Source organism: Nocardioides sp. AX2bis (genome assembly GCF_902506435.1).
Classification (GTDB): Bacteria; Actinomycetota; Actinomycetes; order Propionibacteriales; family Nocardioidaceae; genus Nocardioides.
Map to the genome: position 1 here is coordinate 3756715 of NZ_LR733215.1, position 56276 is coordinate 3812990.

At 72.4% G+C, this 56276-nt stretch carries 54 protein-coding genes and 1 pseudogene (2 of these 55 only partly in view); 20 read left to right on the forward strand and 35 right to left on the reverse strand.

The window, feature by feature from the left end:
• Positions 1-131, reverse strand: the 5' portion of a protein-coding gene (locus GV155_RS18065; RefSeq protein ID WP_160010218.1) for a PGPGW domain-containing protein. It extends 391 nt beyond the left edge of the window; only the first 131 of its 522 coding nucleotides appear in the window; its start codon is at positions 129-131; the stop codon falls past the left edge of the window.
• Between the two features lie 128 nt (positions 132-259).
• Complete coding sequence (locus tag GV155_RS18070; RefSeq protein WP_160010220.1) at positions 260-2089, reverse strand: flavin-containing monooxygenase; 1830 nt, start codon at positions 2087-2089, stop codon at positions 260-262.
• 140 nt (positions 2090-2229) lie between these two features.
• On the opposite strand from GV155_RS18070, the gene GV155_RS18075 reads away from it, so the two are divergent.
• Together GV155_RS18075 and GV155_RS18080 are read left to right on the forward strand one after the other, a co-directional pair.
• On the forward strand, positions 2230-3420 hold the full coding sequence (locus GV155_RS18075; RefSeq protein WP_160010222.1) for a GAF domain-containing protein: 1191 nt from the start codon (positions 2230-2232) through the stop codon (positions 3418-3420).
• A gap of 130 nt (positions 3421-3550) precedes the next feature.
• On the forward strand, positions 3551-4456 hold the full coding sequence (locus GV155_RS18080; protein WP_160010224.1) for a sulfite exporter TauE/SafE family protein: 906 nt from the start codon (positions 3551-3553) through the stop codon (positions 4454-4456).
• 55 nt (positions 4457-4511) lie between these two features.
• Here GV155_RS18080 and GV155_RS18085 read toward each other — a convergent pair whose 3' ends face one another.
• A complete protein-coding gene (locus tag GV155_RS18085) occupies positions 4512-5006 on the reverse strand; it encodes an inorganic diphosphatase (RefSeq protein ID WP_160010226.1) in 495 nt (164 codons plus the stop codon).
• 66 nt (positions 5007-5072) lie between these two features.
• Between GV155_RS18085 and GV155_RS18090 the strand changes: the two genes are divergently transcribed.
• Positions 5073-5948 carry an oxidoreductase gene (locus tag GV155_RS18090; RefSeq protein WP_160010228.1) on the forward strand — a complete coding sequence of 292 codons (876 nt, stop codon included), beginning with the start codon at positions 5073-5075 and terminating at the stop codon, positions 5946-5948.
• 11 nt (positions 5949-5959) lie between these two features.
• Here the strand turns inward: GV155_RS18090 and GV155_RS18095 are convergent, their stop codons facing one another.
• The 3 genes from GV155_RS18095 to GV155_RS18105 form a co-directional block, all read right to left on the reverse strand.
• A complete protein-coding gene (locus tag GV155_RS18095) occupies positions 5960-7000 on the reverse strand; it encodes a TerC/Alx family metal homeostasis membrane protein (protein WP_160010230.1) in 1041 nt (346 codons plus the stop codon).
• A 144-nt stretch (positions 7001-7144) separates the two neighbouring features.
• Positions 7145-7657 carry a mycothiol transferase gene (locus tag GV155_RS18100; RefSeq protein WP_160010232.1) on the reverse strand — a complete coding sequence of 171 codons (513 nt, stop codon included), beginning with the start codon at positions 7655-7657 and terminating at the stop codon, positions 7145-7147.
• A 107-nt stretch (positions 7658-7764) separates the two neighbouring features.
• Complete coding sequence (locus GV155_RS18105) at positions 7765-9267, reverse strand: S8 family serine peptidase (RefSeq protein ID WP_236554411.1); 1503 nt, start codon at positions 9265-9267, stop codon at positions 7765-7767.
• Positions 9268-9429: 162 nt separating this feature from the next.
• Here GV155_RS18105 and GV155_RS18110 point away from each other — a divergent pair, with 162 nt between their 5' ends.
• Positions 9430-10869, forward strand: coding sequence for a hypothetical protein (locus GV155_RS18110; protein ID WP_160010234.1), 1440 nt, complete (start codon positions 9430-9432; stop codon positions 10867-10869).
• A 58-nt stretch (positions 10870-10927) separates the two neighbouring features.
• Positions 10928-11395, forward strand: coding sequence for a DUF4326 domain-containing protein (locus GV155_RS18115; RefSeq protein ID WP_201300236.1), 468 nt, complete (start codon positions 10928-10930; stop codon positions 11393-11395).
• Between the two features lie 36 nt (positions 11396-11431).
• Here the strand turns inward: GV155_RS18115 and GV155_RS18120 are convergent, their stop codons facing one another.
• From GV155_RS18120 to GV155_RS18150, 7 genes are all read right to left on the reverse strand, one after another.
• The gene (locus tag GV155_RS18120; protein ID WP_160010238.1) at positions 11432-13297 is read right to left on the reverse strand and encodes a bifunctional sugar phosphate isomerase/epimerase/4-hydroxyphenylpyruvate dioxygenase family protein; all 1866 of its coding nucleotides are present in this window, start codon (positions 13295-13297) and stop codon (positions 11432-11434) included.
• Complete coding sequence (aroQ, locus tag GV155_RS18125; protein WP_160010240.1) at positions 13297-13749, reverse strand: type II 3-dehydroquinate dehydratase; 453 nt, start codon at positions 13747-13749, stop codon at positions 13297-13299. The genes GV155_RS18120 and aroQ overlap by 1 nt, the downstream gene beginning before the upstream one ends.
• On the reverse strand, positions 13746-14630 hold the full coding sequence (locus GV155_RS18130) for a shikimate dehydrogenase (protein ID WP_160010242.1): 885 nt from the start codon (positions 14628-14630) through the stop codon (positions 13746-13748). The genes aroQ and GV155_RS18130 overlap by 4 nt, the downstream gene beginning before the upstream one ends.
• The gene (locus tag GV155_RS18135; protein WP_160010244.1) at positions 14627-15631 is read right to left on the reverse strand and encodes a phosphotriesterase family protein; all 1005 of its coding nucleotides are present in this window, start codon (positions 15629-15631) and stop codon (positions 14627-14629) included. Before GV155_RS18135 ends, GV155_RS18130 begins: the two co-directional genes overlap by 4 nt.
• Positions 15628-16644 carry a DctP family TRAP transporter solute-binding subunit gene (locus GV155_RS18140; protein ID WP_160010246.1) on the reverse strand — a complete coding sequence of 339 codons (1017 nt, stop codon included), beginning with the start codon at positions 16642-16644 and terminating at the stop codon, positions 15628-15630. The genes GV155_RS18135 and GV155_RS18140 overlap by 4 nt, the downstream gene beginning before the upstream one ends.
• 71 nt (positions 16645-16715) lie before the next feature.
• A complete protein-coding gene (locus tag GV155_RS18145; RefSeq protein WP_160010248.1) occupies positions 16716-17990 on the reverse strand; it encodes a TRAP transporter large permease in 1275 nt (424 codons plus the stop codon).
• Positions 17987-18586 carry a TRAP transporter small permease gene (locus GV155_RS18150; protein WP_160010250.1) on the reverse strand — a complete coding sequence of 200 codons (600 nt, stop codon included), beginning with the start codon at positions 18584-18586 and terminating at the stop codon, positions 17987-17989. The genes GV155_RS18145 and GV155_RS18150 overlap by 4 nt, the downstream gene beginning before the upstream one ends.
• A gap of 151 nt (positions 18587-18737) precedes the next feature.
• On the opposite strand from GV155_RS18150, the gene GV155_RS18155 reads away from it, so the two are divergent.
• Positions 18738-19757: a LacI family DNA-binding transcriptional regulator gene (locus GV155_RS18155; protein WP_160010252.1), complete on the forward strand. Its 1020-nt coding sequence runs from the start codon at positions 18738-18740 to the stop codon at positions 19755-19757.
• Between the two features lie 87 nt (positions 19758-19844).
• On the opposite strand, the gene GV155_RS18160 is transcribed toward GV155_RS18155, so the two are convergent.
• Positions 19845-20426, reverse strand: coding sequence for a TetR family transcriptional regulator (locus tag GV155_RS18160; RefSeq protein WP_236554412.1), 582 nt, complete (start codon positions 20424-20426; stop codon positions 19845-19847).
• A 43-nt stretch (positions 20427-20469) separates the two neighbouring features.
• Here GV155_RS18160 and GV155_RS18165 point away from each other — a divergent pair, with 43 nt between their 5' ends.
• Positions 20470-21444, forward strand: coding sequence for an SDR family NAD(P)-dependent oxidoreductase (locus GV155_RS18165; protein WP_160010254.1), 975 nt, complete (start codon positions 20470-20472; stop codon positions 21442-21444).
• On the opposite strand, the gene GV155_RS18170 is transcribed toward GV155_RS18165, so the two are convergent.
• Positions 21432-21806 carry a response regulator gene (locus GV155_RS18170; protein ID WP_201300237.1) on the reverse strand — a complete coding sequence of 125 codons (375 nt, stop codon included), beginning with the start codon at positions 21804-21806 and terminating at the stop codon, positions 21432-21434. The two genes, GV155_RS18165 and GV155_RS18170, sit on opposite strands and share 13 nt — an antisense overlap.
• A gap of 221 nt (positions 21807-22027) precedes the next feature.
• On the opposite strand from GV155_RS18170, the gene GV155_RS18175 reads away from it, so the two are divergent.
• From GV155_RS18175 to GV155_RS18185, 3 genes are all read left to right on the forward strand, one after another.
• Entirely contained in the window at positions 22028-22711 is a 684-nt protein-coding gene (locus GV155_RS18175; RefSeq protein WP_160010256.1) for a SanA/YdcF family protein, read from the forward strand.
• A gap of 92 nt (positions 22712-22803) precedes the next feature.
• Entirely contained in the window at positions 22804-23820 is a 1017-nt protein-coding gene (locus GV155_RS18180) for an SDR family oxidoreductase (RefSeq protein WP_160010258.1), read from the forward strand.
• A 73-nt stretch (positions 23821-23893) separates the two neighbouring features.
• On the forward strand, positions 23894-24739 hold the full coding sequence (locus tag GV155_RS18185; RefSeq protein ID WP_160010260.1) for a helix-turn-helix transcriptional regulator: 846 nt from the start codon (positions 23894-23896) through the stop codon (positions 24737-24739).
• 25 nt (positions 24740-24764) lie between these two features.
• Here GV155_RS18185 and GV155_RS18190 read toward each other — a convergent pair whose 3' ends face one another.
• The 3 genes from GV155_RS18190 to GV155_RS18200 form a co-directional block, all read right to left on the reverse strand.
• Complete coding sequence (locus GV155_RS18190) at positions 24765-25211, reverse strand: DUF6326 family protein (protein ID WP_160010262.1); 447 nt, start codon at positions 25209-25211, stop codon at positions 24765-24767.
• Between the two features lie 104 nt (positions 25212-25315).
• Positions 25316-25981, reverse strand: a complete 666-nt coding sequence (locus GV155_RS18195; protein ID WP_160010264.1) for a response regulator — start codon at positions 25979-25981, stop codon at positions 25316-25318.
• Complete coding sequence (locus GV155_RS18200) at positions 25978-27108, reverse strand: sensor histidine kinase (protein ID WP_160010266.1); 1131 nt, start codon at positions 27106-27108, stop codon at positions 25978-25980. Before GV155_RS18200 ends, GV155_RS18195 begins: the two co-directional genes overlap by 4 nt.
• A gap of 229 nt (positions 27109-27337) precedes the next feature.
• Between GV155_RS18200 and GV155_RS18205 the strand changes: the two genes are divergently transcribed.
• From GV155_RS18205 to msrB, 4 genes and pseudogenes are all read left to right on the forward strand, one after another.
• On the forward strand, positions 27338-29017 hold the full coding sequence (locus GV155_RS18205; RefSeq protein WP_160010269.1) for a long-chain-fatty-acid--CoA ligase: 1680 nt from the start codon (positions 27338-27340) through the stop codon (positions 29015-29017).
• A gap of 92 nt (positions 29018-29109) precedes the next feature.
• The gene (locus GV155_RS18210) at positions 29110-29412 is read left to right on the forward strand and encodes an ArsR/SmtB family transcription factor (protein WP_236554413.1); all 303 of its coding nucleotides are present in this window, start codon (positions 29110-29112) and stop codon (positions 29410-29412) included.
• 39 nt (positions 29413-29451) lie between these two features.
• Positions 29452-30429, forward strand: a complete 978-nt coding sequence (locus tag GV155_RS18215) for an SRPBCC family protein (RefSeq protein ID WP_160010273.1) — start codon at positions 29452-29454, stop codon at positions 30427-30429.
• Between the two features lie 596 nt (positions 30430-31025).
• Positions 31026-31491 (forward strand): annotated as a pseudogene (gene msrB, locus GV155_RS21065) (peptide-methionine (R)-S-oxide reductase MsrB).
• A 227-nt stretch (positions 31492-31718) separates the two neighbouring features.
• On the opposite strand, the gene GV155_RS18225 reads toward msrB, so the two are convergent.
• From GV155_RS18225 to GV155_RS18255, 7 genes are read right to left on the reverse strand one after another with little or no spacing between them, the layout of a single operon-like run.
• Entirely contained in the window at positions 31719-32756 is a 1038-nt protein-coding gene (locus GV155_RS18225) for a 2-hydroxyacid dehydrogenase (protein WP_160010275.1), read from the reverse strand.
• A gap of 37 nt (positions 32757-32793) precedes the next feature.
• On the reverse strand, positions 32794-33435 hold the full coding sequence (locus GV155_RS18230) for a histidine phosphatase family protein (RefSeq protein ID WP_160010277.1): 642 nt from the start codon (positions 33433-33435) through the stop codon (positions 32794-32796).
• Complete coding sequence (locus GV155_RS18235) at positions 33432-34955, reverse strand: FGGY-family carbohydrate kinase (RefSeq protein WP_160010279.1); 1524 nt, start codon at positions 34953-34955, stop codon at positions 33432-33434. The genes GV155_RS18230 and GV155_RS18235 overlap by 4 nt, the downstream gene beginning before the upstream one ends.
• Positions 34952-36481: an FGGY family carbohydrate kinase gene (locus GV155_RS18240; RefSeq protein WP_201300238.1), complete on the reverse strand. Its 1530-nt coding sequence runs from the start codon at positions 36479-36481 to the stop codon at positions 34952-34954. Before GV155_RS18240 ends, GV155_RS18235 begins: the two co-directional genes overlap by 4 nt.
• 40 nt (positions 36482-36521) lie before the next feature.
• Positions 36522-37790 (reverse strand): sugar ABC transporter permease, encoded by a 1269-nt coding sequence (locus GV155_RS18245; RefSeq protein ID WP_160010281.1) that lies wholly within the window; start codon positions 37788-37790, stop codon positions 36522-36524.
• On the reverse strand, positions 37787-38641 hold the full coding sequence (locus GV155_RS18250) for an ATP-binding cassette domain-containing protein (RefSeq protein WP_236554414.1): 855 nt from the start codon (positions 38639-38641) through the stop codon (positions 37787-37789). The genes GV155_RS18245 and GV155_RS18250 overlap by 4 nt, the downstream gene beginning before the upstream one ends.
• Complete coding sequence (locus GV155_RS18255) at positions 38638-39738, reverse strand: substrate-binding domain-containing protein (protein ID WP_160010283.1); 1101 nt, start codon at positions 39736-39738, stop codon at positions 38638-38640. Before GV155_RS18255 ends, GV155_RS18250 begins: the two co-directional genes overlap by 4 nt.
• A 299-nt stretch (positions 39739-40037) precedes the next feature.
• On the opposite strand from GV155_RS18255, the gene GV155_RS18260 reads away from it, so the two are divergent.
• A complete protein-coding gene (locus tag GV155_RS18260) occupies positions 40038-40826 on the forward strand; it encodes a DeoR/GlpR family DNA-binding transcription regulator (RefSeq protein WP_201300239.1) in 789 nt (262 codons plus the stop codon).
• Positions 40827-41582: 756 nt separating this feature from the next.
• Here GV155_RS18260 and GV155_RS18265 read toward each other — a convergent pair.
• Together GV155_RS18265 and GV155_RS18270 are read right to left on the reverse strand one after the other, a co-directional pair.
• Positions 41583-42425 (reverse strand): ABC transporter permease, encoded by an 843-nt coding sequence (locus GV155_RS18265; RefSeq protein ID WP_160010285.1) that lies wholly within the window; start codon positions 42423-42425, stop codon positions 41583-41585.
• A complete protein-coding gene (locus GV155_RS18270; RefSeq protein WP_160010287.1) occupies positions 42422-43396 on the reverse strand; it encodes an ATP-binding cassette domain-containing protein in 975 nt (324 codons plus the stop codon). Before GV155_RS18270 ends, GV155_RS18265 begins: the two co-directional genes overlap by 4 nt.
• Before the next feature lie 76 nt (positions 43397-43472).
• Here GV155_RS18270 and GV155_RS18275 point away from each other — a divergent pair, with 76 nt between their 5' ends.
• Positions 43473-44069, forward strand: a complete 597-nt coding sequence (locus tag GV155_RS18275) for a TetR/AcrR family transcriptional regulator (protein WP_160010289.1) — start codon at positions 43473-43475, stop codon at positions 44067-44069.
• A gap of 353 nt (positions 44070-44422) precedes the next feature.
• Here GV155_RS18275 and GV155_RS18280 read toward each other — a convergent pair whose 3' ends face one another.
• From GV155_RS18280 to GV155_RS18315, 8 genes are read right to left on the reverse strand one after another with little or no spacing between them, the layout of a single operon-like run.
• The gene (locus GV155_RS18280; RefSeq protein ID WP_160010291.1) at positions 44423-45703 is read right to left on the reverse strand and encodes an MFS transporter; all 1281 of its coding nucleotides are present in this window, start codon (positions 45701-45703) and stop codon (positions 44423-44425) included.
• A gap of 2 nt (positions 45704-45705) precedes the next feature.
• Positions 45706-46533: an FAS1-like dehydratase domain-containing protein gene (locus GV155_RS18285; RefSeq protein WP_160010293.1), complete on the reverse strand. Its 828-nt coding sequence runs from the start codon at positions 46531-46533 to the stop codon at positions 45706-45708.
• On the reverse strand, positions 46530-47360 hold the full coding sequence (locus GV155_RS18290; RefSeq protein ID WP_160010295.1) for an HpcH/HpaI aldolase/citrate lyase family protein: 831 nt from the start codon (positions 47358-47360) through the stop codon (positions 46530-46532). The genes GV155_RS18285 and GV155_RS18290 overlap by 4 nt, the downstream gene beginning before the upstream one ends.
• On the reverse strand, positions 47348-48526 hold the full coding sequence (locus GV155_RS18295; RefSeq protein ID WP_236554416.1) for an acyl-CoA dehydrogenase family protein: 1179 nt from the start codon (positions 48524-48526) through the stop codon (positions 47348-47350). Before GV155_RS18295 ends, GV155_RS18290 begins: the two co-directional genes overlap by 13 nt.
• Positions 48527-48573: 47 nt before the next feature.
• Positions 48574-49776, reverse strand: a complete 1203-nt coding sequence (locus tag GV155_RS18300) for an MmgE/PrpD family protein (protein ID WP_160010296.1) — start codon at positions 49774-49776, stop codon at positions 48574-48576.
• Complete coding sequence (locus GV155_RS18305; RefSeq protein ID WP_201300240.1) at positions 49773-51044, reverse strand: CaiB/BaiF CoA transferase family protein; 1272 nt, start codon at positions 51042-51044, stop codon at positions 49773-49775. The genes GV155_RS18300 and GV155_RS18305 overlap by 4 nt, the downstream gene beginning before the upstream one ends.
• 3 nt (positions 51045-51047) lie before the next feature.
• Entirely contained in the window at positions 51048-51497 is a 450-nt protein-coding gene (locus GV155_RS18310) for a PaaI family thioesterase (protein WP_160010297.1), read from the reverse strand.
• Positions 51466-52734 carry an MFS transporter gene (locus GV155_RS18315; RefSeq protein ID WP_160010299.1) on the reverse strand — a complete coding sequence of 423 codons (1269 nt, stop codon included), beginning with the start codon at positions 52732-52734 and terminating at the stop codon, positions 51466-51468. Before GV155_RS18315 ends, GV155_RS18310 begins: the two co-directional genes overlap by 32 nt.
• A gap of 66 nt (positions 52735-52800) precedes the next feature.
• Between GV155_RS18315 and GV155_RS18320 the strand changes: the two genes are divergently transcribed.
• The 4 genes from GV155_RS18320 to GV155_RS18335 all read left to right on the forward strand — a co-directional run.
• Positions 52801-53730, forward strand: a complete 930-nt coding sequence (locus GV155_RS18320) for a LysR family transcriptional regulator (RefSeq protein ID WP_201300241.1) — start codon at positions 52801-52803, stop codon at positions 53728-53730.
• Between the two features lie 152 nt (positions 53731-53882).
• Positions 53883-54638: a GntR family transcriptional regulator gene (locus GV155_RS18325; protein WP_160010303.1), complete on the forward strand. Its 756-nt coding sequence runs from the start codon at positions 53883-53885 to the stop codon at positions 54636-54638.
• Positions 54635-55768, forward strand: a complete 1134-nt coding sequence (locus GV155_RS18330; protein WP_160010305.1) for a DctP family TRAP transporter solute-binding subunit — start codon at positions 54635-54637, stop codon at positions 55766-55768. The genes GV155_RS18325 and GV155_RS18330 overlap by 4 nt, the downstream gene beginning before the upstream one ends.
• 71 nt (positions 55769-55839) lie before the next feature.
• Positions 55840-56276, forward strand: the 5' portion of a protein-coding gene (locus GV155_RS18335) for a TRAP transporter small permease (RefSeq protein WP_160010307.1). 160 nt of this gene lie beyond the right edge of the window; 437 of the gene's 597 nt are visible here — the first part of the coding sequence; the start codon lies at positions 55840-55842; its stop codon lies beyond the right edge, outside the window.

Consider the following 56276-nt stretch of genomic DNA (forward strand, 5'->3'; position numbering starts at 1 on the left):
ATCAGGCCGGCCATGATGGCCAGCAGGCCCGGCCCGGGCAGGATCAGGGCGGCGACGCCGACGACCACCAGCAGCCAGCCGACGGTCTCCAGCACCACACGCTTGACGGTGCGACCGACGGGGACGTTCATGCCTGGGATCATCCCAGATCCGCCCAAGCCGCGCGCGGGCGTTTCTCACCCCGGGACCCACCCGGGACCCTCCCGGGACCCACCCGGCGCGCGGCCGGACCGACGTACGTCCGCTGCTCCGCGGAGGCTCATCCGGTGTGGTGGACCTCCTGCAGGTCGAAGACCGGGGTGTCCAGACCGGCGTGCCGGGCCTTGAGCTGGAGAGCGAGGTAGAGCGAGTAGTGCCGCGACTGGTGCAGGTTGCCGCCGTGCATCCACAGGTTCTCGACCTGGGTCGGCTTCCACATGTTGCGCTGCTCGCCCTCCCACGGCCCCGGGTCCTTGGTGGTGTCGGAGCCCAGCCCCCACACCTTGCCGAGGCGGTCCGCGGCGTCCTGGTCGACCAGGTCGGCCACCCACCCGTTCATCGAGCCGTACCCGGTCGCGTAGACGACGAGGTCGGCCGGCAGCTCCGTGCCGTCCTCGAGCACGACCGCGTCCTCGGTCAGGTGGTCGACCTGCCCGTGGGCGAGCTTCACGTCACCGTTCGCGACGAGGTCGGCCGAGCCGACGTCGATGTAGTAGCCCGAGCCGCGGCGCAGGTACTTCATGAAGAGCCCCGACCCGTCGTCGCCCCAGTCGTGGCGGAAGCCGGACCTCTCGAGGCGCTCGTAGAAGTCGGCGTCCTCCTCGGCCATCTTCTGGTAGGCCGGGATCTGGAACTCGTGCATGATCCGGTAGGGCAGCGAGGCGAAGACCAGGTCGGCCTTCTCCGTGGTCATCCCGGCGGCGACGGCCCGCTCGGAGTAGAGGTCGCCCAGCCCGTGCTCCATCAGCGAGTGGCTCTTGACGATGTGCGTCGAGGAGCGCTGCACCATCGTGACGTCGGCGTCGTTCTCCCACAGCGCCCCGCAGATGTCGAAGGCGGAGTTGTTCGACCCGACCACGACGACCTTCTTGCCGCGGTACGCATCGGGGCCGGGGTGACGCGAGGAGTGGTGCTGGTCCCCGCGGAACACGTCCTGGCCGGGCAGCTCGGGCACGTTCGGCTTGCCCGACATCCCGGTCGCCATCACCAGGTGGGTCGGGCGCAGCGTGACCGGCTTGCCCTCCCGCTCGACCTCGACGGTCCACTCGCCGGTCGCCTCGGACCACGTCGCGCTGGTCGCGGTCGTGCTCGACCAGTACGGCACCTCCATCACTGTGGTGTAGGACTCCAGCCAGTCCCCGATCTTGTCCTTCGGCGCGAACACCGGCCAGGTGTCGGGGAACTTCAGGTACGGCAGGTGGTCGTACCAGACGGGGTCGTGCAGGCACAGCGACTTGTAGCGGCTGCGCCACTGGTCCCCGGGGCGTGCGTGCTTGTCGATCACCAGCGAGGGCACGCCGAGCTGGCGCAGCCGCGCCCCGAGGGCGATCCCGCCCTGCCCGCCGCCGACCACGAGCACGTACGGCTGCGTGGTCGAGCCGAGCTCCTCGGCCTCCTGCTGCTGCTGCTCCAACCAGGTGGTGCGGTCCTTGGTCGCCCCGTGCTGCGCGCCCATCGGACGGTGGGTGCCGCGAGGCTCCTCGTGGCCCTTGAGCTCGTAGAGGGTGGTCAGGAAGGTCCAGGCCCGCAGCTCGCCGCCGTCCTCGGTGAACCGGGCGACGCCGCGGCCGCGGCCCGTGGCGGTCTCGAAGGTGAACCAGGCGGTGGTCACGCCGCCGGCCTCGTCGGCCGGCTCCTCCAGCGCGAACCCGCGCGGCGCGGTGTGGTCGAGCGTCGCGCCGAGCAGCCCGGCGACGCCCGCGCGGTCCTCGACGGTGGTGATGTTCCAGGAGAACGCGACGAGGTCGCGCCAGAAGCAGGAAGCCGCGAACATCCCGGCCGCACGGTCGACGTCGTGGTCGGCGAGGGCCTGCTCGAAGGAGGCGAACCAGGCCGTGGCCCGGTCCTGCGGGGCGGTCGGGGTGTCGGGGCGTGCCAGGGTCTCGGTCATCTCATCCCTCCGGTGGGCGTGCGTGTGACCCACAGCACACCGCGTCCGCGCCCGGAGCGCCAGGGTTGCAGCGTGTTGCGACGGTCGCCCCGACGACGGACCGCGTGGCGCAGGTCACAGGCGCGACCTATCCTCGAGCCATGAGCGGGGTCGACCTGGGCCGGCAGGCCCACGAGCTGGCCCGCACCCACGACGCGGTCCTGGCCGGCACCCGTCCGGCCCAGGCGCCGCGGGCCGTGGTCGCCCGGTCCTGGGAGCGGGTCCTGGCGCTCGGGCTGGACCCCGACCGCAGCCACGTGCGGGACCCGCGGGACGCCGCCGAGCTCGCCCGCCGGCGGTCCTCGAGCCCGTTGCGCCTCGTGGTGGAGGACCTGCGCGCGGTGCTCGCCTCGGCCGCGGACGCGTCACAGTTCGTGATGGTCGTCTGCGACGCCGACGGCGTGGTGCTGTGGCGGGAGGGCTCGGCCCGGGTCCTGCGCCAGGCCGACCGCCTGGGGTTCGCCGAGGGCGCGACCTGGACCGAGGGCACGGTGGGCACCAACGCCATCGGGACCGCCCTGGCCGAGGCCGCCGCGGTCCAGCTCTTCTCCGCCGAGCACTTCGAGCACCAGCAGCACCCCTGGTACTGCACCTCCGCGCCGCTCCACGACCCCCGGACCGGCGAGCTGCTCGGCGTCGTCGACGTGAGCGGGCCGGCCCTGACCCTGCACCCGGCGCTCGGGGCGCTGGTGGCCAGCGCGGCGCGGGTGGCCGAGCACCAGCTCTGGCGCCGGCACCAGGAGGACCTGCACCGGCTGCGGTCCTCGGTCGAGGGCTCGCTGGGCCGTGGCGGGCCGCTGCTGGTCGTCGACGACCACGGGTGGGTGGCGCACCGCGCCGGCGTCGACGCCGCCCGGGACCGGATCGCGGCGCCGCGCGAGCACCAGCCCCTGACCGTGCCCGGGCTCGGGCTCTGCCTGCCGGAGCGGCTGCCCGGCGGCTGGCTGGTCCGCCCGCAGGGCACCAGCACGCAGCTGCTGGCCGAGCTGGTGCTCCTCGACGGCGGAGCGCGACCCGGCCTGCGGGTGCGTACCGGCGGGGGGACCGGCCCCGACGAGAGCTGGACCCGCCCGCTGACCCCGCGCCACGCGGAGGTCCTGCGCCTGCTGCTCGCGGCCGGGCCCGCCGGGCTGGGCGCGCGGGAGCTGAGCGTGGCGCTGCACGGCGACGCCGAGCACGAGGTCGCGGTGCGCGCCGAGGTCTCCCGCCTGCGTCGCGCGGTGGGCGCCCTCGTCGCCACCCAGCCGTACCGCCTGGCCGACGGCGTGACCCTGCACGACGGCACCTGCTGAGCCGCGGGGCCCCGCGACACGCCGGGGTCCGCGCGGGAGTGGACGGCCGATGTCGTCTATGTCTACCATTCCAACCGACTTAGCCCTTTCGGTCGAGTCACTCCTGTCGCTCGTCCAGAAGGTCTTCCCCATGCGCAAGCTCATCGTCCTCGGGTTCGTCGGACTCCTCGCCCAGCTGATCGACGGCTCCCTCGGCATGGCCTACGGGGTGACGTCGTCGACCCTGCTGCTGGCCGTCGGCGTCGCGCCGGCCGCCGCCTCGGCCGCCGTCCACTTCTCCGAGATCGGCACCTCGCTGGTCTCCGGCTTCTCCCACCACAAGCTCGGCAACGTCGACTGGCGCACCGTGCTGATCCTGGCCGGGCCCGGCTTCGTCGGCGCCTTCGCCGGCGCCACCTTCCTGGCCAGCCTCGACGGCGACGCCGCCAAGCCGTGGGTCGCGGCGCTGCTGCTCTCGCTCGGCGTCTACGTGATCTACCGCTTCCTGGTCCTCGGCGGCCGTCGCCCCACCTTCAAGGCGCGCCCCTCGGCCGGGATGCTGATGCCGATGGGCCTCTTCGGCGGCGCGATGGACTCGATCGGCGGCGGCGGCTGGGGCCCGGTGGGCACCACGACGCTGCTCTCCTCGGGTCGCCTGGAGCCCCGCAAGGTCGTCGGCTCGATCGACACCTCGGAGTTCGTGGTCGCCGTCGGCGGCTCGCTCGGCTTCCTGCTCGCCCTCGGCTCGCAGGGCATCCTCTGGGGCTACGCCCTGGCGCTGCTGATCGGTGGCGTGATCGCCGCCCCGATCGCTGCCTACCTGGTCAAGATCATGCCGGCGCGGGTCCTCGGCGTGGCCGCCGGCGGCCTGATCATCCTGACCAACTCCAAAACCATCCTGGAGTCGCTCGGTGCCACCGGCGCGACTGTCGCCGTCGCCGCCGCGTTCCTCTTCGTCCTCTGGATCGCCGGCATCACCTGGGCGGTCAAGCAGGAGCGCCGCACCCGGGCCCTCGAGCGCCAGGGCGTCGAGGTCCCCGCGGTCCCGGTCGTCTGAGACCGGGGCCCCGCCCCACGCACGACCCCTCCACCGCGGTGGCGGAGCCCATCGGTCACGGACCGGTGAGCACCGCCACCGCGGTGTCGCGTCCCTGGCGCTCGCGCACCTCGACGCCCTTCGACTCCAGCATCCGGTACGCGGCGAAGAACGCGTCCAGCTCGTCGAGGAAGGCCACCGACAGGTCGCCGAGGTCCTTCAGGTGGTCGGCGTGGTGGTCCTTCTCAGGCACCACGATCAGCTTCGTCTCGGCCTCGCCGCCGACCTCGAGCAGGTACGCCCCGATCACCCGGCAGCGCATGTGCACGCCGGGGAAGGTCGCCTCCTCCAGCAGCACCAGCGCGTCGAGCGCGTCGCCGTCCTCGCCCTCCGCGCCGATGACGTAGCCGTAGTCGCCGGGGAAGCCGGCCGGCCCGCCCAGGCGCCGGTCGAACCAGATCACGCCGTCGTCGGTGGCCTCGTACTTGTTGCGGCTCCCCCGGGGGATCTCCACGACGACGTCGCAGAACCCGTCGCGGTGCAGGGCCGTGCGGTCGGTGTCGTCACTCATCTGACGACGGTAGCGCCGTACCCGGGGGTGAGCGCCAGGCGTGGCGGCGTCCGTAGCGTCGGGCGAATGAGCGAGACCGTGGACCTCGGACCCCTGACCGTGCACCGCGTCGGCTTCGGCGCCATGCAGCTGCCCGGGCCCGGGGTGATGGGCCCGCCCCGCGACCGCGAGGAGGCGCTGGCGGTGCTGCGTCGCGCGGTCGAGCTGGGGGTCGACCACGTCGACACCGCGCAGTTCTACGGACCGGCGGTCGCCAACGAGCTGATCCGCGAGGCGCTGCACCCGTACCCCGAGGACCTGGTGCTGGTCTCGAAGGTGGGGGCCGAGCGGGACGAGGACGGCGGCTGGCCGCCCGCCCAGCGCCCCGAGCAGCTGCGCGCCGCCGTCGAGGACAACCTGCGGACGCTCGGCGTCGAGCGGCTCGGGGCGGTCAACCTGCGACTGCCGGACGCGGCCCACCCGCTGCCGCCGGACCAGCAGGTCCCGCTCGCCGAGCAGCTCGGCGAGATGGTGGCGCTGCGCGACGAGGGCAAGATCGCCGGCGTCGGCATCTCGACCGCCACCGTGGCCCAGGTCGAGCAGGCGATCGCCGAGGCCGGGATCGTGTGCGTGCAGAACGCCTACAGCCTGCTGGACCGGTCCGACGAGGACGTCCTCGCGCTGTGCGGTCGGGCCGGCGTCGCCTACGTGCCGTACTTCCCGCTCGGCTCGGCCTTCCCGGGCATGCCCAAGGTGACCGAGGACCCGACCGTGGTGGCCGTCGCCGAGCGCCTCGGTGCCACCCCGGCCCAGGTCGGCCTGGCCTGGCTGCTGGCCCACGGCGACCACGTCGCCCTGATCCCCGGCACCTCCCGACGCGCCCACCTCGAGCAGAACCTCGCCGTCCGCGACGTGGTGCTGTCCGCGGCCGACGTGGCCGAGCTCGAGGGGGCGGCGCGGTAGGGCGTGCCCGGTCAGGACCCGACGGACTCCTGGTCGCGCTGGTCGCGCTGGTCGCGGTCGTCGCGCCCGGCGAGCTCGCGCTGCTTGCGCCGGTCGGCGAGCAGGCTGGTCGCGGTGACCAGCACCAGGATGCCGACGATGACGCCCAGCGAGGCCAGGGTCGGGATCTCCGGGACGCTCGGGTTCACGATGTGGCCCCAGTGCAGGACCAGCTTGACGCCGATGAAGAGCAGGATCGCCGCTAGCCCGTAGGACAGGTGCACCAGCTTGGACAGCGCGCCCTCGAGCACGAAGTAGAGCGCGCGGAGGCCGAGCAGGGCGAAGGCGTTGGTGGCGAAGACGAGGTACGGGTCGCCGGTGATCCCGAAGACGGCCGGGACCGAGTCGACCGCGAACACCACGTCGGTGGCGAAGACGGCGACGACGACCACCAGCAGCGGCGTGACGAAGCGCTTCCCGTCGCGCTTGACGCTCAGCTTCGTGCCCTCGTAGTCGTCGGTGACCGGGAAGACGCGGTTGACCAGCTTGACGACCTTCATCTCCTGGATGTCGACCGACTGCTCGTGGCCCTTGACCGCGTCCCGGAGCAGCTTCGCCCCGGTGAGAAGCAGGATCAGGCCGAAGACCAGGAAGACCCAGTCGAACGCGTCGAGCGCCGCGGCGCCGACGGCGATGAAGATGCCGCGCAGCACGAGCGCGCCGATGATGCCGAAGAGCAGGACGCGCTGCTGAAGCGCGCGGGGCACGGCGAAGGCGCCGAGAAGGAGCATGAAGACGAACAGGTTGTCGACGCTGAGCGACTTCTCGACGAGGTAGCCGGTGTAGTACTCCAGGCCGATCTGGCCGCCGTGCACGGACCAGACCCAGACGCCGAAGGCGAGCGGGAGGGCGACGTAGAACGCCGACCAGCCCACGGCCTCCTTCATCGAGACCTCGTGCGGCTTGCGGGTGAGAGCGAAGTCGAGCGCGAGCAGCGCGACGACGGCGACCAGGGTCACCGTCCAGAGCGTGGGCGTGCCGATGGTGTCCAAGACGGGGTTCTCCTCAGGCATGACTGCGGACCTGAGGTCTCCCTCGACCGGGGATCCGTCGCGCGCGAGGTGCGCTGGCGGGTCCGGCGCCGCCCGGGACGACCACTGGGGGACGTCGTACTGACCGGGACGGGCTTGGGTGAGGTACTCCCCTCGGGAGTCAGGTTACAGGCCGAGCAAGCCGCGGGCGTACGCCGCCTGGCCCGCGTGCTGCGTGCCGTCGTCCCCCACGCTGACCAGGCGGACGCCGAGGGTCACCGGCGGGTCCCAGCGCTCGTCGACGACGCGGTCCAGGTCCTCGGGCGCGAGCCCGGACAGGTACGCCACCGAGCGCGCGTGCACCGCGCGGAGGTAGCCCCCCAGCAGGTCGGCGTCCGCCCGGACCACCCCCACCTCGTCGGTGGTGTGGCCGTAGCCGATGTCGGCGTCGTCCAGGGGCAGGTCGAACCGGCGCGCCCACCCGTCGGCGGTCCACACCTGCTCGTGGCCGGCGACGCCCGCGACGTGGTCGTCCTGCACCCGGGCGAGGTGCCAGACCAGCCACCCGACCGGGTTGGCGTCGTCGCGGGCGGAGACGGGGCGCTGCGCCAGCTGCTCGGGCGACAACCCGTCGGCGGCGGCGAGCGCGTTCTCCAGCACGCGTCCGTAGGTCTCGACCAGCAGCTCGGCGGGGCTCATGCGGCGACCGTAGCCGGACGCCGAGGAGGGACCCCTCCGGCCCCATGTCCGGAAGGGTCCCTCGGTTCGGGGACGTCGGGCCGCAGGCCCGACGTCGGGTCAGCGGGTCAGCGCAGCGCCTGAACGGCGGCGACCACGTCGACGAGGCCGTAGCCCTTGTCGAACGACGTCGTGCCGAGGGCGCCCTGCTCGTAGGCCGCGCCGTCGGTGTACTTGTGGGCGCTGGTCTTCAGCGCCGCCTCCACCTCGGCCGGCGTCGCGGTCGGGTCGGCCTGGAACAGCTGGGCCACGATGCCGGCGACGTGCGGGGCCGCCATCGAGGTGCCGCTGATGGTGTTGAAGGTGCCCACGTCGAGCGCACCGGGGCCGTTGCGGAAGTCCAGGCCCGTCGAGCAGATCGGCAGGTAGGGACGGCAGGACGAGGTGATGGCCTCGCCCGGGGCGCTCACGTCGGGGTAGGTCGCCTGCTCGCCGGCCAGGCCGCGCGAGGAGTACTCGGAGACGACGCCGTCGCGGGTGCCGGTGTCCTGGTCGAAGTAGGAGGCCACCGACAGGATGCCGCCGGTGGGGTCCTGGCCGGGCGGGTTGGACAGGTTCGCGCTGCCGTCCCCGCCGTCGTTGCCGTTGGCCCACACCGTCACGACGCCCTCGTCGACCAGGGCGCGCTGGAGCTTGGCCGTGGCGCTCTGCGGGTCGAACTCCCCGCCGCCGGTGGGGCCGTAGGAGTTGTTGGTGACCTTGATCGGCGGGCAGGTGCTCGCCGGCACGCCCTCGCCGCACGGCGCGTCGTGGTTCTCCAGCACCCACTCCAGCGCCATGTCGGCGCCGACGATGAACAGCACGGCGCCGGTGGACAGGGACACGACGTTCGCGCCCGGGGCGGCGCCCTGGAGCTTCCCGCCGTCGCTGAGCGTGGTCGGGCGACCCGCGACGATGCCGCTGACGTGGGTGCCGTGACCACCGCCGGACAGCGTGTCGGTGTCGACCAGCGGGCCCGTCTCGACGACCTCGCAGAGCGTCTCGGTCGGGTCGCAGAGCGTCTTCAGGCTGGCCACGACGGCCGAGGAGCCGTCGGCCTCGCGGAAGTACGGGTGGTTCGGGTCGACGCCGGAGTCGATGACGGCGACCGAGACGCCCTTGCCGGTCAGCGCCGTGCCGTCGGCACCGGTCAGGGTGGCGGCGGCCTCGGCCCCGCGGGTGGCCTGGTTCGACGTCTCCTGGGTGAGCTCGATGGGTGCGTTGCCCTCGACGTAGGTCACGCCGGGCTCGGCGCGCACCGCCTCCACCTGCGCCTTCGTGCCCTGCGCAGCGACCACGTCGATGGCCTCGAAGGTGTGTCGCGGGGTCATCCCGGTCGCGCCGATCGCGTCCCTCGCCGCCTCCAGCGACGAGCCGTGGACCAGCACGGTCGTGGACCCGCTCAGACCACCGAGGGTCCTCCCGAGGTAGTCGGAGACCGGTGCCAGGCCGTCGCCCGCGGCGGCCGCCGGGGCCCCGGTCGTGGGTGCCGACGAGGCCGAGGCGCCGGGGGCGGCGAGGCCGGCCGCTCCGGCGGCGAGGGCCAGGACGGCCGTCCCGGTGGTCATCAGGGTGCGCACTGTTCGCTCCATGCGGTCCCCAACGAGGCTCTCCCCCGGAGGTCACGTCGGTCCACGAGGCGGCACGGCAGGACGCGGGAGCGCGCGGGGGTCTCGTAACCCGGACGGTGCACGGTCGTTCACCCGTACGAGCCCCGTCGCCGACGACGCCCGGGCCGGTGACCAGGAGGACGCATGACGCAGACCGCCCGCCCCGTACGACGCCGGGTCCGCAGCGCCGCGGCGCTCCTCGGTGCCGCCACCCTGGTCGGCCTGAGCGGCTCCCCGGCCGCCGCGGCGACCGTCGCCCAGGCGTCCGGCACGGCCGTCCGCGTCAGTGTCGCGGGCAACCCGGCGGACTCCGGCAGCTTCCGCTCCGTCCACGACGGCGACCGCGAGCAGACCTCCGGGTCGAACCGGCCCGCCGTGGCGCTGCTGGGCGGCCAGGACTTCCTCACCGCCGGCACCCTGGCCCAGGACGCGCGCACCCGGGTCCAGGACGGCCGCGGCTACTCCGAGGCCTGCGCCGGGCTCGCCGGCGACGGCGCCACCGTGGTCGGCGTGGGCGAGGGCACCTGCCTGCAGGGCGGCCAGAACCTCCAGCTGTCGGCCGGCACCGTGGACCTCAGCGGGCTCGAGATCGTCGGGGAGGGACTGCCGGTCGGTCCGGACGACCTTCCGTTGCCGGCCGACCAGCTGGGCCCGCTCACCGAGGCCCTGAACGACGCGGTCGACCAGGTCTCGACGCAGCTCGGGAACCCCGGGCTCTTCCTCGACCTCGGCGCCGTGCAGAGCCGGTGCACCAGCGGGCCCGGCACGGCCGAGGGCAGCGCGAGCATCGTCGGCGCCCGCGCCTACGCGCAGTTCCAGGGCCGGCAGGTCGACCTCGTCCGTCTCCCGGTGAGCCCGCCTCCGAACACCAAGGTCGTCACGGACCTGGGGGCGGTGTCGGAGGAGGTGCGCACCGCGCTGCGCACCCAGCTCGAGACCGGTCTCGACGGTGCGCTCGGGCCGCTGGCCGAGGTCATCGACCAGGGCGCGGCGATCGACGCGGCGCTGGCCCAGATCAGCGAGCAGCTCGCGCCCCTGGAGCAGAACCTCCTCGACGTCACGCTCAACAAGCAGGTCCGCCAGGGCGCCGACCAGATCACGGTGACCGCGCTCGACGCGCAGGTGCTGCCGGTCGCCGCCGAGCAGCTCGACGCCTCCGCGGTCTCCCTCCAGATCGGCGAGTCGGCCTGCGGGCCCAGCGGCCAGGTCACCACGACGCAGCCCACCCCCACGCCGGACCCGACACCGGCGGGCACGGCGGTGGGGGTGCGCGGGGCCGGCAGACCGGCAACATCTTCACCTCCGCGCCGTGGTCGCTGCAGAACCACCGGGACCTCCACAACCACGGTGCCGCGTACGGAGGTGACGACGTCTCCCTGTACGTGCCCGGCAAGAACCACGTCCAGCAGTCGGCCGTCGACCGGATCACCGCGCACCACCGCGCGCTGGCCGGAGGGGCCGGCACGGCCACCTCCCCGGCGCCGGGCCGGCGATGACGCCGGGCTCTCGGCTGCGCGCGACCCGTGGCGGCCTGCACCTGCCCTGGCCTTCGGAACCGCTTCGTGGGAGCATCCCGGCTCATGAGGCGGAGCGACGTGACCGCGGCCACAGGTCGTGGACGGACCGGGACGGGGGCGAGCCGGTGAACGCTCCCCGACGCATCGAGCGCAAGCGTCGGCGCGGCTGGCGGATGCCGGCGGGAGCCGTCTACGTGGGCCGCCCTTCCGAGTGGGGCAACCCGTTCCGCATCACCCGCAGCAGCGACTGGCACGGCCTCTCCGGGTCGTGGTTCCTCCTGGACGACCAGGGCACGACGTACCACCCCGACGAGGACACCCAGCGGTCCGCACGGCAGAAGGCCACCGACCTGTACGCCGACTGGGTCGCACACCCGGGCGACCACGGCGGCGACGCGCCGACCAGGGACCGCATCCGGCAGGAGCTGGCGGGTCGCGACCTGGTCTGCTGGTGCCCGCGACGGGAACCCTGCCACGCCGACGTCCTCCTCGACATCGCGAACTCGAACGGCCCGCTCACGCTACGAACTGGTCGTGACGCCGAGCTGCACTTTCCTCGCCTCCCTCACGGTCCCCCCGGGGAACCCGTCTGACGGAGGGCCCGGATCTCTCGCCGAGCCCGTGCGCGGTCAGGTCCGCGGCCGCCCTCGCGCCCCGGCGGAGGGTCCGCCGGCGGACTCCCGTGCCGTCCGCTGGACCCGGTCGACCCGCGCCTGGGAGGCCAGCCGGACCGGGGCGTTGTCCGCGCCGTACCCGTCGTAGCCGTCCAGCCGCTGCACCACCTCGAAGAAGACCCGACCGACCCGGCGCGTGTAGAAGTGCAGGAACTCCCCCGCACCGTCCCGGTCGTAGAGGAGCTGGGCGGACCGGAGGCGGTCGAGCAGCCCGGGGTCGAGCCCGAAGCGGGCGGCGAGGTCGTCGTAGTAGTTGTCGGGCACCGGCAGGAAGACCATCCCGCGCGCGGTCGCCCTCGACGCCACCGCCCAGATGTCGGTGCAGTGCAGCGCGACGTGCTCCGGGTAGTCGCGACTGACCGTCGGGGCGACGTTGAGCGGCAGGCGGACCCGGCCGTCCGGTGTGCGGACCACCTGGCTGCGCACCAGCCCCTGCGGGCTGGCCACCTGCGTGGCCGCCGGCGCGTCGAACCCGGCGGCCGCGGTCCAGAACAGGACGGCCTCGTCGTGCTCGGCCCAGGAGTGGACCAGGTTGACGTGGTCGACACCGGTGAAGGAGTCCGCCGCGTCCCGCGGCCGCCCGTGCTCGAACTCCTCCACCCAGGCCGGCTCCGCGTCCGCTCCCGGGGCGTCGACGAGGTAGACCTCGAGACCGTCGGGGGCCAGGAACCCGGCCAGACGCGCGTCGTCGACCTGCGAGCGCCGGTGGACGGGCTGCACCCCGAGGTCGTGGGCGCGTCGTTCGGTGGCCGCGGCGTCCGGCACCACCAGCCCGAGCCCGGCGACGACCGGCTCGACCTCGCGGGCGTGCTGCTCGTTCAGCACGATCCTGGCCGGGCCGCCCGACCAGAGCCGCACCGGCTTGGTCCGGTGCTGACCACGGAAGGTGAGCCCGAGCTGGTCCAGGGTCGCCTCGACCTCGCCGGTGTCCTCCGCCTTGACCTCGACGAAGTCGACGCCCACCGGCGGCGCGGCCTCGGCGATCCGGGTCAACGGACCGGCGTCGAGACGGCGTCCGGCCTGGTCCTGGAGCCACACCAGGGACCGGAACGCGTGGGCGGCGGTCCGGGCCGTGTCGGTCTGGCGGAAGGTGTCGTTGAAGACCTCCAGCGAGAGCGGACCGGCGTAGCCCGCGCGGAGCAGGTGCGCCACGAACCCGGTGAGGTCGAAGTCGCCCTCCCCGGGGAAGAGCCGGTGGTGGCGGCTCCAGGACAGCACGTCCATGGCCAGCGTCGGCGCGTCCGCGAGCTGCACGAAGAAGATCTTCTCCGCCGGGATCTCCTCGATCCCGGCCGGGTCGTGGCCCCGGGACAGGATGTGGAAGCTGTCCAGGCACGTGCCGACGGCCGGGTGGTCGGCCAGCGCGACGATGCGGGCGGCCCGGCGGTAGTCGTCCACGAAGCGTCCCCAGGCCAGCGCCTCGAAGGCGATCCGCACGTCGTACGCCGCGGCGAGGTCGCCGAGGCGGCGCAGCTGCTGCGCCGAGACGTCATCGGAGTCGATGGTGGCCGTCCCGACGTTGCTGCACACCAGGACGGTGTCGACGCCGAGCCGCTGCATCACCGCGAAGCGGGCCTCGGCGCGGCGCAGGTTGGCCGCGAGCAGGTCGTCGGTGACGCCCTCGAAGTCCCGGAAGGGCTGGTAGAGGTCGAGGGTGAGACCGAGCCTGCCTGCCCGGCTGCGGACCTCCTCCGGGGAGAGGTCGCTGCCGACCAGGTCGGGCTCGAATACCTCGATCCCGTCGAACCCGGCCGCGGCGGCCGCGGTCATCTTGTCCTCCAGGCTGCCGCTGAGGCAGACCGTGGCGATCGAGGTGCGCATCAGCTCTCCTGGGTGGGGGCGAAGGACCGGACGGCCAGCTCGTAGCCCAGTGGCCCGAGCCCGACGACGACACCCCGGGCGACGGGGCTCAGGTACGAGTGGTGGCGGAACGGCTCGCGGGCGTGCACGTTGGTGAGGTGCACCTCCACGGTCGGCACCTCCGCCCCGACCACGGCGTCGCGGAGCGCGACCGAGGTGTGGGTGAGGGCGCCGGCGTTCAGCACGACCCCCAGGACGTCCCCGGCCGCCACACCGGCCCCGGCCTGCTGGATCCAGTCCACGAGGACGCCCTCGTGGTTGGTCTGCCGGAAGTCCACGTCCAGGCCGAGCGGCGTGGCGACCCGCCGGCAGCGGTCCTCGACGTCGCCGAGGGTGTCGTGGCCGTAGACCGCGGGCTCGCGGGTGCCGAGGAGGTTGAGGTTGGGCCCGTTCAGCACCCACACCGCGCTCACGCGGCACCGTCGCTCTCGAGCGACCGGACGAGCGCGCGGAAGTGCTCGGTCATCCGGGCCCGGTCGGGCTCGCGGCCCGTGATCAGCCGCAGGCTGTCGACCGCCTGGCCGACGGCCATGAGCCCCCCGTCGAGCGTGTCGAGACCGCGGGCGCGGGCGCGGCGCAGCAGCTCGGTCGCGAGCGGGCGGTAGACCACCTCGGCCACCCAGGCCCCCTCCCGCAGACCGGCGGGGTCGAAGGCGACGCCCGGGTGCTCGGCCATCCCCATCGGCGTCACGTGGACCACGCCGGTCACCTCCCTCACCCAGGGGGCGAGGTCGTCCCCGGACGCGGTCATCCGTCCCCCTGACGCCGGGGCGAACCGCTCCACGAGCGCGGCCGCGGCGAGCGGGTCCCGGTCGTGCACCACGACCTCGTCGAAGCCCAGGTCGAGCAACGCGTACGCCGTCGCGCGACCCGCCCCCCCGGCCCCGACCTGCAGCACCCGACCGCGCGGGCGGGCGCCGAGGAAGGCGACGAGGCCGGCCTCGAAACCGGTCACGTCGGTGTTGTGCGCGCGGCGGTGGGGGCTGCCCGGGTCACCGGTGCGGTCCAGCAGCACCAGGTTGGCCGACCCGATCCGCTCCACCACGGGACTGGTCGAGGCGACGTGGTCGAGCACGGCCACCTTGAAGGGATGGGTGACGTTGGCGGCCGCGAACCCCTCCCCCTCGAGCCGGGTCAGCACCGCACCCAGGTCGACGTCGGGGTCCCCGATCAGGTCGACGGTCTCGTAGCGGTAGTCGAGGCCCAGCAGCGCGGCCTCCTGCTCGTGCATGGCCGGCGTCAGGGACGGCCCGATGCCGTGCCCGAGCAGCGCGACCCGGTAGGGGGTGCTCACGCGGCGGCCTCCAGCGACGGCGTCAGCAGCCGTCGTGCGTTGTGGGTGGTCATCCGGTCCAGGTCGTCCTCGGTGACACCGGCCGCGCGCAACCGGGGCAGCACGCAGCGGGCGAGGTGGTCGTGACGCCAGTGCGGCGCGTGCTCCCGACGCCACGACGGCGGCGTCACCCGGCTGAAGTACGCCGCGTCGTGCGACAGCACGATCCGGTCGGCGTAGCCCTCGGCCGCCAGGGCCACCACGCTGTCCACCATGACGTCGTCGTCGGCGACGTGGGCCATCCCCAGACGGTCGACGCCGATCGTCGCGCCGTGGTCGAGCAGGGTGCGCAGGTAGCCGCGGTCGGGGGTGTCGCCGCTGTGGCCGACGACCACCCGCCGCAGGTCGACCCCGGCGTCGCCGAGCACCCGCAGCTGGTCGAGCCCGGTGCGCAGGTGGGGGTTGCTGTGGGTGACGACGGGCACGCCCGTCCGCTGCTGGGCGACCGCGGCGGCGGCCAGGACACGGCTGACGTCGGGCGTCAGGCCGGGCTCGTCCGTCACGACCTTGATCACCGCAGCGCGCACGCCGGACCCGGCCACGCCCTCCTCCAGGTCCCGCAGGAACATCTCGACCAGGGGGTCCGGGCCGCCGACCAGCCGACCGGGACCGTGCGTGCGGAAGTACGGCGGCAGGACCGCGTCGGTGTACCACCCGGTGGCGGCGAGGAGGTTGACCCGGACCCGCGCCGCGACCCGCCCGACGAGGGCGACGTCGCGACCCAGGCCGGGCACCGTCAGGTCGACCACCGTGCGGACGCCGAGGTCGTACAGCTCCTCCAGGCCGGCCACCGCCCGCTCGACCGCCGCGTCGGGGTCCCACTCGGGGTGGGGGTGGTCGCGGTCGAGCTCGGGGCTGAGCACGAACACGTGCTCGTGGGTCAGGGTCCACCCGAGGTCCACCGCGGGCACGGGCCCGCGGTAGGTCTGGACCGGGGCGGCGTCGGGTGCCTCCCCCGTCACGGGGCCGAGCTCTTGATGGCCTCGTAGACCGCGAGGGACTCGCCCTCGAGGTTGTCGGTGAACCAGGCGTCGGTCTGCGCGCTGAAGGCCTCGACGTCGACGTCGTCGACGACCTCGATCTCGCCACTCGAGGCCCACTCCTCGAGCTGCGCGGCCTCCTGCTCCTCCACGCAGGCCGGCAGCCCGTCCACCGCGGTGGCCACGGCGTCGTCGAGGACCTGCTGCTGGTCGGCGTCGAGCTCGTCGTAGACCGGTCCGGCGATGATCAGGTTGGAGTTCTGCGCGTGGCTGGAGAGGCTGAGGTAGTCCTGGACCTCGGCGATGTTGGTCGCCGAGATGTTCGTGATCGGGTTCTCCTGGCCGTCCACGACGCCCTGCTGGAGGGCGAGGTACAGCTCCTCGTAGGCCACCTCCGTGGGCTGGGCGCCGAGCGCCTCCGCGTTGAGCAGGAACTGCGGCGACCCGGGGAAGCGCATCCGCAGGCCGTCGAGGTCCGCGGGCTCGCGGATCGGCTCGGAGGCGGTGAACTGGCGCGCCCCGGCCGACCACGCCCCGAGGACGGATACCCCGGAGGCGTCCTTGAAGTCGGCCTTGACGGTGTCGCTGGCCTTCCCGTCGAAGAACGCCGCCAGGTGCTCGGTGCTCTCGAAGGCGTACGCCGCGTCGATCACGCCGATCGGCTCGTAGGCGGCGGCCAGCGCCGAGGCGCCCTGGATGTCGAGGTCGATGTCACCCGACTGCACTGAGGCGATCCGGTCGGCGTCGGCGCCGAGCTGGCTGCTCGGGTAGATCTCGACGGTCATGCCGGCATCGGCGGTCTCCACCTCCTCCTTGATCACCTCGGCACCGCAGGCGTGCTGCGGCTGGTCCTCGGTGTAGCTGTGGGCCAGCGTCAGCTCGACGCCGCCGGAGCCGGACGAGTCGCCCCCGCCGCAGGCGCTCAGCAGGCCGATCGGCAGCAGGACCGCCGCGGCGGCGAGGGTGGAGCGGGTGGCGCGGGAGGTGCGGTTCATCGATGTTCCTTCCGGTGGTCCCGGCGGTGCCGGGTGGTGGACCGAGACGGGGGTGGTGGGGGCCGCGGCTGTCAGAGGCCGAGCCTGGTCGGGAGCCAGGTCACGACCCCCGGGACGAAGATGATCAGGACGCAGACGGCCAGCAGCGGGATGGTGAAGGGGACCGAGGCCTTGAAGACCTCGCCCACCGGCACCTTCATCGTGGAGCTCAGGACGTAGAGCACGGTGCCGACCGGCGGCGTGAGGAGGCCGATCATCAGCGACACGATCATCAGCACGCCGAGCACGACGGGGTCGACGTCGAGGCGCAGGCCGATCGGCATCAGGATCGGCACGATCAGGACCAGCACCGCGGTGGCGTCGATGACGGTGCCGAGCACCAGCATCAGCAGCGCGACGAGGATCAGGAAGACCGTCCCGTCATCGGTGATCCCGAGCACGAGCTCGGAGAGCAGCTGCGGGACACGCTCGCGGGCCAGCACGAAGCCGAGCAGGGCCGCGGAGGAGACGATGAGCATGATCGCCGCGGTCGTCAGCACGGTCTCGACGAAGATCGAGGGCAGCACCCGCAGGTCCAGCGACCGGTAGGCGAAGCCGAGCAGCAGCATGTAGAGCGCACCGACCGCGGCGGCCTCGGTCGGCGTGAACCAGCCGCCGAGGATGCCGCCCAGGATCAGGACCGGGGCACCGACCGGCGCGAGGACCCGCAGGCCGGTGCGCCGGACCTCGGCCCAGCTGAACCCGGTCTGCACGATGTCCGGCTGCCGGCGGACGAGGACGAACACGACCACGCACAACCCGGCAGCCATCAGCAGCGCCGGGACGACCGAGGCCGCGAACAGGGCGCCGGTGCTGACGGCGGCCAGACCGGCGTAGATCACCGCGGGGATGCTGGGAGGCATCACCGGCGCGATCAGGGCCGAGGAGCCGACCACGCCGAGCCCGAACCGGGTGGTGTAGCCGTTGCGCTGCATGGCCGGGATCTCGACCTTGCTGAGCGCGGCGGCGTCCGCCACGGCCGAGCCACTCATCCACGAGAACCCGAGGCTGACGCCGACGCTGACGTAGCCGAGGCCCCCGCGGACGCGTCCCATCACGGCCAGCGCGAAGTCGAAGAGCCGGTCGGCGATCCCGGCCCGGTTGGCGAGGACCCCGAGGAGGACGAACAGCGGCACCGCCAGGAGCGGGAAGCTCGCGGTGGAGTTGGTCACCAGGCGCATGGCCAGGCCGACCGACTGGTCGGTGAGCACGAGGTAGGCCAGGCCGGGACCGAGGAACGAGAAGGCGACCGGGACCCGCAGCAGGAGCAGGACCAGGATGCCGATGAGGAGCAGGGCGACGGTCATGCGCGCGCCCCCTGCTCGGGGCCGTTGACGCTGACCGGCAGGGCGTCGCGCTCCCGGGAGGCCGGGATGCCGTACCGGACGACGAGGACGGCGGCGAGGAGCGAGCGGACCGCCGTGCTCACGAACCCGACCAGCGGGAGCGCGTAGACGAACGACATCGGGATCTGAAGCGACGGCGTCGTCAGGTTGCCCGACTCCTGGATCAGGGTCCAGCAGGCCCAGGCGAAACCGGCGCCGGTGGCCGCCACGACGAGGTGGGCCAGGACGTGGACCGCCCGCACCAGCCACGCGGGGCGCAGGGTGTCGACCACCTGCAGCGCGATGTGCCCGTCCCGCGTGACCAGGACACCGGCCGCCACGAAGGTCAGCCAGACCAGGCCGTAGCGCGACAGCTCCCCGGTCCAGGTCCAGCCGTCGACCGGCAGGTAGCGCTGGAAGGCCTGCACCAGGACCAGGACGAAGATCATCGCGGTCGCCAGGGCGGCGACGCCGAGCTCGATCCCGGTGATGGCACGGACGACGCGCCCGAGAGCACCGCCCGGCTCCGCGCCTGCTCGGGGACGGGCGTCCGGTGCGTCCGGCGGGGGGACACCCACCGGCGAAGCTGACTCAGACGGAGCCACGTGGACCTCCTCGGGGAACCGGCCGCCGGTGTGGCGGCACTCACATCGCTCCGGACCCTAGGAACTCGCGTCACACAGTTGCAACAAGTTGCCAGTTGTTGCCAACCTCTGCTTCGATCACCGCGTGACCGGGCCCTCCATCTACGACGTCGCCGAGCGGGCGGGGGTCGCGGCGTCGACGGTGTCGCGGGCCTTCGCTGATCCCGGCCGGGTCACCGAGGCCACCCGGGCCCGGGTGATGGCCGCCGCGGCCGAGCTGGACTACGCGCCCCGGCAGCGGCCGCGCCGGCGTACCGGACCTGCGTCGGGGCGCTCCGAGGAGCGGCCGCGCACCGTCGCGATGCTGGTCTCGGACATCACCAACCCGCACTACTTCGAGCTGATCCGCGGCGCCGAGCTGCGCGCCCGGGCCTCCGGGACCACCCTGGTGCTGGTCAACTGCGAGGAGTCGACCCAGATCGAGCTGGAGCAGGTCCGTGGCCTGACCAGCACCGTCGACGGCTTCGTGATGGCGGCCAGCCGGCTGCCCGACCAGCAGCTGCGCGACCTCGCCGCCGAGCACCCGACGGTCCTCCTCAACCGGGACCTGCCCGGCACCACCAGCGTCACCCTCGACATGGCCTCGGGCTGCCGCCAGATCCTCGAGCACCTGTCCTCGCTGGGCCACCGGTCCTTCACCTACTGCGCCGGCCCGCCGAGCTCCTGGATGGGGGCGACCCGGTGGCGGATGCTCTCCGAGGGCGCCCGGCAGTACGACCTCGAGGCGCACCGGATGGGGCCCTACACCCCCACCGTGGCCAGCGGCAGCAGCGCGGCCGACGCCGCGCTCCGGGTCGGCGGGACGGCGGTGGTGGCCCACAACGACCTGCTCGCGATCGGCATCATGCGGCGGCTGTCCGACCGCGGCCTCGACGTGCCGGGTGACGTCAGCGTCGTCGGGTTCGACAACATCTTCGCCGCGACCCTGGTCCAGCCGTCGCTGACGACCCTGGGCGGTCCGATCAGCGACGCCGGCCGGCGCGCGGTCGAGCTGCTCATGTCGATCCTCGACGCACGACGGCGAGGCGCGGCGCCCCGCGCCGAGCAGGTCGCGATGCCCGTGGAGCTCGTCGTGCGGGACTCGACGGGCCCGGCGCCGTCGTGACCCTCGCTCCTGGTCGAGGTGGCCCGGGCCGAGCGGGCGGGCCTGCGGGGCGACGCCTCCCCTGGTGAACGCCGCACCGTCGACCGTTCAGCGCGGGGAGGGCACCAGCGCGCGGGCGACCGTGTGGCGCAGGGCCGTGCGACGGCGGTCGTGGTCTGCCTCGTCGTCACCGGGGGCTGCGGTGACGGTGCCGCTGAGCGGCGACCAGGACCCGGCGATGCCGATCACCATCGCGTAGACGTCCCCGGGTGCGATCCCGTCGACGACCAGGCCGTCGTGCTGGGCCTGCTCGAGGGCGGCGCGCTTGGGCTCGGTGAGCGCGCCGTGGCCGGCCAGCAGGTCACCGACCGGCACCCGCTCGAGACGGTTCCAGCCGACGAGCCGGATGATCTCGGGGTCGGTGAGGTAGCTGTCGTAGAGGGCGACGGCGTAGCCGGGGAGGTCGTGGGCGGTGAACGGGACCGCGTCCACGATCCGTTCGAGCTGGGCGGCGAAGACGGCGTCGAAGAGACCGTCCTTGGAGCCGTGCCAGGCGTACATCTGCTGCTTGTTGACCTCGGCCGCGGCAGCGATCCGGTCGACCCGCGCGCCGGCCAGCCCGTGGGCAGCGAACTCCGCCGTGGCCGCGGCGAGCAACCGCCGCCGGCTCGCGTCCCCGTCCCTCACCACGACCCCACCCTAAACCCAACCATCTAGTTGGTATGTTCCTGCCATGACACCTCCCGCGCCGATCACCAGCCCGTACGACGACACGACCACCGCCCTCGAGGTCGTCGAGGGCCTCGACCTCACCGGGCGGCGCGCCCTCGTCACCGGGGCCGCGTCCGGCATCGGCGTCGAGACCGCCCGCGCCCTGGCCCACGCGGGCGCGCAGGTCACCCTGGCCGTGCGCGACACCACCGCCGGCGACCGCGCGGCCTCCGACATCGCCCGGACCAGCGGTCGCGACGACGTCGCCGTCGTCCGGCTCGACCTCGCCGACCTCACCTCGGTCGACGCGGTGACGGCGGCCTGGGCCGGTCCCCTCGACGTGCTCGTCAACAACGCCGGCGTGATGGACACCCCGTACGGCACCACCGCCCAGGGCTGGGAGACCCAGCTCGGGACCAACCACCTCGGCCACCTCGCGCTCGCCACCGGGCTGCACGCCGCCCTCGCCGCGGGCGACCGGGCCCGGGTCGTGTCGGTCTCCTCCAGCGGCCACGCCGCGTCACCGGTCGTCTTCGACGACCTCTTCTTCGAGCGTCGTGCGTACGACCCCGGCCTGGCCTACGGCCAGTCCAAGACCGCCAACTCGCTCTTCGCCGTCGAGGCGACCCGGCGGTGGGCCGCCGACGGCATCACCGCCAACGCCCTGATGCCCGGCGGCATCTGGACCCCGCTGCAGCGCCACTGGAGCGCGGAGAAGCGCGCCGCCGCCGAGGCGCAGTCGCGCCGGGCCGAGGCGGCCGGGCTGTTCCGGATGAAGACGCCCGAGCAGGGCGCGGCCACCTCGGTCTTCCTCGCGACCTCGCCGCTCGTCGAGGGCGTCGGCGGCCGCTACTTCGAGGACTGCCACGAGGCCGCCGTCGTCGACCAGCTCGACGGCATCCACGGCGTCCTGCCCCACGCGCTCGACCCCGACGACGCCCGTCGTCTCTGGGACGTCTCCGGGGACCTGCTGGCAGCGGCCCGTCAGGCCTCCTGAGCCATCGCCTGACCCCGGTCGAGCAGCAGCGCCTCGACCAGCACGGGCAGCTGGATCGGGTCGAATGGCTTGGCGAGCACGCCCGCGACGTCGAGCCCGAACCAGGACTGGACCCCGACGCGTTGCGCGGCGGTGAGCAACACGACCGGCACCCCGGCCGTGAGCGGGTCCTGCTGGAGCAGGTGGAAGGTGGCGATGCCGTCGACCTCGGGCATCGTCACGTCGAGCACGACCAGGTCGGGCCGTCGCCTCCGCGCGATCTCGACGGCCTCGAGGCCGCCCGTGGCCTCGACGACCAGCCAGCCGCCGACGACGGACATCGACATGGCGATGAGCTCGCGGACGTCCGGATCGTCGTCCACGACCAGCACGGTCCGTCCCACTGTTCCCCCATGTGGTGCCGGGCAGTGCCGCCCGGCTCGTCCTCAGTGTCGGCTCGTGGACGAGACACCTGAAGGGGCTCGCGAGCCCGCACGGCGCCAAGGGGGGATCGACAGTCCCTGAACCGAACCGGCCGTCCGGGTCACCGTGGACCCATGCCACGACCCACCCCGCCCGTCTCGACGCCCACCACGGACACGGCATGAGCAGGCTGGTCCACCGCGTCCTGCACGTGGCCCTCGCCGGCGTCGCCGCCCTCGTCGCGGTCGTCGCGGCCGCCAACGCCGTCGTCGTGCTCCGGACCGACGACGACGTCACGACGGACGCCGACGACCTCCGTCCCGCCCAGGTCGTCGTCGTGCCCGGGTCGCACGTGCGCGAGGACGGGTCCCTCGGTCCGGTCGTGGCCGAGCGTGTCGAGGCCGCGGTGGCCCTGCACCGGTCCGGCACCGTCGCCACGGTGCTCGTCTCGGGGGACAACGGGACCGCCGGTTACAACGAGACCGACGCGATGCGCGACGCCGTGCTCGCCGCGGGTGTGCCCCCCGACGCCGTGTTCACCGACTACGCCGGGTTCAGCACCTGGCACACCATGCGCCGCGCACGCGAGGTCTTCGGGGTCGAGACCGCCGTGGTCGTCACGCAGAGCGTCTACGTCGCACGCGCCGTCGACCTCGGCACCGCCGCCGGCATCGAGACCCAGGGCTACGTCGTCCGCGAGGGCGGACGGCGCGGGCGGGAGCTGCTCGCGCGGGTCCGGGGGCTCGGCGAGGCCCTCTGGCGCCCGGACGTCGTCGGCGGCTCCCTGATCCCGATCACCGGCGACGGTCGGGACTCGTGGGCCGACCTCCGCCGTCCTGCTGATGGAGGGAGCGGCAGACCCTGAATAGAGCTCCGGATCTCAGCAACGGTGGGAGCACCCCGGAGGACCGGGCCACCCACCGCCACCAACACCACTACCCAGCAGGAGCCACCACCATGCCTCGTACCGACACCGACCTCACCGTCCCCGACCTCACCGGCACCCGAGCGATCCTGACCGGGGGCAGCGACGGCATCGGCCTCGGGATCGCCACCCGGCTCGCCGCCGCCGGCGCCGAGCTGGTCCTGCCCGTGCGCAACCAGGGCAAGGGACGGGCCGCGGTCACCCGGATCCGAGCCGCCGCCCCCGGCGCCACCGTCGTCCTCCGCGACCTCGACCTGTCCTCGCTGGAGTCCGTCGCCTCCCTCGGGGCGACCCTGCGCGCCGAGGGCGCGCCGATCCACCTGCTGGTCAACAACGCCGGGGTCATGACGCCGCCGACCCGCCAGAGCACCGCCGACGGGTTCGAGCTGCAGCTGGGCACCAACCACCTCGGCCACGTGGCCCTGGTCGCCCACCTCATGCCGCTGCTGCGAGCCGGCCGGGCCCGGGTCACCTCCCAGGTCAGCGTCGCCGCAGCCAGCGGCACCATGAACTGGGACGACCTCAACTGGGACCGGTCCTACGACGGGATGAAGGCCTACCGGCAGTCCAAGATCGCGTTCGGGCTCTTCGGCCTCGAGCTCGACCGGCGCAGCAGGACCCACGGCTGGGGCATCACCAGCAACCTGTCCCACCCCGGCGTCGCCCCCACCAGCCTGCTGGCCGCGCGGCCCGAGCTCGACCGCGACACCGACACCCCGCAGGTACGGCTGATCCGCTGGCTGTCCAGCCGTGGCCTGCTGGTGGGCACGGCCCGCTCGGCCGGGCTCCCGGCCCTCATGGCCGCCACCTCCACCGAGGCCGAGGGCGGCCTGCTCTACGGCCCGGGCGGCTTCCAGCACCTGGGCGGGGCGCCGACCGAGCAGACGCTCTACAAGCCGCTGCGCGACACCGAGGAGGCCCAGCGCGCCTGGCTGGCCTCGGAGAAGCTCACCGGCGTCCCGTTCCCGACCGATCCGGCGTCGGACGCGCAGACCGGACCCGTCGACGAACACGACGCCCGCCTGCCGCACCGGGACCCCGCCGCATGATGGCCTCTCAGCGTGCGGTCCGGGCGGGGTCGGCTGCGCACCACGCCGGTGGCACCGGAGGAGGAGGCAGAGGATGATCGACCGCACCCAGCTGGCGGAGTTCCTGCGCCGCCGCCGCGAGGCCCTGCAGCCCGAGGACGTCGGCATGCCCCGCGGGCAGCGCCGCCGCACCAGCGGCCTGCGCCGCGAGGAGGTCGCGGTGCTGTGCCACATGTCCACCGACTACTACTCCCGCCTGGAGCAGGAGCGCGGCCCGCAACCCTCCGAGCAGATGGTCGCCTCGATCGCGCAGGGCCTGCACCTGACCGTCGCAGAGCGGGACCACCTCTTCCGCCTGGCCGGGCACCGCCCGCCCGCCCGGGGCGCGAGCAGCGAGCACGTGAGCCCCGGCATGCTGCGCATCTTCGACCGGCTCACCGACACCCCCGCCGAGATCGTCACCGAGCTCGGCGAGACGCTGCGCCAGACGCCGCCCAAGGTCGCGCTCACGGGCGACTGGACGGTCTTCACCGGCCCCGAGCGCAGCAACGGCTACCGCTGGTTCACCGACCCGACCTCCCGCGACATCTACGTGCCCGAGGACCACCCGTTCCTCTCCCGGATGTACGCGGCCGGGCTGCGGGGCATCGCAGGGATGCGCGGGCCCGGGTCCCGGGCCGCCGAGCTGGCCGGGCTGCTCCTGGAGCGCAGCACGGAGTTCGCCACCCTGTGGGCCGACCACGAGATCGGTGTCGAGCCCGACGAGGTCAAGCGCTACCAGCACCCCGAGGTAGGACGGCTCGACCTCAACTGCCAGGTGCTGATGGACCCCCACCAGTCCCACCGCCTGCTGGTGTACACCGCCGACCCCGGCACCGAGAGCTACGAGAAGCTGCAGATGCTCACCGTCGTCGGCACGCAGCGCATGTCCAGCTCCTGAACGGCGCGGTGGCCGCGGCGCCCTCCTACGACGTCGTGCGCGGCCAGGCCCAGGCGGAGCGGAGGATGTAGGCGAGGACGACGATCTCGATCACGGCGCCCAGGCCGTAGAAGTACCACCAGGACTCCCCGACCACGTTGAACGCCGAGACGGGCACGTAAAGCGAGGCCACGACCAGGTTGAGCCTGCGGTTGGCACCGGCGGGCAGGACCGCGGAGAGCAGGATCATGAGGGCCGGGATCCCCACGAGCATCAGCGAGACGACGACGAAGGTCTGACTGATGTCGAACTCGAAGACGACGCCGGCCAGGATGTCGTCGACGGCACCGGGCTTGTACAGGTGGAGGTAGTCGACGTAGATGTAGAAGAACATGAAGCTGGCCCAGGCCGCGGTCAGCTTCGCCCTGACCGGCACGGGTGGATCGTGCAGGGTCGTCGTGGCACCGGTCGTGGTCGTGGTCGTGGCGCTCATGGGTGTCTTCTCTCTCGTCGGGTTGTCGATCCCACGATGGCTGAAGAACCCCGTCCTGCCGTCGGCCTCCGGGCTCGATCTCCCTGGCCCTCCGGTAGGAGTCGTCACTCGTCCCTTCGGCTGACTCGCCTGGTCTCGTAGGCCCACATCGCGATCTCGACGCGGTTGCGCGCCCCGAGCTTGTTCATCACCGCGCCGACATGGGTCTTCACCGTGCTCAGGGAGATGTGGAGCTCCTCGGCGATCTCGGCGTTGGTACGGCCGCGGGCGACGGTGAAGAGCACCTCCTCCTCGCGTTCGGTGAGCGGCTCGATCGGCTGGGCCGGCGGAGTGGCGCGCTCGAGGCCGGCGAGCGTGGTGAGCAGTCGGCGGGTGATCTCGGGTGCGATGAGCGCATCGCCGTTCGCCGCGGCGTGGATCGCCTGGACCAGGAGCTCGGGCCCGGCGTCCTTGAGGAGGAAGCCCCGGGCTCCGGCCTTGAGCGCGCCGTGGACGTGCTCGTCGAGATCGAAGGTCGTGATGATCACGACGGCCAGGGGGTTCTCCACGCCAGGACCGGCGAGCCGGCGGGTGGCCTCGATGCCGTCGATACCGGGCATCCGGATGTCGAAGAGGCACACGTCGGGACGCAGCTCGCGCGCCATGGCCACCGCCTCGTGACCGTCCGCCGCCCCGCCGACGACCTCGATCCCGGCCTGCGCGTCGAGGATCATGGTGAGCCCGGTCCGGACCAGGAGCTGGTCGTCGGCGATGACCACCCGGATGGTCATCGCGGCACCTCCCGCGGGAGGGTCGCCTCGACGGTCCACCCGCCGACGGGGTCCGGCCCGGCCTGACAGGCACCGCCGAGCAGCCTGGCTCGTTCGGCCATGCCGAGGAGGCCGTAGCCCCCGGTGGTCGCGGGGCGGGCCGGCCCTCCGTCGTCGTGCACCCGCAGCCGTACGACGCCGACCTCACCGGCGACCTCCACGGTGACCACCGTGGCGTTCGGCGCATGCCGGATCGCGTTGGTGACCGACTCCTGGCAGATCCGGTAGACCGTGACCTCGACCGGCTGCGGCAGGCCGGTGAGGTCGCCGCCGCGGTGCACCTGCACCACGGGGCTCATCCGAGTCAGCTCGTCCAGGTCGCCGATGCCCCGCTGGGGCGCGTAGTCGGCCACCTCCCCGTCCCGGAGCACCCGGACCATCGTGCGCATCTCGGACAACGTCCGCGACGCCTCCGCCTCGATCACCGCCAGGGCCTCGACCGCCGAGGTCGGGTCCGTGGCCGCCACCGCCCGCCCCGCCTGGGCCTGGATCGCGATCGCCGACACGTGGTGCGCGACGGTGTCGTGCAGCTCGCGGGCGAGCTCCCCTCGCTCGAGCGTCCGGACCTGCTGCACCTCGCGCTGGCGCGCGACCGCGCGGTAGCGCATCGCGGCCCCGAGGGCGAACGCCGCGACCAGCACGGTGGTGCCACCCACCACGTCCTCCAGGGCCTCGCTGGTCGCGAGACCCAGGCCGGCCGGTACGGCGACGATCACCGTGCCGACCAGCGCCTCGGGGCCGGAGGCCCAGCGGTACAAGGCGTAGGGCAGCAGCAGGACCCCGATCATGGCGAAGAGCCCCACCTCGCCGGCGACGCCGAGGATCATCGGGACGTGCAGCACCATCGCGCCGCCGAAGCCGACCGCGGTCGCCAGGAGCGGACGCGTACGCCGCCAGAGCAGGGCCGGGATCACCAGGAGCGCGACCACGGTGGCCACGGGCCGCGCCGGCACGTCGGAGCGGAAGATCGCCTCGCCCGCGGCCGCGACCAGCAGGACGCCGACCACGACCCAGTCCCCCCACACCCGTGCCGGGGGGTCCGGGGCACGAGGCTCGGCGAGGACCGAGCGGAGGGAGGCGGCGAGCACCGCTCCAGCCTAGGGAGCGGCCACGCTCGGCGTACGGAGCTCGAGCACGAGCCGCTCCTCGTCCTTTCGGCCGAGGAGTCCTCACGCGGTGGCCCGATGCACGTCTCCTCTGCTCGGCGCGGTTGACCTGGTCGCGCTGCGCGTCCGGGACCTGCCGTGCGACCTGCTCGGACCGATACCTTGGGGACACGTCGCGACGCCCGTCCAGCGACAGAACACGAGGAACGCCGTGCCGGCTCAGCAGCCCCTGTGGGCAGACTCCTACGCCCCCGGGGTGCCCCTGCACCTCGACTACGGCGACACCACCGTCCTCGGTCTGTGGGAGAACGCATCGCAGCGGTATCCCGACCGGCCGGCCCTGGACTTCCTGGGCCGCGTCTCGACCTACGCCGAGGTCGACGACGAGATCCGGCACGTGGCGGGCGGGCTGCACGCGCTCGGCGTGCGTGCCGGCGACAACGTTGCCCTCGTCATGCCGAACTGTCCGCAGAACGTGATCGCCTTCTTCGCGGTGCTGCGGCTGGGTGCCACCGTGGTCGAGCACAACCCGCTCTACACGGCAGCGGAGCTGCGTCACCCGTTCGTCGACCACGGCGCCCGGGTCGCGATCGTGTGGGACAAGGTGGTGCCGACCATCGAGGGGCTCCAGACCGGGTCCTCGCTCGAGCACGTCGTCGCCGTCGACATGACCACCCGGCTGCCGTGGAAGAAGCGGCTCGCGCTGCGTCTGCCGGTCGCGAAGGCCCGCGCGGCCCGGGACCAGCTGACCTCCCCGGCCCCCCAGGTCATGCAGTGGGCCGAGCTGGTCTCCTCGGCGCCGCTCGACGACGCGCACCCCCGTCCGAGCAAGGACGACGTCGCGCTGCTGCTCTACACCTCGGGGACGACCGGCGTCCCGAAGGGGGTGCCGCTCCTGCATCGCAACCTCGTCGCCAACGTCGTCCAGGGTCGTGCCTGGGTGCCGGGCCTGGAGGAGGGCAAGGAGTCCTTCCTGGTGGCGCTGCCGTTGTTCCACGCCTACGGCGTGACGGTGAGCGTGCTGCTCGGCGTGGCCCTGGCCGCCAAGCTGGTCCTGCTCCCCAAACCCGACATCGGCCTGATCATGGAGGCCGTCGCGCGGGAGGTCCCGAGCTTCGTACCCGCAGTGCCGACCCTCTACCAGCGCATCGTCGATGAGGCGGAGCGGCGGAAGGTGTCGATCAAGGGCATCCGGTACGCCTTGTCGGGCGCGATGCCGCTGCCCGGTGACCTCGTCGAGAAATGGGAGGCCGCCACCGGCGGGCTGCTCGTCGAGGGGTACGGCCTGACGGAGACGTCACCGGTGATCGTCGGCAACCCGATGACCAAGGCGCGGCGGCCCGGCGCGATCGGCGTACCTTTCCCGGACGTGGAGGTCCGCATCGCGGACCGCGACGACCTCGACCGCGACGTCCCCCTCGGCGAGGGCGGCGAGCTGCTGGTCCGGGGGCCGCAGATCTTCTCGGGCTATCGAGGCCTGCCGGAGGAGACGGCTTCCGCCTTCCACGACGGCTGGTTCCGTACCGGGGACGTGGTCACCATGTCGCCCGACGGGTTCTTGGTGATCGTGGACCGGGTCAAGGAGATCATCATCACCGGCGGGTTCAACGTCTATCCCTCCGAGGTGGAGGCCGCGCTCCGTACGCATCCCGCGGTCGACGACGTGGCGGTGGTCGGGCTCCCGCACGAAGACGGTGGGGAGCAGGTGGTCGCGGCCGTCGTGCCCGTCGGGGGTGTCGCTGTTCTGCCGGACGAGCTGCGGGCACACACGCGCCAGGCGCTGACGGCCTACAAGGTCCCGCGTCGGATCGTCTTCGTGGACGACCTGCCGATCAACCCCATGGGCAAGGTCCTGCGCCGAGAGGTGGCGACCCGGCTCCAGGAGTCCTGAACGCCGACTGCGGCGCCCGCTCTTGACGGGTGCCACAGCCTGGCTTAATCTACAACCAAATGGTTGTACGACTTGATCTCACGGATGCCGAGGTGGACCGGATCTTCCGGGCCCTCGCCGACACCACGCGCCGCGACATCCTGCGTCGCACGATGGCGGGAGAGGCGTCGGTGTCCCAGCTGGCTGCGGCGTACGACATGTCCTTCGCAGCCGTCCAGAAGCACGTGGCCGTGCTGGAGGGAGCCGGTCTGGTGACCAAGCAACCACAGGGCCGCGAACGCATGATCCGCGGCAACCCCGAGATGGTGCAGAAGGCGCAAGCACTGCTGGGCCGTTACGAGGAGGTCTGGCGCGCGCGGATCGACCGGCTCGACGCGCTGCTCGCCGACGACTGACCCGAACCACCCCGACCAGGAGACCACCAGGAGACCACCATGCCCATCACGTCCGTGACCCGCGACCCCGAGGCCCTGACCATGACCGTGGTCGCCGACTTCGCCGCCGACCTGCAGCGCCTGTGGCAGGTCTACGTGGACCCGCGGCAGCTGGAGCGGTTCTGGGGCCCGCCCGGGTACCCGTCCACGTTCACCCGTCACGACGCCGCCACCGGCGGACGCTCGACGTACCGGATGACCGGCCCTGACGGCGAGAGCCATGGTGGCTACTGGGAGTGGATCTCGGTCGACCCGCTCAAGGGCTTCGAGGTCCGCGACGGATTCGCCTCGCCCGACGGCGAGCCGGATCCCCAGATGCCCTCGATGCGCCTGCATTTCGTCTTCGAGGAGAGCGGCACGGGGTCGCGGGTCACCACGACGACGTACTTCACCACGCTCGAGGAGCTGGAGCAGCTCGTCGAGATGGGCATGGAGGAGGGCCTGCGGGCCGCGATGGGCCAGATGGACGAGGTGCTCGCCGACCTGACGGCGTTCGCCGCCGGCGACGGCACGGTCTGCCAGATCCTGTCCGACACGCAGGCACGCATCACCCGGGTGATCCACGGACCGATCGAGATGGTGTGGCAGGCACACCACGACGCCGCACTGATGCGACGGTGGCTCCTCGGTCCGGACGGGTGGACGATGCCGGTCTGCGACGTCGCCACCACCGTCGGCGAGAAGTACCGCTACGAGTGGGAGCCGGCCGAGGGCACGGCAGGGGAGCGCTTCGGCTTCGAGGGTGAGCTGCTCGAGTCGGTCCGGCCGTACCGGGCCGTGACCACCGAACGGATGATCGGGATGCCCGGCGACGGCACGCTCAACGAGCTCACCCTCACCCCGGTCCCCGAGGGCACCCTGCTGGCCGTCGTCGTCACCTTCCCCGACGCGGCGACCCGGGATGCCATCCTGGCTACCGGGATGGTCGACGGCATGGAGACCAGCTACGCCCGGCTCGAGCGCGACGTCCTCGTCTGAGCCGGCTCGAAGCCGGAGCCCCCGGTGGAGTCGCAGGGCGTCGAGTTCGCTCGGTCGTTGCCGACGATCACGCCCAGACGTCGCTTGCAGACCGCCGCTTCGGCGCACCAAACCTTCTGATCCGTAGCGAGGGTCCGGGGTGTCTGCGGCCGTCCCGGCACACCTACGGACGACAGCGACTTGAGGACAAAGTACCAGGTCAGCGGGCTGTGCGGGCACTCGTCTTGGGCGGGCGTGCCCGGTCGGCCTGAGTCGCTCACGGGGTCTTCCCGGGGGGGTTCTTGAGCCGTTTTTGAGCCGGAGCCGAACGCCACCAGGAGCGACCGCAGGCCGCGTCCTGACGTCACCCCGGGGCGAGAGTTCAACCGAGCCCAACCGGACCGGCCATCCCCCCGGCATGCACCCCGCTCGACCCCAAAAGACCAGGGCCGCAGGTATGACCACGTCGTCGTCGGGGCGGGGACCGCAGCAAGCTTCGCGGTCGGTCAGGTTGGCCGATCGCGGACTCAACGACCGGTGCCACGTGCCCCGAGGCAGTGTCGAACTGGCCTGTGGGAACTTGGCCGCCCTCAGGGGCCTGTCCCTACTCTGGTTACGTGTTCAGGCGCCGCACCCGACCACAGCCCGAGTTTGTCCGCTCGGATGCCGAGTGGCGCGCGATCCTCGAACCCGAGGCCTACCGGGTACTTCGCCGCTCAGGCACGGAGGCCCCGCGGACCAGCCCCTACGAGCACCCGCCCGCGAACCCAGCCGGGGTGTACCGATGCCTGGGCTGCGGGGGCGAGCTGTTCCGCGCCGACGACCAGTTCGACTCCCGGACGGGGTGGCCCAGCTTCACCTCCGCCGCGACCCTGGACGCCGTAGACGTCCGCACCGACTTCGCCATGCTGGTGCCCCGACGTGAGGCAACCTGCACCCGGCGGCGGGCACCTAGGACACGTGTTCGCAGACGGTCCGGCGCCCACGGGCCAGCGATGGTGCATCAACGGGGCCGCCTCACCCTCGATGGGCCCACGTCGGCACCCGCGGCCGGGCAGCCCGATTGAACGCACGCCGCCGTAGGGACGGGACTGCCCTCCCCGGACTCGGTAACCGGGATGGCCGGCTTCACAGTCGGTTCGTTACCCCAACGCTGGTCGTCAGCCCGCAACAGTGCATGTCCTTGCGACCCCGAGGACGCGTCAGCCCGTCGTCGGGATCACCGGTAGGTCCAGGTGGGGCACGCCGCTTCAGGAGACGACCGCCTGGATTTGAGCCGACGTCGAGCCGGAGAGTCGCGGGAGGATCGGTCAGCGGAGCACCTCGGGGTTGACCAGGTGTTCGGGCTGCTCACCGCGCAGGTGCGCGGCGAGGTCGGCGGCGACGATCCGGCAGGCGTTGTCGGCCGTCTGGCGGCTCGCGCCGGCGAGGTGCGGGGTCATCACGAGCCGCGGGGCTCGCAGTAGGCGCGAGTCGGCCGCCGGCGGCTCCTCGGGGAAGACGTCGAGCGCCGCCGCGTGCAGGTGGCCGGACTCGAGCGCGTCGCACAGGGCGTCGTGGTCGAGCAGCCCGGCGCGAGCGCAGTTCACCAGCACCGCACCCTGGGGCAGCAGCGAAAGCTCCCGGGCCCCGATCATCCGGGCGTTGTCAGCGGTGAGCCGCGCGTGCAGGCTGAGGAAGTCCGCGGCCCCGAGCAGCTCGTCGAGGTCGACGGCGCCGGCGGCACGCGGGTGACCCTCGGGCAGGTACGGGTCGTGGACCAGCACCCGCGCCCCGAACCCTTCGAGCCGGCTGGCCACCCGCTCCCCGATCTCGCCCACGCCGACTAGGCCGACGGTGCTGCCGGCGATCTCTGGACCGGCGGTGTCGTAGCGGTAGAAGTCGCCGCGCCAGGTCCCCGCCAGCAGGTCGGCGTGCACCTGCGGGATGCGTCGAGCCGCGGCCAGCATCATCGCCACCGTGTGCTCAGCGGTGGCCACTGCGTTCCGCCCGGGCGCCCGGGTCACCTGCACGCCGTGCGACGTGGCGGCCTCGAGGTTGACGTTGACCGGTCCACCGCGTCCGACCCCGACGAAGCGCAGGTCCGGGCAGGCCTCCAGCACCCGCGCGGTCACCGGCCCCATCTGGGTCACGCATGCCTGCGCCCCGGCGAGGTGCGTGATCATCTCGTCCTCGGCGTCCGAGGCCTCGTCGACCTCCGCGACCCGGCCGAACGGGACGTCCGGCCAGGGCAGGGTCAGCTCGACGACGTCGAGGTCGGCCCCGTCTGGCCCGCAGGCCTCGCGCACCGCGGCGGCGAGGCGGTCGGCGCGGACGAAGTGGTCACCGGCGGCGAGGACGGTCGTCATGGGTCTCCTGGGGTGGGTCGGCGGGCGGTGCGGGTGGTCAGTGACTGAGCTCGAGGACGCCCTCGACGGGGGTGTTGAACTGCAGCAGCGCAGCCCCGTCCACTCCCGGAGCGCCGGGGTCGAGCCGGACCTCGGTGAGCGCGCAGTTGCGTACCGCCGGGAAGACCTGGCGGTAGCGGGACAGGTCGATCCCGACGAGGTGGCAGACCGCGAGCCGGATGGCGGTCGTGTGCGCGACGACCAGCACCCGCCCGTCCGGCTCGGCACCGGCGATGTCGTGCAGACAGGCCACGAACCGGTGGGCGGCCTCGACCGGGGACTCCCCCGCCGGCAGGTGGTGCTCGACCGGGTCGTGGCGGAAGGCGGCCAGCTCGGAGGGGAAGGTGCTGGCCAGGTCGGACTTGGTGAGCCCCTCGGCGGCGCCGAAGTCCAGCTCCCGCAGCCGGTCGTCGACGACCGGCTCGACGCCGAGGGCGGCGGCCGAGTCCCGGGCTGTGCGCACGGCGCGGCTGAGCTGGGAGGACCACACGGCCGCCAGGTCGGCGGTGGTCGCCCACCGCGCCAGCAGCTCGGCCTGGCGCACCCCCCGTGGGGTCAGCTCGATGTCGCTGCTGCCCGCGTAGCGGTCCTCGGAGTGCCAGACGGTCTCGCCGTGGCGGACCAGGACGAGGTCGGTCACGACGCCACCCCTGCGCCGGCGCGGGCCAGGGCGTGCTCGGCGGACTCCGGAGGCAGCCAGCCCCGGTCGGCGAGCTCGGTGACCAGACGGCGGTACGCCGGTGCGAACACCGCCCCGCGCTCGGGGTCGTGGTGGTGGGTCCGCGCCGCAGGCACCATCTCCCGGGCCCGGTCGGTCAGCGGGCCGGTCGACGAGGCCGCGAGCACGGCCATCCCGGCGGCCGACCCGGCGGCCGACCAGCCCGCGGCGGGCACCTCCAGGTCGCGTCCGGTGACGTCGGCGCGCAGCTGGGTCCAGGCGGGGTTGGCGGAGCCGCCGCCGGTGCTGACGTGCCGCCCCGAGAGGTCGGCGCCGAGCCGGTCCAGGCCGTCGAGGGCCAGCCGTTCGACGAACGCGACGCCCTGGAGAAGCGCGGCGAACCGCTCCGGGGGCCGTTCGCCCGTGCGGTCACCGAGGGTGAGTCCTCGGGCGTCGGGGGCCACGAACGGGAACCGCTCTCCCTCGCCGACCAGGGGGTAGACCACGGTGCGGGCGGGCTCGCGCACGTCGATCGCCGCACCCAGGTCGTCCAGCGACCAACCGGCAAGGCCACCGGATTCCTGCTCGTGGACCAGGACCCCCGCGCCCGTGCTCGAGGCGCCCCCAGGAAGCCAGGACCCGTCGGGGGCCCGGTGGCTGTAGACCACGCCTTGCGGGTCGTGCAGCAGGTCGCGGGTGACGCCCTTGAAGACCATGGTGGTGCCGAGCACGACGTTCCAGCTGCCGGGCTCGGTGGCGCCGGAGGCCAGTTGCGCGGCGGTGCCGTCGGTGGCCCCGGCGAGGACCGGGGTACCGGCGACCAGCCCGCAGCGGGCCGCGGCCTCGGCGCCCACGACCCCGAGACGCGCGCCGGGGCGGACCAGCTCGGGGAAGAGCGAGGCCGGGAGCCCGAGCGCCTCGTGGACGTCGCTCGGCCAGGTGCCGGACTCCAGGTCGGCACCGGTCTTCAGCGCGTTCGACAGGTCGGTGGCCACGGGACCACCCACCAGGTGGCGGTTGACCACGTCGACCTGGTGGGCGAGCAGCCCACCGCGCGCGCCGGGATGCTCCTCGAGCAGCCGGAGCAGCTTGGGCAGCGCCCAGCTGGTCTGCATCCGCTGGTACCCGAGCCGCTCCCACGTCGTGGCCCCGGCCTCGTTGACCCGGTCGCGCTGCGCGGTGGCGCGGGCGTCGTCGTACATCACCGCCGGGGTCAGCGGGGCGCCGTCCGCCCCGACGACCAGGACCGTGCCGGACGTGCCGTCGACGGCGACCCCGGCGACCCGGTGCGGGTCGAGATCGGCGAGGGCGTCGGCGATCGCGGCCGCGGCGGCCGACCACCACTCGTGCGGGTCCTGCTCGTGCCGGGGACCGGAGCGGTGGCTGGTCAGCGGCCGCTCGCCGCGGCCGACGATCTCGCCGGACGGGGTGACCGCCAGCGCGCGGACACCGCCGGTGCCGAGGTCGACCCCCAGCCACACCTCGCCGCTCGTGCCGCTCATGCCGTGCCCCCGCCCGCGCCCGGGGCGGTGGCCCAGGTCGGCGCGACCGCCTCGCGCAGCTCGAGGAAGCGCGCGTGCAGGTCGTCGTAGCGGGCGGTCATGGCCGGGTCGGGCTCGAGTCGGCCGACCGCCGTGACGTGGTGGTCGACGACGTCGGCGACCTCGGACGCGGTGACCCCGCCCGCCGAGCCGTCGCGCCGGGCGACCAGCCCGGCCAGGTATGCGCCGCGTGCGCCGACCTCGGCGTCCCGACAACGGGTGACCGGGCAGCCGACCACGTCGGCGACCAGCTGGGCCCAGGTCTCGTTGTGGCTGCCGCCGCCGGCAAGGCGCAGCACCGTGGGGACTGGTCCGGCCATGGCCACGCAGTCGCGCACCGCGTGGGTCAGGCCCTCGAGTACGGCCCGCGCGAGGTCCTCGCGGCCGTGCTCCAGGCTCAGCCCGTGGAGGCTGCCCCGGGCGCCGGGGTCGAGGAAGGGCGCCCGCTCGCCGGCCGGGGAGAGGTAGGGAAGGAAGACGAGGCCGCGGGCCCCCGCTGGACTCTGGGAGGCCAGGGCGACCAGGTCGACCGGTGCATCGACGCCGACCAACCCGCAGGCCCAGTCGAGCACGTCCGTGCCGGCCGCGGTGGGCATCACCCGCAGGTCCTGCCCGGGAACCCCGGAGCGCAACCGCAGGCCAGCCTCAGGTCCCCGGACCGGTTCGTCGGCGCCGATCACGGTGGCGGTGCACAGCGTCGTGCCGAGGATCGCGCACGCCTCCCCGACCCGCACGGCGCCGCTGCCCAGCACGGTCGACGGAACGTCGTAGGGCGCCATGACGGCGACCGCGTCGTCGGCCAGGCCGATCTTGCCCGCCAGGCCGTCGACCAGCGGCCGGGACCGGTCGTCGTCGGCCAGCGGGTCGGGGAACAGGGATCGGGCCCAGTCGAGGCCAAAGAGCGCAAATAGGTCTGCGTCCCATGCCGTCTCCCCCGCGGGCAGGAAGGGCGCCGAGGCGTCGGTGGTCTCGATCGCGTTCCGGCCGGTCAGCGCCGCGTGGACCACCCCGCCGCAGCTGAGCGCGGCGGCTGCATTGTCGAGGCGGGCCGGCTCGTGCTCGGCGCACCACGCCAGGAGCGCGTTGGCCAGGCCCGAGAAGGTCATCGACCCGGTGCGGGCGAACCCGTCGGCCAGGACCCCCTCGTCCTGCCAGGCCCGGACCTGCGCGCCGGCTCGGCCGTCGTTCCACAGCAGCCCGGTGCCGGTCGGGGCGCCGTCCGCAGCCACCAGCCAGCAGCCGTCGCCCTGGGCGGTGACCGAGACGAGGTCGACCTCCGCCGAGCCGTCCGCGGACCGGGCCACCTCCTCGATCACGTCGAGCACGCGGCGGCGTACGGCCTCGACGTCCTGCTCGGCGCGGCCGGGTCCGGGACGGTCGACCACGGAGGCCCGGCGGGCGACCCCGGTCTCCCGGCCGTCGGCGTCGTAGCCGACCGCCTTCACCACGCTGGTCCCGACGTCGACGCTGATTGTCGTCACGCTCATCGCTGCACTCTCCTCTGCTCGGTCGTGGGACACACGGGGCTCACCCGCGTCCGTGGCTGGCGCGAGACGCCCGGGCCACGGAGTCGACGCCGACGGCGAGCAGCAGCACGGCGCCGGTGACCATGAAACGGAAGGACGAGTCGAGGTTCAGCAGGGTCAGCCCGCTGGAGATCGACTGGATGACGAGGATCCCGAGCAGCGCGGCGAAGGCCGTGCCGCGACCCCCGAACAGCGAGGTCCCACCGATCACGGCGGCGGCGATCGCGTTCAGGTTGACGTCGCCCGTGCCGGTGCTCTGGTTGGCAGCGGCCAGCCGGGAGGCCGCCAGCACCCCGCCGAGCGCGGCCAGGGTCGAGCAGGTGACGAACGCCCCGACGTAGACGCGGCGGACGTCGATGCCGGCCCGGCGGGCGGCCTCGACGTTGCCGCCGACGGCGAAGAGGTAGGTGCCGTACTTGGTACGAGTCAGTACGTAGTGCATGACCAGGACGAGGGCGACGAACAGCACGACCATCCAGCCCAGGCCGCGGGCAGTGTTGAGGTAGGCGACCGCAGCGCCGGCGACAACCAGGACGAGCACGGAGCGGACGACCACGAACGTGGTCGAGGCCCCCGAGAGCCCCGCGGCGCGGCGCTCCCGGGACCGGCTGAGCCCGGTGAGCAGCAATCCGGCCGCGACGGCGGCGACGAGGACGTAGCTGAGCCACGCCGGGAGGAAGGCCAGCTGGGCGAAGTAGACCAGCTGGGAGTCGAACGGCAGGTTGATCGACCCGATACCGCGCAGCACGTAGAGCTGCAGTCCGAGGAACCCGAGCAGCCCGGCGAGCGAGATCACGAAGCTGGGGATGCCGAAGCGGGTGAAGACGAACCCGTAGAACAGTCCGATCACGGTCCCGGACAGCACGGCGGCCAGCAGCGCGACGAGCGCGGGCTGGCCCTGGTCGACGAAGAGCACGGCCAGGGTGGCCGCGGACAGCCCGCTGACCGACCCGACCGACAGGTCGATCTGGCCGACGAGGAGCACCACCACGATGCCCAGCGCGATCATCCCGACCGGAACCGACTCCAGGAGCAGGTTGACCAGGTTGGTGGACGACAGGAAGACCGGGTTGAGCAGCTGCAGCACGACCGCGATCAGCACGAGCCCGCCGATCACGGGCACGACGCCGAGGTCCCCGGCGCGAAGCCGGTCGAGCTGGGCCCGGGCGGCCCCTCCGAGGCCGGTCGCCTGGGTGAGGCGCTCGTCCTGGCGGTCGGTGGGGCGGGTGTCGGCACTCGTGCCGGTATCGGCGCTGGTGTCGGCGGTCATCGGGTCTCCTCCGTAGGGACGGGCGGGTCGGTCGGCCGGGGCTCGCGGGAGCGGACGCGCCGACGGGTCACCGCGTTGTCGGTGGCGCCGGTGATGGCGGCGATGACCTCCTCGACGCTGGTCGAGCCGACGTCGAAGGTGCCGTTGTTGCGGCCCAGGCGCAGTACCGCGACGCGGTCGGCGACGGCCTGGACGTCCTCCATGTTGTGGCTGATCATCACCACGCCGTGGCCGTTCTCCCGGAGCCGGTCGACGAGGTTGAGGACCTCGGCGGTCTGGGCGACGCCGAGGGCGGCGGTGGGCTCGTCGAGGATGACGACCTTCGGGTCGCCGAGCAGCGAGCGGGCGATGGCCACGGTCTGGCGCTGCCCGCCGGAGAGCGCTGCGACTGGCACGTGCACGGTGGGGATCTTGGCCGACAGCTGGCGCAGCAGCTGCCAGCTTCGAACCTCCATCTGCACCTCGTCCAGGCGCAGCCCCCGCAGCTCGGAGCCGAGGAACAGGTTCTGGATCACGTTGAGGTTCTCGCAGAGCGCCAGGTCCTGGAAGACGGTGGCGATGCCCAGGGCACGGGCGTCGGCGGGCGAGGTGATCCGCACGCGGCGGCCCTCGAAGGAGATCTCGCCGGTGTCGGCGGCGTGCACGCCGGAGAGGACCTTGACCAGGGTCGACTTGCCGGCGCCGTTGTCGCCGACGACGGCGACGACCTCCCCGCGCCGGACGTCGAGGTCGACGTCGGTGAGCGCGGCGACGGCACCGAAGGACTTGCTGATGCCGCGCAGGTCGAGGACCACGTCCCCGGGGGTTCCGGGTGCGGCCGGCTCGGGGCCGGCGGTGGCCGGGGCAGTCACAGCAGCCCCAGCTTCTCGCAGTCGTCGCGGTACTCCGCGGTGCAGACGTCCTCGACGGTGAACGGGGCGTCCTCACCCTCGAGCACGTCGGCGAGGTTGTCCTGGGTGACCACGGTGGGCTCGAAGAGCTGCGAGGGCGTGTCGAACAGCGTGGTGTCCGCCTCGGGCTCCTCACCGTTGACGAAGGCCCAGGCCACGTCGGCGGCGGCCTCGGCGACGGTCTTGATCGGCTTCGAGATGGTGTTGTACTGATCGCCGGCCACGATCCGCTGGGCGGCAGCGAGCTCGAAGTCGTTGCCGGTGACCGGTGGGACCGGGGCGCCGGCGGCCTTGAAGGCCGCGATCGCGCCGCCACCGGTGCCGTCGTTGGCCGCGACTACGCCGGCGATGTCGTCGCCGAACTTGCTGACCTGGCCCGAGACCCAGTCCTGGGCCCGGCTGGGGGTCCAGTCGGGAGTGTCGTACTCGGCGAGGACCTCGAAGTCGCTGGACTCGACAGCGCTCGTGGCGCCGTCCTTGATCAGCCCGGCGGCGGCGTCGGTGGGCGAGCCGTTCACCTGGAGCAGGCCGCCCTGGATCCCCTCGGCGTCGAGGTACTCCACCAGCGACTCGGCGATGCTGGCGCCGATCGCCTCGTTGTCGAACGAGACGTAGAAGTCGGCTGCGCGGTCGGGAATCGGCCGGTCGTAGGCGATGACCGGGACTCCCTGGGACTGCGCGGTTTGCACGATCGTCGCCGCGGCAGCGGAGTCGACGGGGTCGAGCACGATCGCGCTGGCGCCCTGGGCCAGCGCCGAGTTGGCCTGCTCCTGCTGGGTCGCGGCACTGCTGTCGGCGTTCTGGTAGATCACCGTGCAGTCGGGACACAGATCACTCATCTTCTCGGTAAAGAGCGGGGCGTCGTAGAGCTCGTAGCGGGTCGAGGCGAGGTCGGGCATCAGGAACGCGACCGACGCCTGGTCCGGGTCGGCGGCCCCACCGCCGCCGCTCGCGGTCGAGCCACCCTCGTCGGCGCAGCCGGCGAGCAGGCCGGTAAGGGTCAGGACGGTGGTGGCGGCCAGGACTGCGCGGCGGGCGGGACGGGACGGTGTGCGCATGGAGGACTCCTCGGGTCACGAGCGGTGTGACCGACAGCACAGTGTGGTGTGATGACAGCGTCAAGAGATCCCATAAACCCCTCATCAGCGGGCGCGGTGAGGGAAAGGAGCGGTGTGACATACGACGGGTGCAGGGCGACGGCCAGAAGAACGAGACAGAGGGTAGACATGGCCTATTGCCAGGGGTTCTGCTGCGACGTCGACAGCGCGACGGGTTGGTGGCGCCGGGCCGAGGACCACGTGCGGGACGTGTGTGATCACATCTCGCATCACACGCGCAGTACGCCCGGTAGGACGTGGTGACGGGCGCTGTGGACCGGCCGCAGAGCCGCCGGGACCAGATCCGGGCGCGGGTGGCCGACGCCGGCTTCGTCCGGATCGACGCGCTTGCCGACGAGCACGGCGTCAGCGCGATGACCATCCACCGTGACCTCGAGGACCTCCAGGGCCACGGGTGGCTGCGCAAGGTCCGCGGTGGCGCCACGGCGGTGCCGTCCTCGATGCACCACGGGGACGTGCGCCACCGACTCAGCACGATGACCGCAGCCAAGCAGGCCCTGGCCCGGGCCGCGGTCCTGCACGTCGAGCCGGGCCAGGCGGTGCTGATGGATGAGAGCACCACGGCCCTGGCCATGGCCGACCTGGTCGCAGAGAGGGCGCCGCTGACGGTGGTGACGCACTTCCTCCCGCTGATCAACCGACTGACAGGAGACCCGGGAGTGGAACTGATCGCGCTGGGCGGCTCCTACTTCGCCGCCTACGACGCCTTCTTGGGCCTCCGCACCGCCGAGGCCATCGCGAGCCTCCGCGCCGACCTCCTGATCTCCTCGACCACGGCGGTGCGCCGAGGCCACTGCTACCACCAGTCTCAGGAGACGGTGGCCGTCAAGCGGGCGATGATGGACGCGGCCGACACCAGCGTGTTGCTGGTCGATTCCTCCAAGTTCGACCGCCGCGGCCTGCACCACCTCGCCCCGCTCACCGCCTTCGACCACGTCCTCGTCGACGACGGCCTCCCCGTGGCCGAGCAGCGGGAGCTGCGGAAGCAGAACGTGAACCTGACGGTGGTGCCGGTTCGCACTGCTTGAGAGCCACCGCAAGCACCTTAGGGACGAGCAACCGCACCAGGTCCGACCTCGCCACCCATGTATCCGCCGAACGCCGACGCTGGGGTCGGCTGCACGAGCTGGTGACAGGTTTGCCGGGCCGCTTGAGACGACGGCCCGGGTCGCGGCGGGGTCGATGAGGGCCAAATTGGCCGGGGCGCCCTCGGCCCTGACGGCTCCTGACTGCCAAGCGTCGCGGCCTCGACAGGGCCACCTCGGAGCCCGTCACCGGCAAGGACCTTGCGCCCTCACTCTCGAGCGGGCGCATCCAAGGTGCGCGCGTCGTACCTGGCGGTCCCGGTACGACGGCAATCACTCCTCGGCCCGGCTGCGCCGCGACGGCGTTCGCCCGGTCGTTTCTGACGATCACCGCCGGACGTGGCTCGGTGGCCTCGCTCCCGCGCACCGGTTCCCAACGAGCCGCATCTCACCGCGGATCACCGGCGGTTCCATCGGCTGCGGTCACAATCCACGCGGCCTGGTCGCCTGCTGCTTCCCACTCGCGCCACGCGTCCTAGCCCTGCTCGAGGTGGGGTAACCGCAGCATGGTGCAACGCGGCCGACCTCGACGGCAGGCCGGCTTCCCGTTCTCACCTGCGGTTGCGGCTGCGGCTGTGTGGCGACCGCACAGGTCGTCGCCAGAAGGGCGACAGCAGTCCGGTGATGGGTCGCGCCGCGTCGGTCACCGTCGGGTCTAGGGACCACCGCGGGCCGTCGATGTGAGCGGAGCGACGTGCCTCAGTCGCGTCGGTAGGAGCGCAGCATGAGCGGCGCGACGAGGAGCAGCAGGCCGACCGACCACAGGATCGAGCCGACGAGGTAGAAGTCGAGGGAGTGCTCGAAGGTCGCCACGACCGGGTCGCCGAGCAGCAGGCCGCGCCAGGTGTTGATGAAGAAGGTCAGTGGCTGCCACTGGGCGAAGACCTGGATCGCAGCGGGCATGCTCGCGATCGGCACGAACGCGCTGGACAGGAACGACAGCGGGACGCCGAGCAGCGCCAGCCCGTTGGCGGCCTGTGCCGAGCCGGTGGCCAGACCGACCCAGACGAAGGCCAGAGCAACTGCGGTCGCGTAGAGGAACAACAGCGCGAGGACAGTCACCCAGTGCACGAGGTCGGCGTCGGAGCGGAACCCGATGGCCAGGCCGATGGCCAGGGTCGCCAGGGCGACGACGTAGAGCAGGAGGGCATCGGCCAGTGCGCGGCCGGCGAGCACGGCGAGCTGGGGCACCGGAAGTGAGCGAAGGCGGTCGTAGAGCCCGGAGGCGGCCTCCTCGGCCACGGCGACGGCCCCGCCGCCGGCGGTGAAGAGCAGGCCGGAGACCACGATGCCCGGGATCAGGTAGTCGACGTAGTCGAGGCCCCCGACGCCGATCGCGCCGCCGAGGACGTAGCGGAACATCACCAGGAACAGGGCGCTCTGGATCAGCGCGAAGCCCAGCACCTGCGGGGTGCGGAACACCTTCAGCACGGTGCGCCATGCGACCGCGCCGAGGGTGGTCAGGGCGCTGGCAGTGCCTTCGGGGGCGTTGGCCGGTCGGGTCGGTGCGGTGTCGGTGGGGGTCGGGGCGGTGGTGCTCATGCGGACTCCTCGAGGGTGCCGGTGTCGTCGGTGTCGTCGGTGTCGTCGGTGGGGCGGCCGGTCAGGGACAGGAAGACGTCGTCGAGCGTCGGGCGGCGCAGCGCGACGTCGGCGATCGCGATGCCGGCCTCGGTCAGGGCACCGGCGCGGTGCAGCATCTCGGTGGCGCCTCCCGTGAGCGGGGCGGTCAGGCGGCGGTCGGCGCGGTCGATCGTGGGCTCGCCGCCGAGCAGGCCGGCGGCCCGGTCGAGGTCGGCGGAGTCGGCCAGGCGTACGTCGAGCACGTCCTGTCCGGCGCGCGACTTCAGCTCGTTCGCGGTCCCGACCGCGACCAGGCGGCCGTGGTCGATGATCCCGATCTGGTCGGCGAGGCGGTCGGCCTCGTCGAGGTACTGCGTGGTGAGCACGACGTCGGTGCCTTGGGCCACGAGGTCCTCCAGCGCGGCCCACAGCTCGGTGCGGCTGCGGGGGTCGAGACCGGTCGTCGGCTCGTCGAGCAGCAGCAGCCGGGGGGCCCCGACGAGGCTGGCTCCGAGGTCGAGGCGGCGGCGCATGCCGCCGGAGTACGTGCGCACCGGGCGGGACCCGGCGTCGGTGAGCCCGAGCTGCTCGAGCACCCGGTCGCTGGCATCGCGCGCGCCGCGGCGGGTGTGGCCGAAGAGGCGGGCGACCATCTGCAGGTTCTCCCGTCCGGTCAGTGCCGGCTCGACGGCCGCGAACTGCCCGGCGAGGCCGATCGCGCGGCGTACCTGCGCGCCCTCGGTGCGGACGTCGTGCCCGGCGACGCGCAGCGTGCCCTTCTCGAGCCGGGCCAGGGTGGCGATGGTGCGCACGAGGGTGGTCTTGCCGGCGCCGTTGGGCCCGAGCAGCGCGAAGACCTGCCCGCCGGCCACGGTGAGGTCGAGGTCGTCGAGAGCGCGGGTCTGCCCATAGGTCTTGGTGAGGCCGGTGGCCTCCAGCATCGGTTCCATGCCAAGGAGCCTGTGGGGCACCGGCGGCTTTGTCAACCATCCGGATGAATGACTATGCGTGACGTACGGTTGACCCATGTCCGACGCCCGGCGACAGCCCGACCCCCAGACCCGTGTGCGGGACGCCGAGCGCAGCCGCGCCGCGCTGCTCGACGCGGCGCAGGCGGAGTTTGCCGACAAGGGCTTCGCCGGCGCGCGGGTCGACACGATCGCCGCCGGGGCCGGGCTGAACAAGCAGCTGATCTCTTACTACTTCGGCGGCAAGCGCGGTCTCTACGACGCAGTCGCCGAGCGGCTGGCGTCGAGGAGTGCCGAGTTCGACGCGCCGGGCACGACGCTGGCTGAGCTGTTCCTGCACTACTTCGACCTGTTCCACGCCGAGCCCGAGCTGCACCGGATCTTCCTGCGCGACGCGATGGACCAGAACCCCGCCGAGGTCGACTACGAGCCGGACCATCCCGACGTGGCGGGCCTGCGCGCGCGGCAGCAGGCCGGCGAGATCGGTGACGACCTTGACCCCGCCTACGTGCTGCTCTGCCTGCAGTCGATGGGCGTGGTCAGCGCAACGTTCCCGAGCGAGGTCAAGCGGTTGACCGGGTTTGACCCGGGCTCGGCGGAGTTCCGCGAGCGCGCAGCCGAGCAGTTCAGCCGGATCGTGCAACGGCTTGCCTGAGGCCCGCTGCGGGCCGAGATCTGTCGCGGTCCGGGCCGGGGCCGGGGTCGAGCCGACGGAAGACGGAAGACGGAGTCGCGTTCGGCTGCCAATGCCAACCGATTGGCTCATGGAGCACGCCAGTTCAGGACCGACTCGCAGATCGACCCGGTGCGAGTTCCTGGGCCGTGACGGCGCGCGAGCCGTTCCAGAGCGAGACGGGGTCTGCTGCAGGATCAAGTGAAAGGTCAGGTTGGGTCAGGCAGCCTGTCGCTTCGCCATGCGGGTCTTGACCTTGACGGTCTCCGCCTCGGCGTCGTAGTGCGGTCCGTTCCATCGGCGGCCGGTCGAGACATGACGCGCGCGAGGCCGGGTCAGTTGTCGCGATAGCTACCCGAGGTCAGCCCGTCCGCCCCACCCGACCCGCCGGCGACGTATCGCGGCGCGCGGTGGCCACCGCCGTATCCAAGCTCTTCTCGGGGCGGTCGCGACACCAGGTCGGCGACAAACATGCGCCGCGCGACCATGACGAGCAGCGCGGCGACCACGAACAGCACCGCGGTGATGCGCCAGGCGGTGGCGTACCCCGTGAGGTCGACGAGATAGCCGAACGCGAGCGGCCCAGTGGCTCCTCCGATGAAGGCACCGGCCTGGACTATCCCGGACGCCGTGGCCGGTGAGTCCCGCCCCAGCCTCACCACGGCGTAGAGAATCAATCCGGGCCATGACCACCCGATGGCGAAGGCGAGCACCGCGGCCGGCACCAAGACGTCGACCACCGGCACCGACAGCGCCGCCAGGGCGACCGCCCCGGTCAGCATCTGCACCGCTACGACCGGAAGGTTCCGCCCGTAGCGGCGGTCGGCCAGATGGCCAGCGAGCAGCCTTGCCGCAATGTTCAGGCCACTGCCCACCGCCATCAGCACGCCGGCCTGCGACGGTGACAGCCCTACCTCGAAGCTCCACGAGGCGAAGAAGGCGCCGAGGGCGTTCGCCGCCGCACTGGCCAGGGCGATCGCGGCCATGACGACGAGCAGCGCCCGCAACGGCGGCGCTTCTCGTGAACCCGGTCCGGTCGGAGCGGTGTGTGCGGTGGGCGCTCGGCGCCTCAGCCCCGTCAACGCCACCAGCACCCCGGTCGCGCCGCACGCGACGAAGGTCGACCGCCACCCGAACGCGGCGGTCACCGTCGGCACTGCGAGGCCGGCCAGCACGATCGCCAGCGGGATGGCGGCCTGCTTGACCCCGAAGCCGAGGCCGCGCCGATGAGCCGGCACGGACCGGGCCAGAGACAGGTTGGCGGTGACCTGGCAGGCGGCGTTGGCGACGCCGAGGACCACCATCAGCGCGAGAAGCGACCACCATCGGTCGACCCCCAGACCGATCCCCAGGCCTCCGACGGCCGCTAGCGCGCCGGCCGCCACGGTGCTCACCCGGGGCCCCACCCGGTCGGCGACCATCCCGCCGAGCACGGCTGAGATCGCGGCGGCGGCGAAGAAGGCGCCGACCGCCAGACCGAACGCTCGCGGGCCGAACCCGAGATCGTCGCGCACCAGCACCGACTGGGAGGCCAGCAGGAAGACCGGCAGCGTCCCCAGCGTCGTCAGCCCGCTGGCGGCGGCGATTGGAATGAGGGTGGAGCTGCGTCCGGGCACCCTCAGGCCGGGACCAGCGTGCTGGTCGCGGTCACCACGCCATGTGCGTCACGTACCTCCGCGCCCGCGGCCAACCCGTCCGCCCCGGCGACGACACTCATCGTCTGCGGCCCCACCATCGGAGCGACCAAGCGGTAGCCGAAGGTTCGCCCGACGAGCCCGTCCCCGGCGCGCCGCTGCAGCTCACCCATCATCAGTGCCTGGAGCGGCCCGTGCACGACCAGGTCTGCGTACCCCTCCTGGCGCGCCCACGCGTGGTCGTAATGGATCCGGTGGGCGTTGTAGGTCAGGGCCGAGAAGCGGAACAGCAGGGCCTCGTCGACCGTGAGGTCGAGGCGGGCCGCGCGTGCGGGGTTCTCGTCGTCAGGCCGGGCCGGTGGCAACGAGCCGGAGTCGGCCGCGCGGTAGACGATGTCGTTCTCGTCGACCACGAGGAGCTCGCCACCCTGGGTGATCTCGTGGCGGACCGTCACGAAGCTCAGCGGGCCGGTGCGTCCCTGCTTCTCCTGGGAGGCCACCACGCGCGTGGTGCGCGTCGCCTCCTCGCCGAGGCGCAGCTCTCCGTACGTCGTCACACGGCCTCCCGCGAACATCCTGCGCCGCCCGGGTCCGGGTGGGGCGGGAAGGCCGGAGGTCGGATGTCCGTCAGGGCCAAGGTCGGCCTGCGGTCGGCGTTCCAGCAGGTGGACCCAGTGCCACAACGGCGGAAGGGTCGAGGACGGCACCTCTGCACCGATCACGCCGGCAAGGGCCGCTGCCTGCTGGGGGACGAGAAGCTCGGTGAGCACCACCTGCTCCGGCGCCACGGGTGTCTGTTCGATGTCGGTCATCGGCTGCTCCTTGAACGCTCGAGGATCCGCTCGGCACGAGCCACGACGGGTGCGTCGACCATCTGGCCGTCCACCCGGACGGCTCCGGGGCCTGCAGCCAGCACCCGCCCGGCCCAGGCCACCTGAGCGTCGGTAGGGCTCATCGCTTCGTTGACCGCGGCCACCTGGTGCGGGTGGATGCAGAGCTTGCCGGTGAAGCCGAACGCTCGGGCGCGCGCGGCATCTCGTTGCGTGGCCCGGGCGTCGTCGAGGTCGGTGGTGACGCTGTCGACCGGCCCGGCGACGCCGGCGGCACGTGAGGCCACGACCAGCGTGCTGCGCGCGTACGCCATCGCCTCGGGCTCGGGTGCGGCGTCGACGTCGAAAGCGAAGTCCAGGTGGCCGAACGCCAACCGCACCACACCGGGCGCCGAAGCGAGGTCCACCGCGCGCACCAGACCCAGGGCGGTCTCGACCTGGGCGACCACGGCGACGTCGGGGCCCAGCTGTCGGTGGACTCGCGCGAGGGCGTCGACCGAGTCGGCCATCGGCACCAGCACCGCCCGCAGGCCACGCAGGCCAGCGAGCGCGGCGAGGTCGTCCGCGTGGTGCGGGCTGTCGGCGGGGTTGACCCGCACTGCCCCGGCACCCTCTCCAGCCAGCCACGCGCCAGCCTCGGAACGTGCCGCAGCCTTCTCCCCCGGAGGTACGGCGTCCTCCAGGTCCACGACGACCATGTCGGCACCGCTCGCGGCGGCCTTGGAGAACCGCTCCGGGCGAGTGGCCGGGACGAAGAGCCAGGAGCGGGCGGTCTCCGCGCCGACCGTGGCCGCGATCAGCGGTGCCATGCCTTGCCCCGCTTGATCAGCTGGCGGGCGATGACGTTCCGCTGGATCTCGTTGGTGCCCTCCCCGACGATCATCAGCGGGGCGTCGCGGAAGTAGCGCTCGACGTCGAACTCGGTGGAATAGCCGTACCCGCCGTGGATCCGCACCGCGTTCAGCGCGACCTCCATCGCCGTCTCTGACGCGAAGAGCTTGGCCATCCCCGCCTCCATGTCGGAGCGTTCGCCTGCGTCGTACCTCCGGGCGGCGTGCAGCGTCAGCTGGCGGGCAGCCGAGAGCTTGGTGGCCATGTCGGCGAGGTAGTTGCCGATCGACTGGTGCTTCCAGATGGGGACCCCGAAGGACTCTCGCTCCTGCGCGTACACCAGCGAGTCCTCGATCGCCGCCCGAGCGACGCCGAGGGCACGACCTGCGACCTGGAGGCGACCGATCTCCAAGCCGCGCATCATCTGCGCGAAGCCCTGGCCCTCGGCGTCACCGAGCAGCGACGACCTCGGCACCCGAAGACCTTCGAACACCAGCTCGCAGCTCTCCACCCCCTTGTAACCGAGCTTCTTGAGGTCCCGGGAGACGGTGAGACCGCCGCCGTCGGAGTCCGGCTCCTTCTCGACCAGCAGGATGGAGACGCCCCGGTGCCGCGGTTCGGCCTGCGGGTCGGTCTTGCACATCAGCGCGATCAGGCCGGCCTTGCGGGCGTTGGAGATCCAGGTCTTCGAGCCGCTGACGACGTACTCGTCGCCCTCGGTGCGTGCGACGGTGCGCATGGCCTGGAGGTCCGACCCTCCGCCGGGCTCGGTGAGCGCCATCGTGGCGCGCAGCTCGCCGGTGGCCATCCGCGGCAGGTAGCGGTCCTTCTGCTCCTGGGTGCCGTAGTCCTGCAGCAGCTTGGCGACCACCGAGTGGCCTCCCATCGCACCGGCCAGGCTCATCCAGCCGCGCGAGAGCTCCTCGGTGACCAGGACGTAGCAGGGGGCGCTGACCTTGGCCTCGCCCCACGGCTCGTCGATGGACAGCCCATAGATGCCCAGCTGTTTCATCGACTCGATGAGCTCTGCCGGGTAGGTGTTGGTGTGGTCCAGCTCCTGGGCGACCGGTTTCACCTCACGGTCCACGAAGTCGCGTACGAGCTCGACGATCGCGAGCTCTTCCTCGTTCAGGCCATCAATCACGGCTGTCCTCCGGTGCCTCGTGGTTCGTGGGTCTGGTGGGTGGTCGTTCAGCGGGTAAAGGCCCGCCGGAGCAGGTCTGCCGAGCCGTCCCAGGTGATCGCCGCAGCATCGATGCCGCTGCCGTCCAGGCAGGTGGCGAGCTTCTCGCCGAGCTCGTCCTCCGTCGGCGGCCGCTGCGGTGAGCCGGGCGGGTAGGCCAGGGTGGCCTCGTGCGCGCCGTCGGCGGTGCGGACGACGACGTGCACCTCGCCAGCAAGGAGCCAGTCGCCCGACTGGTCGAGGGTGATGTCGACGAGCTTGATCAGGCGTTGCGCTTCGGGGCGACGCACAGCGTCGTCGGAGAACTCCTTGAACCCGTGTCGCGGGTCCAGCAGTGCCGTCGCAGCGGCGTACTCCAGGGAGAACTTGCCCTGCAGACCGTCCTGCGGCTCGTGATGGATGAGCGGCTGAACCGTCGAGGCCGGGGTGTGCACCTCGATCGCCTCGACGGCCGCCGGGTCGAGCTCGATCCCAGCGACCGCGCTGCGCAGCGCGCTGATCGGCCGCTGCAGCGCGTAGCAGGCGGGGTACAGCTTGACCGCCAAACCGCCCGGCACGGCTGGACCGGTGACGTCGACCGCCGCCGGGTCTCCGCCGAGCAGGCGCAACCAGGCCTCGACGACGCCGAGGTCAGCAGTGGCACCGGCGGCGGCCAGGGCGGCGGCGCGGACGCCGGCCTCGGCGGCCATGCCGATCTGCAACGCCTTCCCATCCGTGCCGAAGGCGCGCTGCATACCACCGGCGGCGGGGACGGCCAGCGCCATCGCCCGCGCTAGTCCCTCGGCGCCGAGACCCCGGGCCGTTCCTGCGACGACCGCCGCACCCAACGCTCCCGCGGTGGTGGTGGCGTGCCAACCGGCGGCGTAGTGCTCCCAGCCGAGCGCGCTCCCGACCCTTGCCATGACGCCGGCTCCGGCGAGGTAGGCGCGTGGTCCGCCTCCGGTGGCCAACGCCACGGGGACGCACACGGTGCTGATGTGGGTGGTCGACTCCATGTGCAGGTCGTCGAAGTCGATGACGTGGGCCAGCGCGGCCCATTGACCGACCTCGGCGAGCGGCGTGAGCACCGGACGCACCGTGTGCTCCCGGGCGGCGACCGCCACAGCCACCGTGTCCCTCAGCGCCCGCTCGGCCAGGACCAGGTCATCGGTCGTCGGGTCCAGGTCGTGGGCCCATGCCGCCAGCTCGGCGGCCACACCAGTCGCGCTCATACCTCGTCCTCCATCTCGTGCGGGACCGGCACCGTGGCGGCGACGGCAGGAACGTGGTCGGTGGGAGCAGGGGTCAGCCCCAGCTCGGCGAGGATCGCCGCCGTGTGCTCCCCGACGCCCGGGACAGGATCGAGGCGCGGTTCGTCCCCGTCCGGCATCGCAGGTGGCAGCAGCTGTCGCAGCATGCCCACGGGGGAGCCGACCTCGCGCCACCGGTCCCGCGCCGCGAGCTGGGGGTGCTCGGCCAAGCCGGCGAGGTCGCGCAGTCGCGCGTTGGCGATGCCTGCGGACTCGAGTCGCTCCAGCAGCTGGTCGGCTGCCGCGTCGGCGAAGGCGGCCTCGACCAACACGGTCAGGTCGTCGCGGTGCCTGACGCGTAACGAGTTGGTGCTGAACCGGGGATCGGCGGCGAGCGCGCCGTCGCCGAGCACGGTCTCGCAGAAGACCACCCATTCACGTTCGTTCTGGATGCCGAGGAACACCCGCTCCCCGTTAGCGCAGGCGAACGGCCCGTACGGCGCGATCGCAGCGTGGGCCGCACCCGAGCGCTGCGGCGGGCGCCCGCCGTAGGTCGCGAAGTTGAGGGGGAACCCCATCCACTCGGCCAGCGCCTCCAGCATGGAGACCTCGATCGTGGCGCCTGAGCCGGTGCGCAGACGGCGAATCACCGCCGAGAGGACCCCGCTGTAGGCGTACATCCCGGCGGCGATGTCGGCGACCGAGATGCCGACCTTGCTCGGCTCTTCGGGGGTGCCAGTGATCGAGACCAGGCCCGCCTCGCACTGGACAAGCAGGTCGTAGGCCTTCTTGGTCGTGTACGGCCCGCCGTCGCCGTAACCGGAGATCGACACGTGCACGAGCCCGGGGTGCCGGGTGCGCAACGTGTCGGCGTCGAGGCCGAGTCGGCGGGCCGCGCCGGGCGCGAGGTTCTGCACGAAGACGTCTGCCCGCGCGACGAGCTCGCGCAGCGCGGCACTGCCTTCCTCGCTCTTGAGGTCGAGGGCGATGGACTCCTTCGAGCGGTTAAGCCACACGAAGTGGCTGGACAACCCGCGCACGGTCTCGTCGTAACCCCGGGCGAAGTCACCCGCGCCAGGCCGCTCGACCTTGATCACCCTGGCGCCCAGATCGGCGAGCTGTCGGGTGGCGAAAGGAGCGGCCACAGCTTGCTCGAGCGACACCACGGTGATCCCGTCGAGTGGTAGCACGTGTGACCTCCTCCTAGTTCTAGCGAATTTGTACGGCCATTGTGTGATCTGGCCGTACATGTGTCAACGGTCGGGCAACGTCAATTGCGTCTGGATGATCATCGCCGCGAGCCGGCCCTCGGCGTCGTGGACCGAGGTCTGCCAGACCGAGGTCGTACGCCCCCTGTGCAGCGGCACGCAGGTGCCGCGCACCGTCGTGCCGATCGGCACGGGCCGCAGGAAGTTGCACTTGCTCTCGACCGTCGTGGTGGCGGCCCCCTCGGGGAGGTTCAGGCTGGCCGCCGTGCCGCCGAGGTTGTCCGCGAAGGCCATGATCGCGCCACCGTGCAGCACGCCGTTGCGGTTGCCCAGCTCCGGCACGACATCGAGCTCGGCGACGACCTCCTCGCGGGAGTGCCGCACCAGGCGAAAGCCGAGCGTCCGAGCGAAGGCGGGCTGGCGCTCAGCCACCGCGCGGAGCCGCGCGGCCTCCTCGACGTCCTCAGGCCCGGTCAGCGGCGTCTGCTCGACCATCGTTCCTCCTGTTGTCACGGATTCTGGGCGTCGAGTACAGCAGCAGTCCGATCACGACGAGGGCGAGCACCTGGAGCCCCACGACGAAGCCCACGAGGCCCGGCCACCCGGCCCGCTCGAGGGCGAGCCCGCCGGCGGTGCCGCCGATGCTGCCGCCGGCGTAGTAGGAGAAGAGGTAGAGCGCGGACGCCTGTGCAGGCGCGGTCGTCACCCGGTCACTGAGCCAGCCGCTCGCACTGGAGTGGGCCGCGAAGAACCCGACGGTGACCAGCACCAACCCAACCAGCACGAGCGGCAGCAGGTCGGGCAGCGAGACCACGGCACCCACCAGCAGCAGGCCGACGCCGCCCGCCATCACGGGTAGACGGCCGCGACGGTCGCCCAGTGCGCCGGCGGTCGTGGCGCTCACCGCGCCCAGCAGGTAGGCGAGGAAGACCAGGCCCGCCAGGGTCTGGGTCAGACCGAACGGCTCGGCCAGCAGTCGGAACCCGACGTAGTTGTAGACGGAGATGAACGCCGACATCAGCAGGAAGCTGACCGCGCAGACACGTCGGACGCCCGGGTCCGCGAGGTGTCCGAGGAGCTGCCGCAGGAGGACACGCACCGGCTCCCCGGTCAGCGCCTCCCGGCGCGGATCGGGCAGGGTCGCTCGGAAGCCGAGCACGCAGACGAGGGACACCACGCCGACTGCGGCAAGGGCCCACCTCCATCCCGCGAGGTCGGCCACGACGTTGGCGACGAGCCGCCCGGACAGTCCGCCGAAGGTGTTGCCGGCGATCAGGATGCCCATCGCCCGCCCTAAGGATCGCGGATCGACCTCGCGAGCGAGATGGGCCATCGCGAGGGCCGGCACCCCAGCCATCGCAACTCCCTGGAGCGTGCGGATCATCAGCAGCGCCCCGAAGCCCGGCGCGAAGGGGGCGAGCAGGCCGAGCACCGCGGCGGCAGTCATCGAGACGGTCAGCACGCGCTTGTGGCCCCGGGACTCCACCAGCGCGCTGATGGGCAGGATGGCGAGCGCAAGAGCGCCCGTGGACAACGAGATCGTCAGGCTGGAGGCGGCGGGTGAGACGTCGTACTCGCTCGCGAACGACGGCAACAGGCCCTGAACTGCGTAGAGCAGGACGAAGGTGCCCGCACCGGCGCACCACATCGCCGCGCACAGTCGGCGGAACTCAGGAGTCCCCGCCTCGATCCCTTGGGCGTTCGCCTCTGCGACAGACGGCGACGATCCCATTCGAACGACGCTAGGACCGCGCCGTTGATGCGTCCAATGCATGATCGTGCAAGACACAATGCTGTGATGCATGACAAACCAGCACACGCCCTCCTGAGAGACATACCCGCGCTGGCGGAGTTCACAGTCGTGGCGCGCCGGGAACACGTCACCCGCGCCGCGGAGGAGCTCGGCGTACCGCAGTCGACGCTGAGCAGGAGGATCGCGCGCCTGGAGAGGGCCATGGGCGTCGCGTTGTTCCACAGGAGTGGTCGTCGACTGGTGCTCACCCGGGCAGGCCGGCAGTTCGCCATCGTGGTCGAGCGCGCGCTCGTCGATCTCGAGCGGGGCCTGGTCGACGTCACCCGGTCCGTCGACCCGAGCGGCGGCACGGTCGCTCTGGCCTTTCTCAGCACCCTCGGCGTGGCGGTCGTTCCACGGCTGCTGCGCGAGTTCCGTGCCGACCATCCCGAGCTGCGCTTCCAGCTCGTCCAGGACGGTCACGAGGCCGTGCTCTCCCGGCTGGTCGACGGTGATGTCGACCTCTGCCTGACCTCCCCCCTCCCCGAGGACGCTGACCTCACCGCGTTGGCGTTGCACCGCCAGCCACTGCGTCTTTCCGTGCCGTCGGAACATCCGCTCGCCACGCTCAGCCAGGTGCCGCTCATTGCGGCTGCCGACGAGCCGTTCGTCGGCTTCAAACCGGGGTACGGCATGCGGCGGATCACCGAGGACTGGTGCCAACGCGCCGGCTTCACGCCACGTCTGGCGTTCGAGGGTGAGGACGTCGCCACAGTGCGCGGCCTGGTGGCGGCCGGGCTCGGGGTCGCACTGCTTCCATCCGGGCCGCGGACCGCAGGCACCGTCGACCTCACCGTGGCGGATCTGCCCGTGGCCAGGACCATCGGGCTCGTGCGGGTGACGGACCGGCAGTTGCCGCCGCCCGCGCAGGCCTTCGACGACTTCCTCGTCGCCCACGCCGAGCGGCTCGTCGCGGAGGCCACGGCCGAGGGCTGATCCGGGGGTGAGGCGCCGTGCGACCTCACCCGTCGGGCTGTGATCGTTGACACATTGCCGGGTTGCGGTATTCAATTGGCCGTACCAATCGGAACATTGTCCGGCCCGCCTGCCGGCAAATGTCCGATCACGCCGAACCCGCTGGAGGTGCCATGCCCGAGCCCGCCCGCCCCGTCAAGAGCGAGGCGGCGTATCGAGTCCTGGCCGAACAGCTGCGCCAGGGCATCTTGAGCCAGTCCTTCCCGGAAGGCCGTCTACCGACCGAGGCCGTGCTTGCCCAGACCCATGGGCTGAGCCGACAGACGGTACGGCGGGCGATGCAGGACCTCGTGGCCGGAGGCATGGTCTACCGGGTCCCGGGGCGCGGCACGTTCGTCGCCGACCATGCCGGTCGCTACCTGCGCCAGTTCGGGTCGGTCGAGGACCTGATGGGTCTCTCACTGGACACCGAGTTCGAGCTGGTCCGGCCGCTGCGCCGTGGGGTCGACGTCTCGGCAGCCGGCCGGATGCGACTGGACAGCGACATGGTGTGGACGGTGGTCTTTCGCCGACTGCACGAGAAGGTGCCGTTCTGCCTGACCACGGTCCACCTCCCGCCCGATGTCGGCCGGCTGCTGGTCGGCCAGCCCGAGGTGACCGAGCCCGGGATGCGCAGCCAGGTCACCGTGATCGGCCTTCTCGACACCCGGCTCAGCGAACCCATCGCCGATGCCGAGCAGTCGATCTCCGTCTCGCCGGCCAGCCAGCTCGCCACCGAGCAGCTGCACTGCCAACCGGACCAGGCCCTGCTACGCATCGAACGGACATACACCGACGCCCGCGGCGGCCCCGTCGAGCTCGCACTGAGTGAGTTCCTGCCCGAGCACTACTCCTACCGCGTCCGCCTCCGCCGCAGCCTGCCGCGGTGACGACCGGCTCCGAACTGCACGCTCCGCTCCGCCGCGAGCGAACCATTCTGCGCAACCCCTGTACCGCCCATTCTGGAGGAAATCCCATGCGAGTCACCCTCACCAGCCGCAAAGCCCTCGGCACCGCCGCGGTGCTCTCCATCGCGCTCGGCGCCACTGCCTGCGGCGGTGCGCGCAGCGCGGGCGGAGGCGACGGACCGCAGACGATCCGCTTCTCCCACGTCGTCGCCGCCGAGACGCCGAAAGGTCAAGCGGCGGAGAAGTTCGCCGAGGTCGTCGACGAGAACTGCGGCGACGAGCTCACCGTCGAGGTCTACCCGAACTCCGAGCTCTACGGCGACGAGGACGAGCTGCAGGCGCTGCAGTCGGGAGCGGTCCAGATGCTGGCCCCGGCGAGTGCGAAGTTCACGACCATCGCGCCGCAGCTGCAGGTACTCGACCTCCCCTTCCTCTTCGACTCCGTCGACGACATCCCGGACATCGTCTCCCCCGATACCGCCGTCGGCCAGGCGATCTACGAGAACCAGGAGCTCGCCGACCGGAACATCCAGGTGCTCGGTCTCTGGGACAACGGGCTGAAGCAGCTTTCCTCCAACACGGAGATGACACAGCCCTCCGACCTGGGTGGACAGCGCTTCCGCATCCAGCCCTCCGACGTTCTCCAGGGCCAGTTCGACCAGTGGGGCGCCGCGACCACCCCGCTGGCGTTCGCCGAGGTCTACAACGCGCTCCAGCAGGGCGTCATCGACGGGCAGGAGAACCCGTACTCCAACATCGAGTCGCAGAACATGCACACGGTCCAGGAGCACATCACCGAGTCAAACCACGGCTACATCGGCTACGTGCAGACCATCAACACCGACTTCTTCGAGTCACTGTCGTCCGAGCTCCAGGACTGCGTCACCACGGCTTCGGACGAGGCCGCCACCTATAACCGCGAGGTGGCCGCCGACCTGAACGACGAGGCCAAGCAGACCATCATCGACGCCGACACCACCGAGATCACCGAGCTCACCCCCGAGCAGCGGCAGGCCTTTAAGGACTCCGTGGTCCCGAGCGTCTGGGAGGACTACGCCGACGTCATTGGCCAAGACCTGGTCGACGAACTGCTCGCCAACGAGCAGGGCTAAACCACCCCTTCCAGCGCACCGGGGCGGCCTGCCATGGCCGCCCCCGGTTGTCACGGCCGACCGGAGGCCCCATGTCCACGCTCGACTCCATCCTGCGCAAGGTGGAGAACGTCCTAGCCGCAGGATCACTGGGCGCAGCCGCGTTCCTGGCCATCCTCGCGGTCATCCTCAGGACGTTCTTCAACGAGCTCATCTTCTGGTCCGAGGAGGCGATCATCTACCTGGTCATCTTCTCGACCTTCCTCGGCGCCGTGATCACGCTTCGCCACAACGAGCACGTCAACGTCGACGTGATCGCGACCTTCCTCGGCGACCGCGGCAAGAAGGTGATGGCCGCGATCGCCGCCGTCATCACGCTGGTCTACGTCGGCGCGATCGGCTGGTTCGCCTGGGTACTGATCTTCGAGCCCGTTTCCAGCGACACCGTCACACCAGCGCTGGGTCTGCCGCTGTGGGTCGTCACCCTGCCCCTCCCGATCGGGCTCACGCTGATGTTCGTGCGCACCGT

Bases quoted from the DNA above. Each gene is read 5' to 3' on its own strand.
- GV155_RS18070 (WP_160010220.1), bottom strand. From the start codon at position 2,089: ATGACCGAGACCCTGGCACGCCCCGACACCCCGACCGCCCCGCAGGAC.
- GV155_RS18075 (WP_160010222.1), top strand. From the start codon at position 2,230: ATGAGCGGGGTCGACCTGGGCCGGCAGGCCCACGAGCTGGCCCGCACC.
- GV155_RS18080 (WP_160010224.1), top strand. From the start codon at position 3,551: ATGCGCAAGCTCATCGTCCTCGGGTTCGTCGGACTCCTCGCCCAGCTG.
- GV155_RS18085 (WP_160010226.1), bottom strand. From the start codon at position 5,006: ATGAGTGACGACACCGACCGCACGGCCCTGCACCGCGACGGGTTCTGC.
- GV155_RS18090 (WP_160010228.1), top strand. From the start codon at position 5,073: ATGAGCGAGACCGTGGACCTCGGACCCCTGACCGTGCACCGCGTCGGC.
- GV155_RS18095 (WP_160010230.1), bottom strand. From the start codon at position 7,000: ATGCCTGAGGAGAACCCCGTCTTGGACACCATCGGCACGCCCACGCTC.
- GV155_RS18100 (WP_160010232.1), bottom strand. From the start codon at position 7,657: ATGAGCCCCGCCGAGCTGCTGGTCGAGACCTACGGACGCGTGCTGGAG.
- GV155_RS18105 (WP_236554411.1), bottom strand. From the start codon at position 9,267: ATGGAGCGAACAGTGCGCACCCTGATGACCACCGGGACGGCCGTCCTG.
- GV155_RS18110 (WP_160010234.1), top strand. From the start codon at position 9,430: ATGACGCAGACCGCCCGCCCCGTACGACGCCGGGTCCGCAGCGCCGCG.
- GV155_RS18120 (WP_160010238.1), bottom strand. From the start codon at position 13,297: ATGCGCACCTCGATCGCCACGGTCTGCCTCAGCGGCAGCCTGGAGGAC.
- GV155_RS18140 (WP_160010246.1), bottom strand. From the start codon at position 16,644: ATGAACCGCACCTCCCGCGCCACCCGCTCCACCCTCGCCGCCGCGGCG.
- GV155_RS18145 (WP_160010248.1), bottom strand. From the start codon at position 17,990: ATGACCGTCGCCCTGCTCCTCATCGGCATCCTGGTCCTGCTCCTGCTG.
- GV155_RS18165 (WP_160010254.1), top strand. From the start codon at position 20,470: ATGACACCTCCCGCGCCGATCACCAGCCCGTACGACGACACGACCACC.
- GV155_RS18175 (WP_160010256.1), top strand. From the start codon at position 22,028: ATGAGCAGGCTGGTCCACCGCGTCCTGCACGTGGCCCTCGCCGGCGTC.
- GV155_RS18180 (WP_160010258.1), top strand. From the start codon at position 22,804: ATGCCTCGTACCGACACCGACCTCACCGTCCCCGACCTCACCGGCACC.
- GV155_RS18185 (WP_160010260.1), top strand. From the start codon at position 23,894: ATGATCGACCGCACCCAGCTGGCGGAGTTCCTGCGCCGCCGCCGCGAG.
- GV155_RS18190 (WP_160010262.1), bottom strand. From the start codon at position 25,211: ATGAGCGCCACGACCACGACCACGACCGGTGCCACGACGACCCTGCAC.
- GV155_RS18195 (WP_160010264.1), bottom strand. From the start codon at position 25,981: ATGACCATCCGGGTGGTCATCGCCGACGACCAGCTCCTGGTCCGGACC.
- GV155_RS18215 (WP_160010273.1), top strand. From the start codon at position 29,452: ATGCCCATCACGTCCGTGACCCGCGACCCCGAGGCCCTGACCATGACC.
- GV155_RS18225 (WP_160010275.1), bottom strand. From the start codon at position 32,756: ATGACGACCGTCCTCGCCGCCGGTGACCACTTCGTCCGCGCCGACCGC.
- GV155_RS18235 (WP_160010279.1), bottom strand. From the start codon at position 34,955: ATGAGCGGCACGAGCGGCGAGGTGTGGCTGGGGGTCGACCTCGGCACC.
- GV155_RS18240 (WP_201300238.1), bottom strand. From the start codon at position 36,481: ATGAGCGTGACGACAATCAGCGTCGACGTCGGGACCAGCGTGGTGAAG.
- GV155_RS18245 (WP_160010281.1), bottom strand. From the start codon at position 37,790: ATGACCGCCGACACCAGCGCCGATACCGGCACGAGTGCCGACACCCGC.
- GV155_RS18255 (WP_160010283.1), bottom strand. From the start codon at position 39,738: ATGCGCACACCGTCCCGTCCCGCCCGCCGCGCAGTCCTGGCCGCCACC.
- GV155_RS18265 (WP_160010285.1), bottom strand. From the start codon at position 42,425: ATGAGCACCACCGCCCCGACCCCCACCGACACCGCACCGACCCGACCG.
- GV155_RS18270 (WP_160010287.1), bottom strand. From the start codon at position 43,396: ATGGAACCGATGCTGGAGGCCACCGGCCTCACCAAGACCTATGGGCAG.
- GV155_RS18275 (WP_160010289.1), top strand. From the start codon at position 43,473: ATGTCCGACGCCCGGCGACAGCCCGACCCCCAGACCCGTGTGCGGGAC.
- GV155_RS18285 (WP_160010293.1), bottom strand. From the start codon at position 46,533: ATGACCGACATCGAACAGACACCCGTGGCGCCGGAGCAGGTGGTGCTC.
- GV155_RS18290 (WP_160010295.1), bottom strand. From the start codon at position 47,360: ATGGCACCGCTGATCGCGGCCACGGTCGGCGCGGAGACCGCCCGCTCC.
- GV155_RS18300 (WP_160010296.1), bottom strand. From the start codon at position 49,776: ATGAGCGCGACTGGTGTGGCCGCCGAGCTGGCGGCATGGGCCCACGAC.
- GV155_RS18305 (WP_201300240.1), bottom strand. From the start codon at position 51,044: ATGTACGGCCAGATCACACAATGGCCGTACAAATTCGCTAGAACTAGG.
- GV155_RS18310 (WP_160010297.1), bottom strand. From the start codon at position 51,497: ATGGTCGAGCAGACGCCGCTGACCGGGCCTGAGGACGTCGAGGAGGCC.
- GV155_RS18315 (WP_160010299.1), bottom strand. From the start codon at position 52,734: ATGGGATCGTCGCCGTCTGTCGCAGAGGCGAACGCCCAAGGGATCGAG.
- GV155_RS18320 (WP_201300241.1), top strand. From the start codon at position 52,801: ATGCATGACAAACCAGCACACGCCCTCCTGAGAGACATACCCGCGCTG.
- GV155_RS18325 (WP_160010303.1), top strand. From the start codon at position 53,883: ATGCCCGAGCCCGCCCGCCCCGTCAAGAGCGAGGCGGCGTATCGAGTC.